Raw genomic sequence first — 55249 nt, forward strand, 5'->3', positions numbered from 1 at the left:
CCAGCATCTGGTCCAGGTCGTCCCAGTAGGTCGCGCTCAGCTCTTCCTCGATCAGGGCCGGGACGGGCTTGCGATTGTGATAGTGGACTTGAAGGCCGAAGGCCTTGGCGCGGCGGGCCAGGGCCTGGCCGATCCGGCCCATGCCGACGATCCCCAGCCGCTTGCCCCACAGCTTGCGCCCGCACATCCAGGTCGGGGTCCAGCCCTCGAACCGGCCTTCGGCCACCACCTGGGCGCCTTCGACGATGCGGCGGCTGACGGCCAGGATCAGGCTCATGGCCAGGTCGGCGGTGTCCTCGGTCAGGACGCCGGGCGTGTTGGTCACGATGATGCCGCGCGCCACGGCCGCATCGACGTCGATATGATCCACCCCGGCGCCGAAGTTGGCGATCATCTTCAACTGCTCGCCCGCGCCATTGATCAGGTCGGCGTCGATGACGTCGGTGATGGTGGGCACCAGAACCTCGGCCCGCTGGACGGCGGCCTGCAAGGCGGCGCGATCCATCGGCTGATCCTTCAGGTTCAGCTCGGCGTCGAACAGCTCCCGCATCCGCGTTTCGACCGCGTCGGGCAGGCGTCTGGTTAATACGACCTTAAGCTTGCGGGGGGACATTCTCGGCCTTGGTTAGCGGGCGGCGATTCAGACGGATCAAAGCCCGCGCGACGGGTCGTTCCAATCAGTGTCTAGCAAAGCCGCCGCCATCTTCCAAAGCCTGCGACGCCACATCGCCATCGTAGGAGCCGTTCTCGGCCTCGGCGTGATGGCCAGCGCCGGCGCGACCATGCCCGACGGCCGCCCGACGCCGACGGGGCTTGAGGTGCCGCGCTGGATTTCGCTGAAGTCCTCGCACGTCCGCGCACGCCAGGGGCCGGGCCTGGATTATCCGATCCTGTGGGAATATCGGGCCGCCGGCCTGCCGGTTCAGGTGATCGCCGAGACGACGGAATGGCGCAAGATCTGCGACCCGGACGGAGCCGTGGCCTGGATCCACCGCACGGTGTCGTCGGGCCGGCGTTACGTCTTCAACACAACCGCAGAGGAAGTGCCGATCCGGTCGGGCCGATCCGAGACCGCGTCGGTGCGCGCGCGCCTGTCGCCGCGCGCTTTGGTGATGCTGGACGAATGCGAAGAGGGCTGGTGCAAGGTCCGGGCGAGACGGCTGGAGGGTTTCGTGGCCCAGCGGGCCGTGTTCGGCACCCAGGAGCGGGCGCTGTGCAACGCCAATCGCCCTGCGGGCACGGGTCGCAACTGACCGCACGCTGTTGAGCGAAGCAGCGCGGTCGTGTAACCCGCGCGCAACGTATCAAGAAACGGAAGCGCCTTGACCCAGTCCCAATATCCTTCGTCCTTCGATCATGAGGCCCTGCTGGCCTCGGGCCGCGGCGAGCTGTTCGGTCCCGGCAACGCCCAGCTGCCCGCCCCGCCGATGCTGATGTTCGACCGCATCACCACGATCAATGCGGACGGCGGAGAGCACGGCAAGGGCTATGTCGAGGCCGAACTCGACATCCATCCCGACCTCTGGTTCTTCCAGTGCCACTTTATCGGCGACCCCGTCATGCCGGGCTGCCTGGGCCTGGACGCCATGTGGCAGCTGGTCGGCTTCTATCTGGGCTGGATCGGCGGTCCCGGTCGGGGTCGCGCCCTGGGCGTCGGCGAGGTCAAGTTCACCGGCCAGGTCACTCCGGACATCAAGAAGGTGGTCTACAAGATCAACCTGAAGCGCGTCATCAACCGCAAGCTGGTCATGGGCATCGCCGACGGCGTGCTGGAGGCCGACGGCCAGGTCATCTACACCTGCAACGACATGCGGGTCGGCCTGTTCGGCGCCAAGGATGAGGCGGCGGGCGGCTAACGCCCCTATATAACCGCGAACAAGGCGGACGGTCCTCGGACCAGGAAGCATCAAGAAGGAAACACCATGCGTCGTGTCGTCGTCACCGGCCTGGGCATCGTCTCTTCCATCGGCCATGGCGCCGAGGAGGTGACCCAGTCACTGCGCGAAGCCCGTTCGGGCGTCGTTCATGCCCCCGACCACGCCAAATACGGCTTCCGCAGCCAGGTCTGGGCGCCGCCCAAGATCGGTCCGTGGGAAGAACTGGTCGATCGTCGCGCCGCGCGCTTTTTGGCCAACGGCACGGCCTGGGGCCACATCGCCTTCGAAGAGGCGCTGAAGTCGTCGGGCATGACGGCGGACGAGATCAAGGACGACCGGATCGGCCTGATCGTCGGCGAGGGCGGTCCCTCGACCCAGGTGATCCTGCAGGCGGCCGCGACCACGGTCGAAAAGGGCGCGCCCAAGCGCATCGGCCCGTTCGCGGTGCCCAAGGCGATGGCGTCGGGCCCGTCGGCGGTGCTGTCGACCTGGTTCCAGATGCGCGGCATCAACTATTCGATCAGCTCGGCCTGCGCGACCAGCGCCCACTGCATCGGCGCCGGGGTCGAACAGATCCAGTGGGGCAAGCAGGACGTGGTCTTCGCCGGCGGCTGCGAGGACATCGACTGGTCCATGTCCAATATGTTCGACGCCATGGGCGCCATGTCGTCGGACTTTAACGACAATCCGTCCATCGCCTCCAGAGCCTATGACGCCAACCGCGACGGCTTCGTCATCGCCGGCGGCGCCGGCATCGTGGTGCTGGAAGAGTACGAGCGGGCCAAGGCGCGCGGCGCGACCATCTACGCTGAGGTCACGGGCTACGGCGCCAACGCCGACGGCTACGACATGGTCGCCCCCTCGGGCGAAGGCGCCCAGCGCTGCATGAAGATCGCGCTGGAACAGGCCGGCAATCCGAAGATCGACTATCTGAACCCGCACGGCACCTCGACGCCTGTGGGCGACGCCAAGGAGATGGAGGCCGTGCGCGCCGTCTTCGGCGACCAGATGCCGATGATCTCCTCGACCAAGTCGCTGACCGGTCACTCGCTCGGCGCGGCCGGCGCCCAGGAAGCTATCTACTGCCTGCTGATGATGCAGAACGGCTTCGCCGCCGAGAGCGCCCATATCGAGACCCTCGATCCGGCCTTCGAGGGCATGCCCATCCTGCGCCAGCGCCACGACGGCGAACTGACCCACGTCATGTCCAACAGCTTCGGCTTCGGCGGCACCAACGGCACGCTGATCCTGTCGAAGGTCTGAAACTTTCACCCATCATCCTCGGGTCAAGCCCGAGGATGACGGATGGGAGGGCTTAGGGGCAGCGGCTTTATTGCGTGTGGAGGGCGTTTCTCCATCTCTCTGCGTGAATTCTTTCGTCACTGCCCGTTTACACGACCGTTTCTCACCCTTAGAGAGCGTCGCCGTGACCAAGCGCCCGATTAAAGCGATGACCTCGAAAACCACCGGCTTCGGCGGGGCGGTTTCGGGTGCGCGCACGGTCTAGCGACAGCCTCGATCCCAAGCCCCGCCGATGCGCGGGGCGGTCGATCCGGCTGTACCCCGCGCCTCCATCCTTCCAGGAGACGCCTCAATGTCCTTTTCCCTGTCCAAACCGCCCCACGTGGGCATCGTCGGCGCCACCGGCCTCGTCGGCGAGATGATGCGCGGCCTGTTGGCCGAGCGGAACTTCCCGCTGGCTTCGTTGCGCCTGTTCGCCTCGGCCCGGTCGGCGGACAAAAAGATCCGCTTCGGCGAGACCGACATCGTGGTCGAGGATGCGGCGACAGCGGACTACGCCGGTCTGGACATCGTCTTCTTCTCGGCCGGCGGCGAGACGTCCAGGGCCCTGGCGCCCAAGGTGGCGGCGGCCGGGGCCGTGGTGATCGACAACTCCTCGGCCTGGCGGTCTGACCCGCAGGTGCCGCTGGTCGTCGCCGAGGTGAACCCCCACGCCCTGGCTGACCTGCCCAAGGGGATCATCGCCAACCCCAACTGCACCACCATGGCCGCCATGCCGGTGCTGAAGCCCCTGCACGACGCGGCGGGGATGAAGCGTCTGACGGTCTCCACCTATCAGGCCGTCTCAGGCGGCGGGATCGAGGGCATCCGCGTGCTGGAGGAGCAGTCGCGCGCGACCGTGGGGCAGGGCGCGGCCCTGGCCCGCGACGGCGGGGCCGTGGACTTCGGCGCGCCCGAGAAGTGGGTCGTGCCGATTGCCGCCAATGTGGTGGCCCTGAACTATACGCTCGGCGAAGACGGCTATACCGACGAGGAGCTGAAGCTGCGCGACGAGAGCCGCAAGATCCTCGAAATCCCCGGCCTGCCCGTCTCGGGCACCTGCGTGCGGGTGCCGGTCTTCACCGGCCATTCTCTGTCGATCAATGTCGAGTTCGAGCGCCCGCTGTCGGCGGCTCAGGCGTTGGACCTCTTGGCCCAGGCGCCCGGCGTGGTGGTGACGGCTGTGCCGAATCCGCTGGAGGCGTCGGGTCAGGACCCGGTCTTCGTCGGGCGCGTGCGCCCCGATCCGACCGTCGAGCATGGTCTCGCCCTATTCGTCTCGAACGACAATCTGAGGAAGGGCGCGGCCCTGAACGCGGTCCAGATCGCCGAGGTTCTGGTCCAGCAGCGCGGCTGATCGGTCGGATCAGTCGTAGCGCACGCCGCTGAGATAGAGCCCTGCCGAGGGGGCGACGGGGCCGCACCGGGCGCGGTCCTTCGCCTCCAGCGCGGCCTTGACGTCGTGGGCGGTCCAGCGGCCCAGGCCCACCTCGACCAGGGTGCCGGCCATGGACCGGACCTGGCGGTGCAGGAAGCTGCGCGCCTGGAACACCAGATGCACCTCTTCGCCGAAGCGGGACACGCGCGCCACGTCCAGCGACTTGACCGGCGATTTGGACTGGCAGCCGACGTCGCGGAAGGTGGTGAAGTCGTGGTGGCCGACCAGGACTTGCGCCGCATGGTGCATGGCCTCGGCGTCCAGGGTCTTCTTGACGTGCCAGACCCGGTCGCGCTCCAGGACGGGCTGGGGGCGCCGGTTCAGGATGCGGTACAGATAGCCTCGGCCAGTGGCGGAGAAACGGGCGTGCCAGTCGGGGTCGGGCGCATATTCGGCCGCCAGGACGCACACATCCTGTCTGATCAGATGGGCGTTCATCGCGTTCTGCACCGTATCGACGGGCCAGTCACGTTCCAGATCGGCATGGATGACCTGGGCCGTCGCATGGACCCCGGTGTCGGTGCGGCCGGCGGCGGCGATGCGAATCCGCTCGCCGGAAAAGGCGTGGATCGCCGCCTCCAGCGCGCCCTGCACCGTCGGCTGGCCGTCCTGCGCCTGGAAGCCGTTGTAGGCCGTGCCGTCGTATTCGATAGTAAGTTTATACCTAGGCACTCAGGACTCCACATGGCCGTAATCGACCAGTTTCAACCGCTAGATCGAGAGCGGGAGCTTAAGCTGCACCCAACTCACGTTGTGGGCCACTATGGCGTATTCAGGCGCGACGGGCGCTCGTTCTTGCAGATCGATACACTTGGATCAGCAGATAGAGCGAAACCGAACAGCCAGAGCCAGACTTTCCAACTGACTTCAGAAAGCGCAAAGGCGCTTTGGGAAATTCTGGGCCGCGAGTTCAACCTCTCAGCCTAGGCTGGTCCCGACGGGCAGGGGGAAGCCGCGCAGCATCTCCTCGGCCGATTGCGCCGCCTTGCCTTCGCGCTGAACGAGGATCAGACGCATTGCGCCGTCGCCGCAGGCCACCGTCAGGGCCTCGTCCAGCACGGTTCCGGGCGCGCCGGATCCGTCCGCCATGCCCGACAGCAGCGCCTTGATCCGCACGGGGCCAGCCTCTGACGGGGCCTCGAACCAGGCGCCGGGGAAGGGTGACAGGCCTCGGACATGGGCGTCCACCTCGGCGGCCGGGCGGGTCCAGTCGATCCGGGCCTCGGCCGGGGTGATCTTCTTGGCGTAGGTCGGCTCTCCGACCTGTTCCGACGGCGTGACGCCGCCCCGGTCGATGGCGGCCAGCGCGCGGGGCCACAGGCCCGCGCCGACATGGGCCATCCGTTCGGACAGGCTGGCGGCCGTGTCGTCGGGCAGGATGTCCATCCGTTCGCTGAGCAGGATGGGGCCTTCGTCCAGACCCAGGCTCATCTGCATGATCTGGACGCCGGTCTGTTTGTCGCCGGCCATGATGGCCCGCTGGATCGGAGCGGCCCCGCGCCAGCGCGGCAACAGCGAGCCATGCAGGTTCAGACAGCCTAGGCGCGGCGCCTCCAGCACCTCGGTCTTCAGAATCTGGCCGTAGGCGACGACGCAGGCCGCATCGAGATCCAGGCTTTTGAAGGTGTCGATCGCCTCGGCGTCCTTCATGGATTCAGGCGTGAAGACGGACAGACCCATGGTCTCGGCAAAGGCGTGGACGGGCGACGGCGTCAGCTTCTGGCCCCGGCCCTTGGGGCGTGGCGGCTGCGAATAGACGGCGACGATCTCGTGACCCGAGGCGATCAGCTCGGCCAGGGACGGCACGGCGAAGTCGGGAGTTCCCATGAAGGCAAGGCGCATGGGCACGCCTTTAGAACTTTAGGCGGCTTACTGCCAGCGGGTGAAGACGCCGCCGCCCTCGTCCCATTCGCCGCCCGCATCCAGCGCGTCGTCGAAATCAAGCAGCCGGTCCAGCAGGAGACCCGCCACCACGCCCAGCAAGGCCACGCCGGCCAGGGTCGCGACGCCGGCGACGCCGACCTTCTGGCTGCGCGTCAGGCGACGACGGCCTGAGGCGTCGATGATCAGCGAGCGGCCGCGCGGAATGGACGGGGCGATCCGGCGCGCAGCGCGTTCGATACGTTCGGGGCGGACGATCTTGGTCATCAGGCGGCGATCCTGTCGCGGGCGGCCTTCTTGACCTTGGTCACGGCGCGGTCCCGCTTGAGACGCGACAGATGGTCGATGAAGAGCACGCCGTTAAGGTGGTCCATCTCGTGTTGGATGCAGACGGCGTAGAGACCCTCGGCCTCTTCCTCCACCGACTGACCGTCACGGTTCAGATAGCGAATGCGGACGCGGGCCGGGCGTTCCACCTTGTCGAAATACTCGGGGATCGACAGGCAGCCTTCCTCGTAGGTGAAGAGCTCGTCCGAGGTCCACAGGATCTCCGGGTTGGCGAAGAAACGCGGGTTCTTGCGCGCTTCGGCGTTCTCGGCCGCCTCTTCCTCGGTCTCGCACACCACGCCGTCCTTGTCGCCCAGGTCCATGACGATCACGCGGTCCAGGGCGCCGATCTGCACGGCGGCCAGGCCGATGCCCGGTGCGTCGTACATCGTCTCCAGCATGTCATCCATCAGGGCGCGGACGGCGTCGTCCACGGCCGCGACGGGCTTGGATACCTGCTTGAGGATCGCCAGGTCGGCGGCGTTGTCGATGGTGAGGATACGTCGAATGGCCATGGCCGGGACGTAGGCCCGCCCCGGCGCAAGGTCAAGATTTGCGCCTCTTGCCGCGCCTTACGCCTTGCCGGGCAGGGCACGGGGTTTGCGGTTTTCGTCGATGGCGACATAGGTGAAGACGCCCTGGGTCACGCGCACCGAAGCGGCCTGGGTCTGGCCCCGCGCCCGCTTCCAGGCCTCGACCCGGACGCGGATGGAGGTGCGGCCCGAACCTATGACGTGGGCGTAGATGCTGACCTCGTCGCCGACCGAAACCGGCTGGTGAAAGACCATGCCGTCCAGCGCCACGGTGGCGCAGCGCCCGCAGGCCAATTCGAACGCCGGGGTCGCGCCCGCAAGGTCCATCTGCGCCAGCAGCCAGCCGCCGAAGATGTCGCCCTCAGGGTTGGTGTCGGCGGGCATGGCGATGATGCGACCGACGGGCTGATCTTCGGGCGGATATTCGGGGGCGTCGGACATAGAAGCAGCCTGCAGTTCGGGGAGGCGGGCTCTCTAGCGCGGCCTTGACGGCTTGTCGCCCTTGAGCGCCTTGGGACGTGCGGGCTCTGGCGCCGACAGGGTCAGACGGGAGGTGCGAACAGCCTGTGCATCGCGCAAGGCGCGCCAGGCCGCGCCCAGCTCCATGGCGGTCAGCAGATGATCCTGGGTCAGCACGGCGCGTCGAGACGCCCGCAAGGTCGCGACATCGGCCATGAGGCGCGCAGCGGCCCGAACATCTTCGTGGCCCGAACGCGCGCCCAAATCCTCCAGCCGGGCGAAGCGCCAGCCCTGTTCGGGCGGATAGCGCAGGGCCAGGGCGAAGCGTTCGGACGGCTCGATCTGGCGGGCCATGAAAACCCAGTCTCCCGTGTCGGGATCAGAACGATAGTGGCCCGGCTGGATAGGCAGGCCGGCCTGGGCGTAGATCTCCAGCGCCCCGGCTTCGATTTCCGCCAAGGCCAGGCTAAGGGCGTCGGGTTCTTCCGGCTCCAACCTGGTCGGCCGCTCGAACGGGTTCATCGTGTCCTCGGCGGGCGCAGCCGGCGACTTGCGTGAAAACAGTCCCGAAAGCAGCGCTCGCCGTCTGGCCATGACGTCAGTTGTTGTTGAGCGTGCTGGTCACCGACACGTCATAGACGACGCGCGTCAGGCTCTGAACGACCTCGAAGAACTTGCGCATCTCGGCGGCGCCGGCCAAGGGCACATAGATCACGTCCTCGGGCATGACCTCCATGTTGGTCGCGGCGAACACGTTGGCGGCGTCGCTGAAGTCCAGCTCATAGACGACCGGCACGCCGCGCGGGGTGGCGGGCTGGTTGATGCCCAGCGCCTGGGCCACCTCGGGGCGTTCAAAGCGGAAGATCAGAACGCGACGCGCATTGGCCGTATTGGTGTTCAGCCCGCCGACCTTGGACAGGGCGCCGGTCAAGGTCACGGGACCGGCCGGCATGTCGACCTGGGCCACGTCGTTCAGGCCGCCGAAGGTGGAAAAACGACGGGGCTTGTACTGAACGTTGACCACGTCGCCGCGCTGAAGACGCACATTCTCGCCGAACTCGGTCGTCACCGCCGACAGGGGCGCGGTATAGGTGCGGCCCTCGCGCTGGATCGAGATGGTCAGGTCGTCGGTGGTGCGGGCGGAGCCGCCGGCCGCCGCGATCACGTCCAGAATGCGGTCGCTGTTGACGCCCAGCGGCGCACGACCGGGCTGGCGCACGTCGCCCAGCACATTGACCGTGTTGGAGGCGTTGCCGGCGATGGACACCAGCACTTGCGGATTGGCGACCTTGCCGACCAGGGCGCGCCGGATCGCGGCCGCCGCCTGGGTGGAGGTCAGGCCCTGAACCCGAACCTGCCCACCGAAGGGAATGGTCACCGAGCCCGACCGATCGACCGTCGCACCCGGCAGCGCCTGATTGCCGCCGGACATGGTGGCGGCGTTACGGCCCGACGCCGAGCCGGCGCCCAGGGTCCCACCGAAGAGCGAGCCGGACGGATCGAAGATCGAGATCGCCAGGGTGTCGCCTTCGCCGATCACGTCTGCGGGCTGATCGCTCGATCCTGCCGCGAGGCTGCCGAAGAACTGCGGCGGAATCTGCTTCATGCGTTCGGTGGCTTCGAACGTCAGCGGCACCAGCGCGTAGCTGCCCAGCGCCGAGGCGGTCGTGGCCCCGGCGTTGACTGAGGCGCCCGAGGGCCCGTCGCGCGGCAGAGTGGAGCAGCCGCCGAGAATGGCGACAATGGCAAGCGGTAGGATGGTGCGCGTCATGAAGCTGGATAGCCCTCGTTCGCGGATTGATTACATGCCTTTGGGCGCGCTCGCCAGTGGCGAAACCGGCTGAAGGCCGATGGCGTCGGCGACGATGCGGAAATGCTCGGTCCAGGACGGCGCCCTGTAGGAGGGCGAGGGTATCGGCGCCGCCTTGGTCGCGCGCTCGATGGCGGCCAGCCAACCTAGGCCGTCAAGCGGATCGATCAGTTCGGCGTTCGGCGTCAACTCGCGGTGGGGCGGAATGTCGGAGGCGATTAGCGACAGACCCATGGCGCAGGCCTCTACGGCGGGAAGGTCGAAGCCTTCGACGGACGAGGGTGCGAGTATGGCGCGGGCCCCGCGCATGAGCCTGGCCAAGACAGCATCGGAGAGGTTCGCCGCCTGATGAACGACCCCTTGCAAATTGGGCGAGCGCTGTAGATGATCCAGCACCGCCTCGTTCTCCCAGCCGTAGCGACCGACCAGCACCAGGGACGGCGTCTGATCGCCCATCCGTTCTTCGAGGCGCCGCCAAAGGGTCAAAAGCAAGGCCAAATTCTTGCGCGCCTCGATCGTGCCGACGTGGACGAAATAGGGGCGTGGCGCCGCAAAGGCGTCCCCTGCGACGAAGGCCGGCTCTAACCCGAGGTGGGCGACGTGGACCGGCGGCAGAGGCAGGCCCTCGCGCTCGGCGAAGGCGCGGAGTTCATCACCGGTGTAGGCGGAGTTGACGATGATCCTGCTGGCCAGACGCAGGGTGTTTGAGACCCGCGCATGATGTTTGTCGCCGTCGCCAGGCCGACAGAATTCAGGGTGAGTGACCGGGATCAGATCGTGCAGCAGGACGACGCGTTCGATCCCGGCGGCCTTCAGATCTTCCAACGCCGTCGGCTCGTGCAGGGTGGTGTGGCCGACGGTCAGGTACAGGTCGGCCTGCGGCAGCGGGGCGACGTGGCGCGAACGGAAGAACTGTTTGAACACCCGCGTCTTGTCGGCGGGCTTCTCCTTTTCGGGCGCGGGCGCCGGGCACAGCACTGAGGCGGCCGGCCGTCGTTCCGCCGTCAGGGCGGCGAGCAGCCGCTGTTCGTGGGCGAGATCGGCCGCCGTGCTGGCGGCGCCGTTCCACTTGGCGCGCAGGTCGGCCACGAACCGCCGGAACCAGCCGATCTCGACGGCGACCAGCCGGTTCTTGCGGCCACGCACCGGGATGGTCGTGACATCGGGCGAGGCCAGCAACCATTCGGCATAGGCCAGACACACCCGGTCCACGCCCGTCGGCGCCGACCGTTCGGCCCGGCTCATCAGCCGGCTGGCGTCATAGAGAATGCGCATCCTAGGCGACGTAGCCGGCCTGCATCAGTTCGGCGATATGGACGATGGCCGTGGGTTTGCCGTCCTCCACCACGAACAGATTGGCGATCTTGTTGGCGGTCAACAGATCGACGACGTCGCTCATGCGTGCATCCGGATCCACGGTGATGGGGTTGGCCCCCATGATATCGGCCGCCGTCAGATGAGTGGTGTCGCGCTGGAAGGCCCGGCGCAGGTCGCCGTCGGTGACGATGCCCGCGAGCGCGCCATCGGCGTCCAAGACGGCCACCGCGCCCTTTCGGCCTTCGGTGATCGCGGAGACCACGTCGCCGAAGCTGGCGTTCAACGGCACGCTGGCCGGGACGGCGGAGTTGTCGCCCATCCATTCGCGCACGCTTTGCAGGCTCATGCCCAGGGCGCCGCCGGGGTGGTGCAGACCGAAGTCCATGGCCGTGAACTCGCGACGATCCATCAGCACCATGGCCAAGGCATCGCCCAGAGCCAGGGTCATCAGGGTCGAGGTGGTGGGCGCCAGGCCGTTGGGGCAGGCCTCGGCGACCTTGGGCATGGTCAGGCAGACCGCTGCGTTGCGGCCCAGGAAGCTGGCCGGCCGCTGTGTGATGGCGATCACGGGAATGCCGTTGCGCTGGCAATAGATCAGCGGATCGCGCAGCTCGCGGCTCTCGCCCGAGTTGGAGATGGCCAGCACCGTCACGTCGGAACGCAGCATCCCCAGGTCGCCGTGGCTCATCTCTGCCGGGTGGACGAAGAAGGCGTTGGTGCCGGTGGAGGCCAGGGTGGCGGCGATTTTGCCGCCGATATGGCCCGATTTGCCCATGCCGGTGACGACGACATAGCCCGGCCGGCTCATGATGACATCGACTGCGCGGGCCAGCGAAACGTCGATCGAGCGTTTCAGCGCCTCCAGCGCCTCGATGTTCAGGCGCACGACCTCACGAGCGCGGTCGGTCATCACGGCGATGTCGTCGGGGGTCGAGTGAGCGATCTCGGTCATAGTGTTCTGGCCCGCAGCCGGGCTCTCCTTCTTTGACGAGCGCGATCCGCCATGAGTGCGTTTCGCGCGCCGCCTCCCTTTCAGACGACTTTGTCGGTTTCTGGTCAACCTTTGCCGCTCTGGCGCGTTACGCCGACCGGGGAACTAAAACAAAGAGTTTGATCGTCAATGCCGTCTCATGCCGGAGCCGTTTCGCTATTGCTCCCGACACCGCCCGTCGTCGCCGACGGAATTGCGCTGTTCCTGGACATGGACGGCGTGCTGGCCCCGATGGCCCCGACGCCCGACGCCGTCGTGCCAACCGCGCGTCGTACGGCGGCGCTGAAGGCTGTCGAGGCGCGACTGGCGGGCCGCGTCGCCATCGTCAGCGGACGCACTCTCGCCGAGATCGACCGTATTTCCGATCACGCCCTTGTCTCGGGCTCGGGCGTGCATGGCCTGGAGCGGCGTCTGAAGGACGGCTCCATTGAACGCAAGACGCCCGACGCCGGCGTCGCCCAGGCGCTGGACGCGTTCGAGGAGTTCGCCGCCGATCGCCCCGGCGTGATCGTCGAGGACAAGGGCGTCTCCGTCGGTCTGCACTATCGTCAGGCGCCGGATGAAGCCGGCGCCGCCAAGGGGCTGGCGGCCGAGCTTCAGGCAGAGACGGGACTGACGCTCCAACCCGGTCATATGGTGCTGGAGCTGAAGACGCCCGGCGCGGACAAGGGTACGGCCGTCACGGCCTTCATGCAGGAGGCGCCGTTCAAGGGCGCCGTCCCGGTCATGCTGGGCGACGATTTGACCGACGAATACGGGTTCGAGGCTGCGGCGGCGCTGGGCGGATACGGCGTGCTGGTCGGCCCCGAGCGCGAGACGGCGGCGCGTTACCGGCTGGACGATGTGGATGCCGTGCTCACCTGGCTTGAAGCCGTAGCGAAGTCCTGAATCGATGAAGCCCAATCTTGACCTGTTCCCCATCGGCAACTGCGGCGTCAGCGCCCTGATCGACCGTCAGGGGCGTTTCGTCTGGGCATGCGCGCCGCGCGTGGACGGCGACCCGATCTTTTCCGCACTGATGGATGGCATGGAGCCCGAGCACGGCTTCTGGGCCATCGAGATGGAGGACGTGAAGTCGATCGATCAGGCTTATGTCCGCAATACGCCGGTTCTACGCACAGTGATGACGGCCGAGGACGGATCGTCGGCCGAGATCATCGATTTCGCCCCGCGTCACCCGAAACATTCGCGCACCTATCGGCCGCTGGCCTTCGCCCGCATCGTGCGGCCGCTGTCGGGCACGCCGCGCATCCGTGTGCGGTTGCGGCCCTCGACGGACTGGGGCGCGCGCCGGGCGCCGCACACCTCCGGATCCAACCACATCCGCTATATGTGCGCCGACGTCACCTTCCGATTGACGACCGATTGTCCCGTGTCGCATGTGCTGGAAGAGCGCGTGTTCCGGCTGGAGCGGTCGCACGCCTTCTTCCTGGGCCCGGATGAGGGCTACGATCAGGATGTCGGCCACGGCGTTCAGGGCGCGCTGGATCGCACGGTTGCCTATTGGCAAGACTGGGTGCGCAAACTCTATCTGCCGCTCGACTATCAGGAAGCTGTGATCCGCGCGGCGATCACGCTGAAGCTGTGCGCCTATGAAGAGACCGGCGCCATCGTCGCCGCCATGACGACCTCGGTGCCCGAGTTCAAGGAGAGCGGGCGCAACTGGGACTATCGCTACTGCTGGATCCGCGACGCCTATTACACGGTGCGGGCGTTAAACCGGCTGGGCGCGGTCGACATCCTGGAGAACTATCTCGTTTATCTGAGGAACCTGGTCGACGATTCCGCGGGCGGCCACGTCCAGCCGGTTTACGGCGTGGGTCTGGAGCCCGGGATCGGCGAGAGCATCATCGACAGCGTCGAGGGCTATCGCGGCATGAAGCCGGTGCGGATCGGCAATCAGGCGCACGAACATCTGCAACACGACGTCTACGGACAGATCGTGCTGCCGCTTGTCCAGGCCTTCTATGACGCACGGCTGCTGCGTCCGGGTACGCTGGAGGATTTCCACGCGCTGGAAGCCATCGGCGAGCGCGCCTTCGCCATGCACGATCAGACCGATGCGGGCCTTTGGGAGTTCCGCACCATTGCGCGGGTCCACACCTATTCGTCCGTCATGTGCTGGGCCGCCTGCGATCGTCTGGCCAAGGCAGCCGACCATCTGAATCTGCCCGATCGGGCCGCCTTCTGGCGTGAGCGGGCGCAAATCATCCGTCAGCGGATCGAAGCGGAGGCCTATCTGCCCGACGAGGGCCGGTTCGCCGCCAGCTTCGGCGGCCGCGAGTTGGACGCCTCACTGCTGCAGATGACCGATCTGGGCTTCCTCGACGCCCACGATCCACGTCAGGTCGCCACCTTCGACGCCATCGAGCGCGACCTGAAGAAGGGCAGCCACCTGTTCCGCTATGTGGAGCCGGACGACTTCGGGGAGCCGGAGACCGCCTTCAACTTCTGCACCTTCTGGTTCATCGAGGCCCTGCACCAGAACGGCCGCATCGAGGAAGCCCGCACCATCTTCCAGGAGATGCTGAGCCGGCGGACGGCCGCCGGCCTGCTGAGCGAGGACATCTCGATCGACGATGGTGAGCTGTGGGGCAACTATCCGCAGACCTATTCCCTGGTCGGCATCATCAATTGCGCCGTGCTGTTGAGCCGTTCCTGGACCGATGTGCGTTAATGTCTGGACCCCGGGGCTGGGGTCGCCGAGTGAAGTGAAGTCATGAGCCGCCTGATCGTTGTTTCGAACCGGGTTTCGGCCCCGACCGACCCCGCCGCCGGGTCCGCCGGCGGCCTGGCCATGGCCCTGTCCGCCGCCCTCAGAAAATACGACGGTCTGTGGTTCGGTTGGTCGGGCGAGCGGGTGGATCATTACACCGGCGAGGTGAAGATCGAGGACCGGGCCGGCGTCACCGTAGGGCTCGTCGATCTGGAGGGGCAGGACGTCGACGAATACTACAACGGCTACGCCAACAAAACGCTTTGGCCGCTGTTCCACCACCGCATCGACCTGGCCCAATACGAGCGCTCCTACGGCGAGGGCTATGAGCGGGTGAACCGGCGTTTCGCCGAAGCCCTGGCGCCGCTGATCCAGCCGGACGACATGATCTGGATCCACGACTACCACATGATCCCGATGGCGCGGGATCTGCGCCGCCTGGGCATTCGCAACCGGATCGGCTTCTTCCTGCACACGCCCTGGCCCGCGCGGCAGTTGCTGGTGACCCTGCCGCATCATCGGCGGCTGGTGGAATCGATGTTCGACTTCGACCTGATCGGTTTCCACACGCAGGAATGGAGCGATCTGTTCACCGACTATGTGGTGTCAGAGGCCCAGGGCGAGCTGGATGGCGTCGGCGGACTGGAGTGTTTCGGGCGCAAGGTCCAGACCGGCGTCTTCCCCATCGGCATCGATGTAGATGGTTTCCTGGCGGCGCGGAACTCGCAGCTTGGGGCGCGAACCTATGACCGGATGGCGGCGTCGTCGGCCTTCCGCTCGATGATCGTGGGGGTGGACCGGCTGGACTATTCCAAGGGGCTGGAAGAGCGGCTGCTGGGCTACGAGCAATTCCTGCACGACAACGCCTCGATGCGGGGCGAGGTCTTCCTGTTGCAGGTCACGCCCATCTCGCGCGACGACGTGGACAGCTATCAGGACATTCGTTCGCGGCTGGACGCCCTGGCCGGACGGATCAACGGCGCCTTCGCCGACATGGATTGGCAGCCGATCCGATATCTGAACCGCACCTATCGCCGGGATCAGCTGGCGGGCATTTACCGCGCGGCGCGGGTCGGTCTGGTGACGCCGCTGCGCGACGGCATGAACCTAGTGGCCAAGGAATATGTCTGCGCCCAGAACCCGGATGATCCCGGCGTGCTGATCCTGTCGCGCTTCGCCGGGGCGGCGGAACAGATGGGCGAGGCGCTGCTGGTCAATCCCTACAGTCGCGAAGAGCTGTCCGACGCCATCCAGAAGGCGCTGACCATGCCGCTGGCCGAGCGCATCCGGAAATGGGAAGCCTTGATGGATGTGGTTCGCGCCACCGATGTCGGCATCTGGCGCGATGATTTCGTGCGCGCCCTGCAAGCCGATGAATCGACTTCGCAACCGACGCAGTGGGCCGGCGCGGCCTGACGCCTAGCGCAGGTCGAAGGCCAGCATCAGGGTGCGCTGGGCCGGATTGAAGTTGTCGTCGGACAGGATGTAGAGGCGGGTCCTGCCGTTGCGCGTCTCTGCGGCGATCCCCTCGAAATTGTCGGTCGTGCCCGGCAGTTTCAGCTCGATCAACACCGGCCCCAGCGTTCCGTCGGGGGCCATGCGGCGCACGCGCGCGCGCATGTCGATGGGCGCCCTATACAGACGCTGGACCACGAACCATCCGGCGCCGGACGGGTCGCGATCCAGGCCGGTGATGCGGTATTCGCTGTCGGGGATGGGGGTTGTCGGCGGCGCGCTGACGACCGTGCATCTCGCCGCCGCGCATTCCCAGACGCCGCCCGCCTCGCCAGAGACGCGCCAGCCGCCGGGCGCAGCGGCCAACCCCTCCATCCCGTCGTTCTCGGTGAAGGCGAAGTCGGGCGACCGCACCGGCGACGGCTGGGTCTTCAGCGCCGACAACGGGCCGTAGTTCCAGATGCGGTGACGCCGCTCGAAACTAACCAGCAGATCGCCGGAGGGGGTGATGGCCAGGCCCTCGGCGTCGCCGTCCGACTTGTCGGAAATCGCAGCGCCGTCCTGAAGCGTCAGCCGACGCGAGCGGAAACGATCTAGTCCGACCAACCACCCCCGGTGGTCCAGACGGATGTCGCCGCGCACCAGATCACCGGTGTCCGACACCGTGACGAAGCCGCCGTCGCCGGTCAGCATCAGGTCCGACAGGCTGTGCAGCGGCGAGGTCGGCGCGGCGCTAACCTGCTGGCCGCCGGCGAACGTCACACCGTCAGCCAACTGCGTGCCGCCGGGCAGGCCCAGGCTGACGCTTCGCAGTTCCGCGACCTGGGGCGTCCAGCCGTCCGACGATAACGGTTAGGGACGCGGCGCGCCCAGCGAGGCGGCGCAGGCCGACAGCGACAGGGCGATCCAGACACTGGCCAGCCGGCCGAAACGGCTCATGCCGCCAACTTTCGCTTGGTGCGACGGGTGGGACCGGCCGCGCCCTCGTTCTCGAACAGCTCGGCCAGCTTCTCGGTCATGGCCCCCGCCAGCTGTTCCACATCCACGATCGTCAGGGCCTTGCGATACCAGCGGGTCACGTCGTGGCCGATGCCGATGGCCAGCAGTTCGACCGGCGAGCGGTCCTCGATCTCGGCGATCACTTGGCGCAGGTGCTTGTCCAGATAAAGCGCCGCATTCGCCGACTGGGTCGAGTCGTCGACTGGCGAACCGTCGGAAATGACCATCAGGATGCGGCGCTGTTCAGTGCGGGCCAGCAGACGACCGTGGGCCCATTGCAGGGCCTCGCCGTCGATATTCTCCTTCAGCAGACCTTCGCGCATCATCAGGCCCAGGTTCTTCTTGGCCCGGCGCCAAGGCGCATCGGCGGCCTTGTAGATGATGTGGCGCAGGTCGTTGAGGCGGCCGGGATTTTGCGGCTTGCCGGCGGTGATCCAGGCTTCGCGGCTCTGCCCGCCCTTCCACGCGCGGGTTGTGAAGCCTAGGATCTCGACCTTGACGCCGCAACGCTCCAGCGTCCGCGCCAGGATGTCGGCGCAGACCGCCGCCACCATGATCGGTCGCCCGCGCATCGAGCCTGAGTTGTCCAGCAGCAGGGTCACGACCGTGTCGCGGAACGGGCTCTCGCTCTCGGCCTTGAACGACAGGGGGGCGGTCGGGTCGGTGACGATCCGGGTCAGCCGCGCCGTGTCCAGCATCCCCTCTTCCAGATCGAACACCCACGAGCGGTTCTGCTGGGCCAGCAGGCGGCGTTGCAGCTTGTTGGCCAGGCGCGAAACGACGCTGGACAGGATGGCCAGCTGGCCGTCCAGCAGGGCGCGCAGCCGGTCCAGCTCGACCGGGTCGCACAGGTCGGCGGCGTCCACCACCTCGTCGAAGGCGGTGGTGAAGACGCGGTAGAAATCGACCGTTCGGCCGTCGTCGGCCGTCTGCTGACGGTTCGGCTGCTGACCTTCCTGCAACTCCGGGCCATCGTCGGCGCCTTCGCCGTCGGGATCGGCGGGCGCGCCTTCGGGGCGACTTTCGCGCTCTTGCTCGGAAGACTGATCGTCGGCGTCGCCCTCCATCGACTGGGAGCCTTCGCCGCCGTCCTGCTCTTCCTCTTCGTCCTGATCGTCGTCGACCGCCGGGTCTTGAGGGTCCGGTTCCTCGTCGCCGGGATCTTCGGACGTATCTTCGCCGCGCCCATCGCCGGGGTCGAGGTCCAGCGCGCGCAGAACCTCGCGCATCTTCAGCGCAAAGCCCTCCTGATCGCCCGCCGTGCCGGCCAGGGCGTCCAGCTTGGCGCCGGCCTTGGCCTCGATGTTGGCGCGCACCAGATCCAGCATGGCCCGGGCGCCGTCGGGGGCGGGGCGCCCGGTCAGCCGCTCGCGCACCAGCAGGGCCACGGCTTCGGACACGGGCACGCGGTCGGCGTCGCTGATCCGCAGGGCGCCCGTCTTTTCCAGTCGCGTGATCAGGGCGGCGCGCAGATTGTCGCGCACCCCGGCCAGATGTTCCGAACCAAACGCCTCGACGCGCGCCTGTTCGACCGCATCGAACACCTCGGCCGCCTTGGCGTCCGCCGGGCGCATCCGGCTGTTCACCGCCGCATCGTGATTGGCCAGACGCAGCGCCAGCCGGTCGGCCTGGCCGCGCAAGGACGCGCTCTCGGGCCCGGACGGATCGCGCGGCGGATGGGGCAGGGTCAGGACGCCGTTCGACAGCTTTGGCCCGTCGGACCCGAACACCACCTCCAGCTCGGGCTGCTCGGCCAGCGCCCGCGCGGCATGACCCAGCGCGCGCTTGAAGATTTCGGCGGGAGTATCCGGGGCGGCCATAGCCCTCAGTTAATCGCTTCGCGCCTGCGATAAAAGCGCCGTCAGCCGCCTTTTGAGATCGGCACCCGCCGGCCATAGGTCAGACAGCGCCAAACCCACTCCAGCGGCCCCATGCTGAACCGCGACAACCATAGCGGCGACCAGATCAGTTGCAGCGCCCAGACCGCCAGGACCAGGCCCCACATCTGCACATAGTCGGCCCGCCCGAACAGTCGCGGTCCCCACGGCATGTAGAAGATGGAGGTCATGATCAGGGTCTGGGTCAGATAGTTGGTGAAGGCCATCTGTCCCACCGGCCGCAGCGCCGCCGTGATCCACGCCAGCCCCCGGGTCGTCGCCAGCACGATCAGGCTGACATAGGCCAGGGTGACGAAGACGGGGAAGGAGGCGACGACCTCCGCCAGGCCGCGCGTCGGGTGGGTTCCGGTCGGCGCCATCGCCTCGCGCCATTCCAGCACGCCCAGCAGGGCCAGTACGACGCCGCCGATAGCTATCAAGGCGACATAGACCCCGTTGGGCGCCCGGCCGCTGAAAACGCCGGCCTTGAACAGACCCAGTCCCAGCATCATCAGGGCCACGGTCGAGAACACGAACATCGTCAGGCTGGCGCCCTGCAGCAGAACCCAGTTCTGAAGGTTCTGGCCCATCGCCCCGGCCCAGCCGCTGCGATAGGCGGCGATCGACTCCGTCACCATGGCGGCGGTGTCATGCGGCCCGCCTTGGTTGATCGCCTCGGTGATCGCCGGCGGCCCGGCGACCATCAGCCAGGTCGCGCCCGCTTGCATTGCGCCCAGCAACAGGGTCACGCCCAGGCCGATCCCGATCAGCGTTCCGGCCCGCATCGACCGCATCAGCATCACGAACAGGCCCGACCAGGCGTAGAGCAGCAGCACGTCGCCATACCAGAAGGCCAGGCCGTGGATCAGGGCGATGACCGCCAGCCAGAACAGCCGGCGCCGCAGTAGTTTGCCACGCGCTGCATCGCCCCGCTCGCCCCCGACCAGATAGATCGAGGCCCCGAACAGCATCGAAAACAGGGTGATGAACTTCTGATGGAAGAAGACGTCCATCGTCCAGCGCGCCACGGCGTTGGCGCCGGTGACCGGAAACGGGCTCAGGCTTGCGTCCTGATAGACCATGACCGGCAGGCCGAAGGAGACGACATTGACCGCCAGGATGCCCAGCACCGCCAGCCCCCGCATGACGTCCAGGCTGGCGATGCGCGAGGTCGCCGCGACGGGCGACAGCGTCTCCGCCGCATCCTTGTCCGTGTCGTCCATGGTCATTCTCGGATCCCCCAATCCTCGAACTAAGGCGTCAGGCGCGCCTGTCAGCCCTTGGGCATCAGGCCCAGTCTGTCCTTGACCGCCGGCCGCGCCTCGAAGGCGATGAACGCGGCGCACAACCCGGCCCACAGGGCGTAGCTGACGCCCACGATCATGGCGATGGGCAGGCCGCCGACCCCGAAGATCAGCAGGGTGGTCTCGGTCGCGCCCAAGGCCTGCATCACATCGCCGGCCTCGAACCAGCCCATCACGCTCATGCCCAGGGCGACGACGATCTGAACCAGGGCCGCCGCCAGGCCGCCGTACATCATGAAGCGCCAGACGACGCCCAGCCGCGTGCCGGGCCGGCCGTCACGCTTGCGCTCGTTCAACACGCGATACAGCGCCAGCGGCACGGTGATCAGCCCGATCAGCATCACCACCAGCCGCCAGTCCATATCGCGACCCGGCAGATAGGCGTGCGGCCGCCAGAAGGGCAGGGTCAGCCACAGCGGCGGCCAGGCCGCGCCGGCCAAACAGGCCAGAATCCGAGGCGTCCGGCCAGGCCGCGCGGCGATGGTCGCCTGACCGGGCAGGTCGGAATAGCTCTCGAACCGGCTCATCGCGTCGGCGCCGGCGCAGCGCCGGAATAGTCATAGAAGCCGCGTCCGCTCTTCCTGCCCAGCCAGCCGGCCTCGACATACTTCACCAGCAGCGGGCAGGGACGATATTTGCTGTCGGCCAGGCCGTCATACAGCACGTTCATGATGGCCAGGACGACGTCCAGACCCATGAAGTCCGCCAGTTCCAGCGGGCCCATCGGATGATTGGCGCCCAGGCGCAGCGCCTTGTCAATCGAGGCGACGTTGCCGACCCCTTCGTACAGGGCGAAGATGGCCTCGTTCATCATCGGCACCAGGATGCGGTTGACGATGAAGGCGGGAAAATCCTCGGCGTCCGTGGTGGTCTTGCCCAGGCTTTCGGCGAAGGCGACGGCGGCGGAATGGGTCTCGGCCGAGGTGGCGATGCCGCGAATGATCTCCACCAGCTTCATCACCGGCGCCGGCTTCATGAAATGCAGGCCGACGAACCGGTCCGGCCGGTCCGTTGAGGACGCCAGGCGGGTGATCGAGATCGAAGAGGTGTTGGACGCCAGCAGGGTCTGCGGCCCCAGGTGCGGCACGACCTGCGCATAGAGGGCCTTCTTGACGGCCTCGTCTTCCAGCGCCGCCTCGATGACCAGATCGGCGCCGGCGACGGCCTCGGCCATTGCGTCGCTGATCGTGATGCGGGCCAAGGCCGCATCGGCGGCGGCCTGATCGACCAGGCCGCGCCCGACGTGACGCGCCAGGCTGGCCGCGATCTCGCCCTGCGCCAGCGGCAGCCGGTCGGCGACGACGTCATAAAGGCGAACCGAATAGCCCCCGAGCGCGACCGCCTGCGCGATGCCTGCGCCCATCTGTCCGGCGCCCAAAATGGCGACTGTGGTGATCGAGGTCATGAACCGTGGTCGAAAGTGGTCGGGCGGGCACCTTTAGAAAGGAAGGCGCGCGGCGCAAGAGCGGATCAACCCTCTCGCATCAGATTTCCGTCCGCCGTGTCGCCTCAGCCGAGCAGCTGGATCAGGGCCGGCGCCGCCGTGCGGTTGAACAGCACGCTGATGAACTGCAGCAGCAGGATCACCACGATGGGCGAGATGTCGATGCCGCCCAGGTTCGGAATGATGCGGCGGAACGGCTCCAGCAGGGGCGCGGTGACCCGGTCCAGGAAGGTCCCGACCGAATAGACGAAGCGGTTGCGATAGTTGACGACGTCGAACGCCACCAACCAGCTCAGAATTGCCTGGGCGATGATAAACCAGATCATCAGACTGATGATGGTGTTGATCAACCAGACGAGCGCATAGCCCATGAACGGTAACTCCTGCTTGGATCGGCGCTTCTAGCCTGTTCGCCCCTGCTCCGACAACGGCCGTATCCGACCTGCGCGCTTTGCGCGCACAAGCCCGTTGACACCACGCCCGCCCGCCTTCTATGTCCGCCACGCCTGTGAAACCCGATCCCACGCTGGAAACGGGGCCGTAGCTCAGTTGGTAGAGCGCGTCGTTCGCAATGACGAGGTCAGGGGTTCGACTCCCCTCGGCTCCACCAGGCACATGCCTAAGCGGTTGTTTTCGAACAGAAATCCTGCTTTTCTGATTGGGCGTAGCCTCGAAAGATTAGACGAGCGTCAGCTCTGATAAGCAGCTGATAAGCAGCCCGCGCTCGGCGGGGGCGAGGTGGCTCCACGCGCGCGTGACGGGGCGTTTCAGCGGGTCGCGGTCCATGGACGCCCGTCCGACATCGCGGGTCCTTCCCCGGTCCCCTGAGTGATACGGTCGGGCTGGGCATGTGCGTTTTCTAGTACGCGGGTTTACAAAACTGGTTGACGGTTGACCGAGCGGTTGACGTTTGGATGGGAACGCTGGGAACTCTGGGAACCGAGGTTGATGAATGAGGCAGCGCAGCAAAATCTGCGATGTTAAAGTTCCCACTATTCTCTTTTTAGATGGGAACTAGTGGGAACTATTGGGCGGTCTAAAATCTACGCGCGATGATGCTTCGTCCCCACCTTCCGGCGGCGACATGTTTCTGTGCGTGTCTGGAAGAACTGGAATGGCCTCCGGCGTATCGGTCGGGTAACTTGGCAGGATGTCCACCGCGCTAAATCAGGTGAATCTCCCAGCCGAACTCCCTGGTCGTGGTGGAACGTCTGTCGTCGCGCACTGGCAACCTCTGTTGATACCGATGGGGGCTGCACCTCGGCCAGCGCCCAGGGATGTTCGTTTCGGGAGCGCGGCGGGGGCGACGAATCTCCGAGAGGAGAAACTAGGCAACCGATTCAAGCCAGCGGGTCAGTTCAACCCTGCTGTGTCGGTTACCGAGTTCGGAGACATGGAGTTGCATCAAGAGCTCGATCGACCTTGGGCATATGACGAGCTGCCAGCCATGGCTGAACGAGCTGGCGATCTCCTCTCGCGAACCGGGTTCGTTCGGGGGTGTGGTCAGCATTTCATCGGACGGGATGCAGACGGCTTGTGGTTCATTTTCGCAGACGAAGACCATGAAGTGTGGCCGGACCGCGTTTCAGAAGAGACACGCGTGGCCTTTGTGCTTGGCTATCCGCCAGAGTTCCTCGATTTGCCTTCAGATCTCCGCGCCGAGGCGGGCGGTCCCTATGGCGCTCTTGCTTGGGCGATCGAGGCGAGCAGGGCGGCTTCCAAGGCACGGCAAATGGCGGCCGTCTCGCGCAAAATGACTTCAGCGGGAGGAGTACTTGCCGACGCCTTCAAGAGCGGAGATCTCGGCGCAGCGAGCCGCCACTTAGAGTGGATGGTAACTGCGGCTTCGGCCCAAGCGTGGGAGCAGGGGGCGTTTTTCCGCGCGGTCCAAGTCAGCGACATCGTGGCTGAAGATCGTAGAGCTAATCACAGAAAGGGGGCGTTGGCTTCAGCTCGGTCAGTCGGCCCAAGCAACCTTGCCGAAGTGCTCCAGCGCTTCATTGCAGATCTTGAATCTGAACTCACAGAGCCTCTATCGAATACGGACGTTGCCCGCAGGGCGTGGGAGGCAAAGACAGCGCGCGATCCTCGCTTTCACGGTGTGTCCTTGCCCGGCGAAGACGCTCTCATGCGGAAGGTTTCCAAGTTACGGAGGGCGGCGTCCCGCGCAGCGCCAGCGCCCACCGTGGACCTCGGCGCCGCCTACATTCGTCTGGTCAGCGACAACAGTTAGGTGCGGCGGCCAAGGTAAGTTTAGCCATAGTCGTCAACCGCCGTCGCTGTGATGGTCTCTCCCGCGCAGGTGAATGGAGAGCATGATGAAGGCACGGCATGGGGCGTGGAAGCCAAGATGGTATCCGATGGCGCCGGGGGTAAGGTGGCAGCTCGACGTACCAGGTAGCCTTACGAAGCTAAAAGTGGCCGGTCAGGTGGCGGACGCCATGCGCCGGATACACGACCCCGCCGAACTTCTCGCCATAGAGCAGGCACCCGTTTCGGCAGACGGCATCGCTGGCGACGTCGTGGGCCGCGCCTCGATCATCGCAGCCTGCTTCTATGCCAAAGCTCTTTTACGTGACTGGGAAGGAATGGCGGATCCTGTCACCGGCCGGGCGCTAAAGTTCACCGACGCGGCCGACATCCAAAAGGCGCTGATCTACAACGAACCCGGTTCGCCACTTGTGTTGACCGCATTTCTTGCTTGGCTCGAGAGCCACACCGTCGATGGGCCTGAGTTCCGCGCATTAGCCAAGCCGCTGGCGGCGCGGGCCGCCGGCGAGGATGCGGAAGTAACTTCCGAAACCTGCCGCCTTTGCTGGTCCATCTTCGATAGCTCGCCGGATCTGTGGGTCGCGGGAGTGGGCTTGGACTTCCATAACGCGCTCCTCACCTTTGAAGATCGTCGGCCAAATCTGGATGGCTACGACATCGGCGCCGCGTACCTAGCGTTTGTAGCGATCGACGAAGGTCGCCGGAGCGCGTCCCATGGCTGATGGCGGCGGTATCAATCTTCGGATCGCCCTGAAAGGCGCTGACGAGGTCAAGGCGGGTCTGCGCAGCATTGGGCCTGAGGGCGCCCGAATGGCCAGGGAACTGGATCGCTCGATGCGCCAACCCTCCCGTGCAATCAGCGCTTTGGACAACGTGGTCGCTGGCGCTCGGGGGGAGTTGGCTGCCTTTGCTGGGCCTTTGGGAGGGCTTGGCCCTGTTGGCATCGCCGCTGGCGCTGGATTGGCCGCCGCAGGTCTGGCCGCAGCGGCATCGGCTGTGCAGTTCCGGGAGGCGGCGTCCTGGGCGGCTGGCCTGACAGACGTCGCCGATCGCATTGGCGTCTCCGTCGAAGCGCTCCAGGAGCTCCGTTACGGCGCTGACGAGGCGGGTGTGCCGATCGAGGCCATGGAGGGTGGGCTAGAGCGGTTGAACGCCAGCCTTGGCGCTTTTCTCACGGGAGTCGGGGACGGCAAGGTGAAGGCCGCCTTCGCAAAGCTCGGCATCAGCGAAGAGGATCTGAGCGGCGTCGATACGGCGGCTGAGCTGCTTCCTATCGTTGCGGACCGATTGAAGGAAGTTCAGACGCAGGCTGAACGCGTTCAGCTGCTGAAGCGGCTCGGCATCGCGGAGCTCGAGCCAATGCTGCGGAACGGCGGCGACGCCTTACGGGGTTGGGCAGACGAGGGGCGCGACGCCGGACTGGTGATCGGCAAGGATCTGGTCAATGACCTGGACCAGGCCGATCGCGCGCTGGAGAAGAACCAACAGAAGATCGACGCCAACGTCAGAGCGATGCAGGCGGTGCTCGCACCCTTTTGGGTTTGGGTGTCGGACCAAGCCGCGAAGGCTGCGCGGGCCATCTCCAATCTGTTCGTCCATACAGAAAGCGAGCAACTACAGGCTGCGATCAATCTGCGGGCGCGTATCGAGCGTGGACAGCGCGCCAATGGGCGGCCGCTCGATACTCGGACAAAGGGCATTTACGACCGGGCAGGCCGCGATGCTGAAGAAATCCTCGAGCGGAGGCGGCAGCGCGCCGCCGCTGAGCCCACGGTTCGCGATGACGCCGTTGATCGCGATCGTGATCGCCCCGGTGGGGGTGGTGGCGCTGGCGGCGGAAACAGTGCGGCGAATGCCGCAGCGCGCGCGGCGCGCGAGGCTGAGCGAGTGGCGGAACAGGCGAAGCGCCGTTCGGCTCGTGTCGATGACGAGATCTACCGCGCCAAGTCGGACCAGCTGCGAGCGGCGATCGACATTACCCGCGACATGGCCACTCGGCAGAAGCTCGAACAAGACGGCTTGGCGCTCCAGCAAAGCCGTGACCGTGAGGAGCTGGCGGCCTTCGTCGCCGAAGGCGAGATCGCCGATACCAAAAAGGCCGAACTTCAGGCTGCTTTGACCGCGCGCCAGACCGCCGAACAGCAGGCCCAGGCCACAGCTCAACGTCTCGAACGTGAGCGAGCGTTGTCCCAAGCTCAGCGTACGTACGATGATCTTCAGGGCCATATCCTGTCGACGGCGTCGTCGATGGCTTCCACGTCCGATGAGCGACGCCAGATAGAGCTTCAATTGTTGTCGATCGCGCAGGAGCGGATGAAGGCGGATCTGCGGGATCAGATCGCCGCGGCAGAGAGCGCCGAAGCCCGGCAGACATTGGTCGCCACCTACAACGCGCTGCCAGTCCTGTTCGCTGCTCAACGAGGAGAGGTCGAACGCCGGACGGCGGGACCGGTGGAGGCCTGGCAGACGGAGCAGGCGAAGAACCGCGCAAACGCCGGAGATCTGATCCAGCAAGACGCGCTTGATGCCCTGGATGGCCTCAACAGCGGCCTCGTCGATGCGTTCAAAAATGCGCAGGGCGCTGGGGATGCCTTGCGTCGGATGGGCGACGCCGGCGTCGATGCCCTCGGTCGGGTGGCCGATGCACTGATGGAGATCGCCCTGCAGCGACTTCTGATCCAACCGCTTGCGGACTCCTTGCTGGGACGCGGCGGGACCGGGGGTGGGGGCCTGCTGAGCGGCTTCCTCCGAAACCTAGTTGGTGCCGGTGTCGGCGGGGGTGGAGGCGCTACCAGGCCCCCAGGCGATAGCGGCGGTCTTCTCCCCGGCGCGTTGATGAAGGGCCTTGCGCGGGGTGGGGTGCAGGGCGCTCGTGGGCTGGTGCCGGTCGGGGAGTACGGTATGGAGCTGATCGACATGCCGACCGGAGCTCGGGTCTATGATACTGAACGGACCGAGCGCATGATGCGTGACATGGCGCTTTTGTCCCCGCGTATGATGCGTGACTTGCCGCTTTCGTCCCCGCGCATGCTGCCCGCCGCTATGCCCATCGGAACGGTGTCTGCCCCGACTTCCGTCAACACGACGATCAAGATCGTGAATCAGACCAGCGAGCCGGTGAAGGCGACGACGCGGCCGATTGAGGGAGGATTTGAAGTCCTGCTTGACGCCGTCGTCGATCGGCGGATCGCCAGTGCGGGTTCGGATGGCAGTTTGAGCAAGGCGCTTTCGCGCTCGCCTCGTGGCAAAACCCGGTGACGAACCAGGTTCGTTTCGACGTTGATTCGATGGGTTTCCGTCTTCGCCAACATCCTTCGATGGGGCGAACCGGATTCGCTTCAATGGGTTAAGGGAGTAAATCGGCCCCAATTGACTCTTTGCTATTTGGCGCCGAAGCTCTCCTTAGGATGACATTAACCGTGGATGGGAGATTTTCTGTGCCGGTACCAGATCGACAATGCGCTGCCTCTCTGCTAAATCCGCGCGCCTTTCGCGACCACTCCGCGACGCGAGCCTCATGATCTGCCGGCGGGATCTCCGCCAGACTTCAACCGTTGAGCACGTCCAATGACTTGGATAATCGCATTGCTGGCGTTTCTGCTCAGCACAGTCGCGCTCGGCCTGACTGTGGTTGGCGTAAATATTTGGGTCGGCCTCGCTCGCCGGGGGCCGCGCGCCGCCGAAGAAGCATACCGTCGTGGCGACAGCATCCAAGCATGGCTTGACCCCTCGAAGTCCGCGCCTGTGGCTGGCCCTCAGCATGACAACCGCGCCGCGCTCGCTGGCCGGAAGGATCGAGTTCGTGGCGTCGTGGCTGTGTCGGAGCACGCCTCAGACAACGTTTACGGCGTCTAGGTAGCGCCTTGCTGAGCTATGTCGGCTGGTCGCCTACGATCCTTGGTCGAGTTGCGTTCAGCCGGATAGGCGACACATACAGATCTGGAACGATCGTCTGTAACGAGACCCAAGGCGAAGGCTTCGTCTTCGGGGTCATCCGACGCGTCAGTCATGATGGACCGTTCCCCGCCTGGATGACGGCATGGATGGGGCGGTTCCCCTATACTGACTGGGCGTTCTTCCTGGAGGTGAAGTCCGGCGAGCTCCCGTTTGAAAAAGATGCCTGCTCAGACGCGGAAGATGACGCGCCCTCAGTGGTGCTCCGAACCGACAGCAAGGCGGAGCTTGTCGGCCGGATGTACCTCCTAAACGGCGCCGCGAAAACTCGAGGCCAAGCGGCGCTTCAGGCGATGACCGACTGCCGTGACGCAGCGTATCTGTGCGTGTCGGGGAAGACCCCCGGTCAGGTAAAACGCGAGAGCTTCCATCGCTCCCGGTCCGCGTTGGAAAGTGCACTCCAAAGCAGCTTTCGAGCTAATAGGCGCAACGAACCTACCCCAGTGATAGGCGCTGTAGACGTTGTTCTTTCGCGCAGCGGCACGGTCAAGATTGATGCGGATCCCGGCTGCCTGCTGACATCGCTCGCCCTCAAAGAAGCTCACGCTGCCGGCACATCCCTAGACACGATAGACCCGCGCAGCATTGACGGTCGGCACGTCGAGGCCATCGCTGCGCAGGCATTCTTCGCGATACGCGATGTCACTCACCAACATTACCACCATCACTCTCGTTCGGATCTTCTGACGACTGTCACCCACTGGACCCCTGAAACGGATGAAGAGTGGCGCAGACAGACTCAGTATGGGCTGACGCGCATGGCGATTGCTGTCCGCCGTCAAGAGAAGGCTCAAAGCTTCAGGCAGGCATTGGGGATCATCGCTTATGCAGACGCTTTCCAGCGCCACTTCTGCGGCTGGATATCGCCGTCTCCTGGCGTGGTTCAGCCTTCGCGCGTCAGCTTCAAGTACGATTTTGCGGCGCTGAAGGCCTCGATCGAGGCAAGCTTGAAGGTCCGGGAGCTCAAGGACTCCAACCGCCGCGCGCGTATGTTTTTCGCTTTCGGCACCATGGTCACGGCGCTGTCCATCCTCGTGCCGGTGTATCGAGGAAATACCAAGCCCCTGCCTTGGCTGCCAGATCTATTCCGGGATCTTCTGTCGGTTCTGGTCGCAAACCCGATTGTCACCTTGGCTGGCGCAGCGGCATTCGGGTGGGCGGTCGATCATGCCATTCTCAGCCTATCCCTCAACCCCGATTGGTTCGAGCGCGTCCGCGCCAGCGGCAGCCGGTTTATCGGTGGCGTCATGGGCGAGCTCCGTCGCCGACGTGTGCCAGCTCGGCTCGCTCAGTGGGGAGCGCTTGCGCTACTTGGTCTGATCATCCTGTTGTCTGGCTTTGGCACCTTCATAGGGTACCGCTATTTGTACGGGATCATTGAAGGCTCAACGACCTTCACTCCCTAGAACGGTAGCTGGCCCGCAGAAGCAGTCTGGCGCTCACCAGTCACCCAAATTTGGCCGAAGGAATTTACATCCTCGATCTGACGGCCGAGGACGCCCAGCCAGCCGCCTGTCCAAGACCCAAAGGCCGCCGTGCCGTCGGGGAAGTAGAGCTGCTCGGGCAGGGTGCGGATCAGGTAGATGGGGTTTTGGCCCGATGAGTATTCCTGGCCCAGCTGCGCGAAGGCGGCGCCTTCCATCATAAACACGGGCTTGCCCTGGCGAGCGAGGATCACGCGGCCGAACTCGCGGTCTTTCAGCGCCTCGGCCGCTTGGAACAGAGCGCGGGTGAGATCAATCGTCGCGGCGCCATCGGCGGCGACGAGGTCGACGGTGATGTCGCGGGGATGGATCAGCCAGGACCGGTAGACGTGGACACTGGTGACGGCGTTGCGATCGTCGCGGCCGAGGACGGTGGCGACGGGAGCCCAGACCGTGAGGTTGTAGGCGACTAGGCATGTGACGATGACGGCGATAGCCACCGGCCATCTCGGCCGTCGTTTCAGTCTCGATTGTGGTGCCAGCGTCTCTAGCGCCGGCGATGCATCCTCGACGTTGGTTTCCATAGGCCCTCCACCTGACACAGCGATAGACGCACGTGGAGCTTGTGTCCAACGAACCCGGTTCGTCACGCGCCTGGATCAGCCGAGATTAAAAGTCATCGTCACTGTGAATTCCTGATCTCGCGTCATCGCATCGACACTGACGGGGGAAAGCTGAGCGCGCTGCACGACGCGGATTGCGGCCCGGCCGAAGCCCATGCCTGCCGGCGTTTCGCTTACAACGCGGCAGTTCGCAACAGATCCGTCGGCTCGCGATGTGCAGCTTAGGACTGCAGATCCAGAGATTTCTCGCTCCAGCGCCCTGGCGGGGAAGTCGTCAGCGGTCGCTCGGGGTTGGCGAGCCCATTGGACATCCGTCACTGGTTCCGTCGAGGTCGTCGGCGGCTGATCTGCGAAGGGGTTCTTGGGTATGTGCGCCAAGCGCTGGCGTTCACGTTCCGCAGCAGCGTGCTCGCGTCTAACCGCGTTGATGCATCGGCGCAGGCTGCTTGTCGCTGCAGCGCTTCCCTTGAGATCCAGACTGTCGACCAACTGGTCGCCGTTGTGGACCTTGAAGCTGCTCCCTTGCGCGAACTGATCCACGAAGCCCACTGGCATCTTCATCATCAGGCCACGGCGATAGCCTCCTGTGACCGTGCCGACGGTGTCCCCGCCCGCGAAGCTCACATCATCGATCGTGACGCTGGCGTCCGGGTATTGTCGATCTTCAACCGTTGTCCAGTTCAGGTTGCTGATGATGACGTAACTGGATCCGTCCAGCTCAAGGCTGACGCTCAGCTCCGTCGTGCCTTCGCCCTCGAAATCTAAATTCGTGAGGCAGCGCTCTTCAAACTGCCCGATTCCCCAGCCGCCCGCATCGGGCCAACTCGCTTGGCCAGCCGCCAGCGCCAGCATCAAGGCGATCGTCATGTTGGCCCCCAAGCCCGTCCATCCAAGTTGTGATTATCCCAACCTGGGCGGCGGCGCCATCGAGGGAAAGTCTGTCGCTGGTGATGGGTCGATCACGCCTTTTAGGCGAGCACACATTACGCACACCTGCGGACGACCTAAAGCTCTGAAAAGCATAAACAAAAGCCGGGCGCAAAATAGATCACATATGATCTGCGAGGTTACTTAGGGGCGATTGCTGTGTCTAATCAGTATCTTATATGGATCGTCGATGATCCATCTAGGGGTGCTTCAGGCTCGCGATGATCTCTGGTCGGAGAGGGACAGGGGGGGGACCTATCCCCGATGCCCGTTAAAGCGACCCGGCCGCTTTGTGATTGCGCCGTCCTGCTTGTGAGCTCGTTTCCAGCGCTCCAAAGCTTGCTCTGGCGTTTCCTGCAAAACGTCGCCCCACTCATTCCGGGCTGCTGTGGGCATTGGCTCGCCGATGACGATGCGGAAACCACCAGAGGGCGGGAAGTCAATGGCCCCGACTGACTTGCCGGAAGCTTCGACGGCCGCGATTGCACGGCGGACATCGGCTTGGGTGAAGGATGGTTTCGAACGGCGCGCGGCTGTTTCGCACTCCTGGTCGCGGCGAATGGCGTCCAGGTCGTGGATGGCATCGGCGCGAGCGAGGGCTCGGATTACCCTCAGAAGCGCGGGATCCAGCTTGTCGGCGTCTTCAGTCACGGTTTTCAGAACAGCGTTTTGATCGTCCGATCGACGCCTGCGATCAGGTCCTCCGCGTCTTCGGCCGTCGGCTCTGAGCCCTTGTTGTGCGTGCACCTCACGCGAAGTTCGTTGAGGTGCTGCAATCGGCGCCAGTCTGGCGTAGTGAGCACCTCTGCGTCCTTCAGCGCTTGAATGAAGTCACCGAGGGTGGGGCGGGCTTTAACCTTCACATCGTGGCTCGCCACCACCTCTTGCAGGTGACGCTCCAACACGATTCCTGCGACCACGCCGGCGGGGCGGACAAACTTATTTTTCAGCAACTCGCGGGCGCCGGCCAGTTCACTATCGAGCACGTCAGCATGAACGAGTTGGCGGATATCAAAGAGGGAGCTTTCAAATCGAGCGGCGCAGGCAGCCAATATGCGTGTCTGGCTCTCCAGATGTGGGATCGCAGCTCCGCCGTCGACATGCACCGTACCGCCTAACTTGAGGATGCTGCCCTGCATAAAGTCTTCGATTACGTAGTTCCCGTAGTCGATTTCCTTGCGGCCCTTCGGGATTTGATAGTGCCGCCGGAAATCTTCCAGTCTATCGGGCATGACCTGTTTGAGTAGTGCTGACGCCTCCGAGTACCACCTTTCATAGTTAGCCTTGAAAGGCGGAAGATTCTTGATCAGCTGCTCAGCCTCTTCAGCTCCGATCTGCTCGGTGGCTTGCTTGCGAAAATGTGTTGGCGCGTAGTCCAGCTTCATCGCGTAGACCAAAGCCTCAGCAGTGTTAGTCAGGCGTTTGAGGTCGGCCTTGTAGCGCTCAAGATTGGAGACGCTGCTCATAGCGCCTTTTCCAAAACAGCCCGGATAGCGGCGGGGCGGCTCAACGACGTGTCGTTTGCCTTGATCCACGCATCGAGCTTGGCAAGCTGATCCGGCTGAAGCCGGACTTGGACCTGGGTGCCGGCCCCAACCGCAGGCCGACCCTTTTTCTTTTTGGTACCACTTGACGTCATGGTTAAGACGGTACCATAAAAGTCGGGCTGAGCAAGCGCGCCAACGCTTGCTCAGCCCTAACCGCAACCGATCGTCTGGAGATCAGGTCATGGCTTCACACGCCACTAGCACAGGTGCGCCCTGCGCACAGCCGGGGCTCGACGCCCGCTTCCCCTATGTGGTCGATCCCGATCACCGACCCGCTCCACCGGCTGATTTGCCGCCTGAGCTGTGGGCCTTCTTCAACGCCGCCGTTCAAACCTTTGACGCCGAACCGACCGGACATGTCCTGGGCATCGATCTGCGGACTGAAGGCTTCGACCCGAATGACTGGATCGAGCGTCTGGCCGATGCCGGTGGCGGCGTCTGGTTCAGCCTGGCCCTGTCCATGTCGCCAGAGGGCGATGTCGGTGCGGCGCTGCCGATCTGGATGGAGATCCGCGAAACGGTCGATGCCGAAGCGCGACGGGCGGCGATCACGCGCGCCATGATCCTGCGGGAAGTCCGCAAGATGTTTGCGGTGCCGGCGCAATGAGCGGGGGCGCGGACATCGTCCACCTGCCGACCGCCGCGACGAACCCGGTTCGTCAGGGCGGCGCGGTTCACGCGGTGGAGCGCGAGGGCGTGGTCGTCTTCGGACGGTTCGGTCGAGGCTCGCCGCCACACGCATCGGCAGAGCGGTCCGCCGCCATGATCATCGCCCTGGCCATGCTCGGCACGGCGGATGAGGCATGGGGACGGCGGGCGCTGGACTTCGCCAAGATCATCGCCGGGGACGTATCCAGCGAAGGCGCCGCTGAGGCCGTCGCCGTGATGGAACGAGCGCTCAGTTCGGGACTGCCCAAGGTGTCGCGATGAGCGTCTCGAACAGAACGCGCCGAGGCGCGGCGATCAGCCGTCGAGGCCTGATCGCCGGGGGCGCCACGGGAGCCGCTGTCGCCGTTGCCGGCAGGCCCGCGGTCGCAGAGCCGGCGGCTGACGTCGAGCTGATCGCCATCGGCCGCGCCCTGGACACGCTGCTGCCGGATCTGGAGCGGCGGCAAGTTCAGCAGCAGGCTCGGCTCGAGGTCGCGCACCAGGCGGCGAGATCTCAGGCTGCCTGGGCGACCGCAACGCCTCATGACCGCCATGACATGCTCGGCCGGTTCGAAGATCTGCACGGCGTGAACGACCCCGACGTCGAGATGGAGACGCCCAGCTTCGCGCTCGATCGATTGGCGAGGCGAAGCGAGGCGATCGCAGCGACGACCTGGGCCGGACTGAGGACGAAGGCTCGTCTGGTCGCCTATGCACACGGCCCGCTTAGCGAGGATGATTCCGAGCTGCGTTCGCTCTTGGCTGACCTGGGCGCCGTTCCGAGCCGCATCTGAACAGTCGCACGGCATCGGACGAACTTACTTCGTCCGATGACGGTCAACCGACCGAACCGGCATGAACACCCGTGCACGTCCAAACCCCTCGACGAAACCGGAGACACTTATGACAACCCATGTGCCTAAACTCCTGAATGTGACGGAGGCCTGCGAGCAGCTCGGGGTCTCGAAATCCTGGCTTGCCCAAAGCCGCCTTACGGGACGCGGACCTGCCTTCACCAAGATCGGCACTCGCTGCCTGTACGATCCGGCCGACCTCACGGCATGGCTGGCCAGTCAACGCCGATCGTCCACGTCGCAATGCGGTCCGCAAGAGGGAGCGCGCTAATGAGCAAGGTGAGCAACGGATTGCCCGCCACGGCGGTGGAGGCCGAAAAGGTCGCGCTGGCTGCGAGAGCGGCGCAACAGTCGATGAGTGATCGCCGCGCCGCTGCTGCGGCGGAACTCGCGAAGGCGGAGGCCCGGCTCGCCGAACTGGCCGTCGCCGTTTCAGCCAGCGGACCGGATGCTGATTTCGAGAAGGCGGCGGATGAAGTCAGCCGGCTCAGGACCCGGCTCGAAACCTATGACGACCAGGTGTTGCCCTCGGCAAACCGGAACGTTGAGGCGTCCGAAGCCAGGGCGGCCGAAGCGCGGCGCCACGATGCGTACATGGAGGCCAAACGACTAGCCGATGCCGCTGCGGCCGAATTGGTCGCCCAGTTTCCGACTTTGTCCGCCCTGCTGACCCGTCTACAGGCCCAGATCGCCGAGGCCGACGCGGCCGTCGAACGGGTCAACAGCGATCTTCCTCACGGCATGCCGCCCCTGCTCGAACCCGAGGGACGGGTGCGAGATCAGCAGAGCCGCGATGAGGAAGCGGTCGATGAAACGACTATCGAATGCTGGGCATTCACAACAACGGGCGTCCGGCTGACTGACGAGCAGGTGGCGCATGTGCGCGTGCACGAAGGCGGCGGCGCCTATCTTTCGACTGATGGCGCTATGCCGGCTTCCGCCAGCCGGACGGCGGTTGAGAAACGATCGTTCCGCAGGGTGGAGATCCATCCGGCGCAAGATTGGCGCAAGGGCGGTCGCCTCGGAACCATTGATCTCGGCTTCCTAACGGTGCCTACGGCCAATCAGACCCGCGTCAGATTCGAACTGCTTCCCCGCGACTGAGATGAGCCGGACGTTGCTTAGCGAAACGGCAGTCGAGATGTGGGCGTTCGTCGATGACGGACGCCCCGTCAACACGGCCGTCGGCGGAACCATTCACGCGCCGGCTGGGGAATGCGCGGTCTTTCGCCCATCGAGGCGAAGGCCCGGCGTTGAGCGTGTCGTGGAGATACGATCGTTCGTGCGCCGGTTTTACGCAGAGCGCCGGCTCAATGGCTCGATCGCTCACTGGTCGAGGGTCGATCCGACATGAGCGAGCGAGCAACAGGGCGCGTCGATTTCAGTCGCGTCAACGGCGTGGCCCTTCGCAACATCGACGCCGTCGTCCGAGGGCTTCTCCCGGACGGGCGGCGCGAGGCCAGCGAATGGGTCGCGCGGAATCCCAACCGATCCGACAAGCACCTCGGCAGCTTCAAGGTGAGCCTGGTCACTGGGAAGTGGGGGGATTTTTCTTCAGGCGATCGTGGCGGCGATCTCGTCAGCCTAGCCGCCTTCGTCACCCGTATGTCGCAGCGCGACGCCTGTATCCGCCTGGCTGAGAGCCTGGGCGTCCATCCTTACGAATGAGCATCATGACATCCAAAGAGAGCTTTTCGCCGGCACAATGCCGCGCCGGTCGCGGCCTGCTCGATTGGAGCGCCGACGACTTGGCGCGGCGGGCAGGCTTGGAATGCGAGGCCGTCGAACTTTTCGAGCGGGGCGAGGGAGATCTATCGGTTCGAGACCGCCAAGCGATCGGTCGAGCATTCGGCGGGGCCGGCGTGATCGCGAAGGCAGAAGGGTCTGGAGGCGAAGGGGTGCGGTTTAGCCGGCCTGCTCGCCTTCCGCCCTCACACGGTGACGAACCCGGTTCGCGAGGGCACGAGGCGTGACCGATGACGCCTTCGCCCGGATATCAGCTGAGGCCGCAAACGCGCCCGTCACCGCTCGCAAATCATCCGACAAGGGTGAGCTGGTAGCACCCGCGCCAGCAGACGCGCCCTCGCTGCCGAGCACTTGGCGAGGCGTAGGCGCTCCGTCGGCCTGCTGGACCTATAGGGACGCGGACGGACGCATTCTCCGTCACGTCCTCCGTTTCGATACGGCCGAGGGCAAGGATATTCGCCCCGTCACGCTGTGGCGTGGAACAGACGGTCGCTTGAAATGGATGTTCGGTGCTGGAGGCGACGGGCGTCCGCTGTACGGATTGGACCGGCTAGCTGCGCGACCGAATGCAGGCGTTCTGTTGGTGGAAGGAGAGAAAACCGCCGACGGCGCGCAGCAGCGTTTCCCCGACCTCGTTGCGGTGACCTGGCCCGGCGGAAGCAATGCGATTGCAAAGACCGACCTTAGTCCGCTGGCCAGCCGGACGATCGCCATATGGCCGGACGCAGACGAACCAGGCCGGAAGGCAGCGGAAACGCTTCGCCGGGCGACGGTTCAGTTGGGTGCCACGGCATCAGTCGTGCGCCTTCCTGAAGATCTGCCGAAGGGTTGGGATCTGGCGGACGAATGGCCGGCGCACTTGGGAACACTGCGATCACGGGCCCTGATCGATGCGGCGTTGAGCGCCGGTAAAACGGAGACGGTTGCTCCACGCGGGTTCAGGTCCGACTCGGGCGGATGGTGGTGGGCGCCGGAGACCGGTGGCAAGGACGGCGACGCTCCGCCTCCGCCTCTATGGCTTTGCGGTCCCTTTCAGCTCGCCGCCATGGCGAGAGACGAGGACGGCCTGGACTGGTCGCTGGTCCTCGACTTCCGCGACATGGACGGCCGCATAAAGCGCGAGATTATCGGCCGAGCCGAACTGGCGGGCGACGCCGTCGATGTGAGACGCCGCTTGATGGGGGCGGGGTTGCCCATCGCGACAGGAAGGAATGCCAGGGAGCGGTTGCAGTCGCTTCTGGGCATGATGGTGACATCGGAGCGAGCACGCCTGGTGTCATCCTCGGGGTGGAAGCACGGCATCTACGTGATGCCGCATAGGTCCATCGGCGCGGCGTCGTCGACCGAAAGCGTGATTTTCAGAGGGCGCGCAGGCGGGACGTATCACAGCGACGCCGGGGAATATGACGAGTGGCGGCGGCTGGTCGCAGCCCCGATGGCGGGAAATGCGGTGGGCGTGTTCGCCATGTCAGCGGCATTTGCGGGGCCGCTGATGCGTGACCTCGGCGCTGAAGGAGGAGGCTTCCACTTGAGGGGTGGATCGTCGACTGCGAAGACGACGGTGCTGACGGCGGCCGGCAGCGTGTGCGGTGGGGGCGGGCCGATCGGCTTTCTGCAAACCTGGCGAAACACCGACAATGCTCTGGAGGCTGTGGCCCTCGCCCATAACGACGGCCTGCTCGCTCTGGACGAACTGCGAGCGCTCTCGCCCGAGGCGGCCGGCGCTGCCGCCTATGCGTTGGCGACCGGAGCGACGAAGGGACGGTTGAGCGCCAGCGCCGAGCTGCGGACGCGGCCGTCGTGGCGGGTGATGATCTTGTCCACCGGGGAGCTGTCGCTGTCGGATCTGATCCGGCTGACCCGGTCGAAGGACAAGGCCTATGCAGGTCAGGAGCTGCGTCTGATCGATGTAGGCGTCGATATGGAGGTCGTCGGCCCTGGCGGGAAGTCGATGGGCGCCTGGCACACCATCCACGGCGCCGAGACGCCTGCGGCGTTCTCCGACGCCATCAAGGCCGCCAGCGGCAAACACTATGGTCATGCACTGCCGCTGTTCATCGAACGATACATCGGACAGCGCACCGAAATGCGGGAGGCGGCCGCTGCACTTCAGACGGCGTTTCTCGCGCAGGTGCTGGTCGAGGGGGACCACGGGCAGGCGCGCCGGGGTGCTCAGAGATTCGCCCTGGTCGCCGCCGCCGGCGAGCTGGCCGCCGCGCTGGACGTCGTGCCTTGGTCGCGCGGCGAGGCGACACGAGCCTGTGCGATCTTGTTCAAGCGCTGGGCGGCGGCCTTTGGTCGAGAATCTATCCGTGAAGATCGTGAGGCCCTGATCCGGGTGCGTGCCTTCATCGAGCGGTATGAGGGCTCTCGGTTCCGCTGGTTGAAAGACGATGTCAGCGACGCGGAAAGCTATGCGGTGGAGGCTGCTGAGCGTGACGGCAAGCTTCGAGAAGGGGAGGCCCGATCCCTCGACGTTGCAGGGTACAAGGGCACTCGCGAAGGCATTGGCCTCATCTATCACTTCAATCCGGAGTTCGTCCGCAGCGAGCTTTTTGCCGGGATGGATGCGTCAGCAGCACTGAAGGCAATCAAGGATGCAGGCTTCCTGATCAGCAACGGCGAGGGAGGCCGGCTGACGAACAAGGTGTCTGTGCCTGGTGTTGGGAAGCGCAACTTTTACTCGATCGCCAGCGGCATCATGGAGGCTGACCTGCATGGCGACGGCAGCTGAAGCTGCCCTTGATCGCCTGTGGCAGCAGTTCAGGGCGGCTGATGTTTGCTGTCCTGTTCGAGATCCGCCAGGCAACGCGGATCTCGACATCTGCTATGTTTGGGCTGAGCGTGTTGCGATCATTACGTCGGAAGGCCGTCTGTCCCTGACAGACGCTGAGACCGCCGCGACTTTGCAGGTTGGGGTGCGACCTGACGCTGCGTCGATGGCGGCTCTGGCAGCGTCGCTGCGGTTCCCGCTTTTCCCAGAGGGAACTGACGTGCGGAAATAATGGGAACTGATATTGTGCCTGTAAAGCAATATCTTAGGCCGTAGGTTCCCGCGTTCCCGCAGTTCCCCGCGTTTTAATAGAGCCAGCCGCAAAATGTCGGTCTCACGCCCTGTGCCGATTGAGCTGTGTGATATTGTCAGCCTCCTGGGCCTGCCCGTTTACGATCGTCTCCACGTGGCGACCCCAAGCGACCAGAGCAGCCTTTCGCTCGGGGCGATACTCATGGCGTTGATAGACGCCGACCAAGCCGCCCTGAGATCCAGAGACGTGGTTCAGTACTCGCTCCACCACATGCGGGGCGAAACCCAGAGCCGCCATGCCGGTCGCGGCCGTTCGACGAAGATCATGCAGCCGCCATGTCGCGGCATCCGGTGTTTCGCCAACCTCTAACCCTTCGGCATCATTGACCTCGGACAGACCGACCTCGCGGACGCGCCTGTTCAACTGGCGCTTGGTCGCAGAGAAACCACGAGCGGCCCCTTCGCCACGAGCAGGGAAGAGGAAGGACCCTGTCTTGGGAATCTTGGCGATCACGGCGAGCGCCTGGTCGCTCAGGTCTACCTCGTGCGCCCTGCCGTTCTTTGTCCGCTCGCCTGCCAGTCTCCACGTGCGATTGGGGACGTCGATTTCAGACCAGGTCATGCCGGCGACTTCGGCTCGGCGCTGGCCTGTAAGGATGAGCAGTTTGACCAGCGGGCCGAACAGGCCGCTGAGACGCTCGCTGCCGTGCCAAGCGAGACGTATCTCGTCGTCGGTCAAAACACGTTCTCTCGACTTCGGCCGGGGCGGCGCCCGAAAGCCTTCACATGGCGACGTGGAGATGAGGTCGCGCTCCAGGCACCAGGAGAAGAGTGGGCGCACGGCCGCGAACGTAGCGCGGGCGACGGCCGGGGAGCGTTTGGTAATCCCGTCGATCAGGTCGGCGACGTCGGAGCGACGGATGTCGGCAATATGCCGCTCGCCCCATTCAACGATGGGGCCATGGCGCAGCAACCGTTCCGTTTCGGCCCACGACCTGTTGCGTTTAGCGCGCAGCTCGATGAACCGCTCGGCGACTGCTTTGAAGTTGTCCCGATCGCGGGCCGCGAGGCGTTGTGCTTCTTGTTCGGCCGCGTCGATGGTGGCGCGGCGGGCGACACGGTCCGCCTCGCGATCGGCAAACGGGTCGCGTGCGAGATCGACCTGAGCTAGCAGCTGGCGCGCCTCTGCTCTGGCTTGGTCAACGGTCCAGGGGCTGCCGTGCTGGCCAATGGTGATCCGTCGTGTCTTGGCGGGCTGTCCAGCGATGGCCTTCGACCGATACTGGATGAGGTAGATCCTCGATCCTGAAGGGGTCACACGCACGCCGAAGCGGCCCAACTGTGTGTCCCATCCGTAGACGTCCTTCGCTGCCGGTTGGATCGCTTCGATGGACGTCTTGGTGAGCTTCAGGGTGGCCATGGTCTGCTTATCGGAATGGGGCGCTGCGGTTCCTGATAAGCGCCTGATAAGCAGCTTGCGTCAAACCCCATGCATCCATGTGGCACGGGGTGATACGTAAGCCATTGATCTTAAACACTCTGCGATACCGAGTGTATTGCGGTGCATTATCGTGCAACGATAAACCTGCTTGACGAGGTCAGGGGTTCGACTCCCCTCGGCTCCACCAGGCACCTTCGATTAGTTCAGTCTATTCAAGCCGATGCGCACCGGCGCGCGGCGTTACCCTAAAAGATACCCTAAATACGATTTCTGCTCGCCGGGTTTGATGTCGCCGCAGATAATACACACTGATGCGCCTGGACGCAGAGCTTGCCGCCCGCGTCGTGCGCAACCCGTCGCCGCATGCGGCCGCACGGGCTATGTGCCAGCCGAGACGGCGCGCGGGCTGGACACGTCGATGTCTCTACCGCTCGTCGCGCATCACCTGGTCTGCAAGGCCTGCGGGTCAAAGGGTGCCGCCTTACAGGTCCGCTTCTCGATCTCGGACTATTACGATCAGGCGCGTGGCCATGGCTGCTTGATACCGGGCGGGCATAGCAAAACGCCCCCGGCGTGAACCGAGGGCGATCAAGGCGGGCGGTCTCACCCAGGGAACGTAATCGACCGCCCACCGAGCGGGGTGGCGCATATTGCCGGGCCACCACCCTCACAGGCCGGCTCCGCGCAACTAACTCAGATCAACGACACTGCGTTCCGGAAGTCCGCAAAACGACAAAAGCCGCCGTCCTCGAAGGTCGGCGGCAGTCGGAAAACACATGAGCCGACTTTGCGATCGGCTGGCCAGATAACCACAAAGCGCTGCGTCAAGTTCCCCTTAATCCACTCAAGCTTGGCATTTGCAGCGTCGGTTTTGATTGGTAAATCAGCGCGTTTAGTTCGGAGTGATCAATGCAACGGAAACCTATCGACGAGCTGTGTGAGATAGCGCGCTGCGGGGGCAGCATCACAATCTATGCTGACACGCGTTCCGCTGACGAACTTATCCAGCTCGCGAGCGCGCTACGCCATGGGGCAAAGCTCACACTGAATGGCACAGCGATGCGGCCGAATGAGGAGCTATGTCGGATCGCCAAAGCGTCGCCGGGAAACGTCACTTTCACGGGCTAGAGGGCTCGCGAGAATACCAGAGCCGACGTCGCTGCTCTTTTAGCTTGCGCCACTCTTCTATCAGCCGCCGCTCCGCGATCAGCGTTTCGACGGCGAGGGCGCGGGCGGCATCCGCCACTCTCAAGGCCTGCTGGGCTGAGCTAAGCGGGGCTGTCGTCGTTGGTTTAGCCCGGTCGTGGCGGCGGCGGACAGTCGAGCCCCCGCATCCCCATCGTATCGAAGAACCGGCAGAGACGCCCGACCTGGGCCGCCAATCGGTCCCCCCGCGCCTCGATGGCGATGTCGTAGGCGTCGAGCGCGGCCTCCGAATAGATCGCCTCGGGCGCCAGGACCGGCTTCGGCTCAACCGCCAGATCGGCAGGGCTCGGGTAGAAGGCGCTCTGCGGTGCCTTGGTGGCGCAACCGCTCGCAAGCGAGACGGACACGGCGAGCGCTAGGGACAGCATCAGGGAGCGAGTTGACCGCATCGGATAGATCCTTTTCGCGGGCGTTGATGATGGGGGTTTCGACCGAGGCCTCACGGGCAGCGGTTTCCCGCGCGCTGGACGCCTTCGCCTCGGTCTTTTGTATCTCGACCGCCTGACGCTCTCGCTCCCCCTGTGCGCCCCTGTGAGAGCAATAGGCGCCGGTCAGGATGAAGCCGGCGATGATGGCGACGATCAGCCAGCCGGTCGGGCGGAGAAGGCGGGGGATGGAGCGGAGGAAGGCGAGGGCGGCGATCATCCGGCGCCCCCGGTTTCGATCTGCTGGGCGATCCGTTCGGCGCGGCCCTTCACCTGTCCAACCCAGACCTTGTTCGCCCGGATGGCGGCCGCCGCCTCGCGCCAGCGCCCCGCCTTCATCAGGGCCACGGTGTTGGGCCACTTCTCGACTAGACCATCCGCTCCAAGGTTGAAGGCGATATTCTGGATCGCGCGTTGCCGCACCGGATCAGCCGTCCGCCACCACGGCGCCACCCGGTCCAGGTCGCGCTTGAAGCGGGCGATGTCGTTGCGCTTCAGAAGATCGGCCTCGTCATTCGAGATGCCACCGCCCTTCCGCTTGTCGATCAGCCGGCCGATGCCGATGGTCCAGAAGCCCCGGCTGTCCTGATAGGCGTGAAGCACCCGGCCTTCGTCACGCTCCAGCTCGCGGATCAGGGCCATGTCGTTCGGATCGATTTCACCGATTGCGAGCGACGGCGCTGGGATCGCTGCCTTGATCTGATTGACTTCCTCCTGGGTAAGGCCGCGACCCGCGATATCGCGCACGACGTCGAATAGAGCCTTGTCGCTCATGGTCAGTCTCCAGATTGTGGGGGTTGCGCGCTTTAGGTGTGCGGGATAGCGTCACGGTTGAGCCTCGCGGCTCGCTCTAGCGGGGAGCTTCAGGCCGGCGGTTCCGCAAATGCCCCGGCCTATCCATTGGGGGATGGATTGTGATGAATCAGAAGAACGTCGCGCCCTTCCTCATAACTATGCTCGCCTGGATCACCAGGCTAATCTTGGCAGGCGTTCCACGGATCAGGTGACAGCGAGCGTTGCATTCAGCTAAGCCATAAACGTCGCGGCTCATGCCCGAACTGCGTCAGGCGGCCCGGCTGGGCGAGGACATCATCGGCCGGGCCGCAAAGTAAATTGGGGGGTGCGAGATGGACGACAGGACGCTGGAGCGGCGCGCCATGGGCGCGGAACAGCTGATGACAGCGAAGATCACCGAGTTCGCAGCCCATCTGACGGCGGGTGATCGATCCGCCGCAGAGCGTGCCCGAACCGAGGCCATTGGGGCGCTGGAAGTCCACTTGGACCAGACCGATCAGCTGATCACACAGACTTTTGCCTGAGATGGCTAGGCGCATTAGGTCCGCTTTCAGCGCCGACGTCTATGACTGAAATCGACCCGTTGCAGACGTTGGCGACGACTGCTCTAAGCAAATGATGAAGGGGCTGATTTTCGGTTTGCCGCTACGGCCGCGCCTGACACGATGTGGACGGTCAGAGGATTCGCCCCCCAGGTTGACAATCACGGCAACCGTCTCTGTTGACCTCTTTGCCGATACGCTTCGAGTTGACTTTGCTGCTCGGCAAGGGACGGAACACCGCTGTCGTTTCGCAAGGTATCAGGCAACAGGCTGGTGTCATATGCACCCTGGCTGGGGGGATCGCCATTAAACGGCACGACGAACTGCGTGCCGTAGACTTGAGCTCTCCCGATGGATTGAAGGAACCGATCCAAGGTTGCCGTAGCGATCCAGATCGCGTCTTGCCGGCCTCTGGCCACAGCGGCAGTAGCCAAGGCATGGGCTAGTAGATAGTCCTCGGGTTTGTCCCCGTGCTGGAAGATGAACGCGCTCCGGTAATAGTCTGCTCCGCTCCGGATCTGCCCCGCATCAAGCATGTTTCGGACCACGGATCTGCGCTCGCGATCTCGATCACTGACGTCGGGGGCGAGGGGACCGTTTCCCTGTCGGGCATCCTGATCCTCCTGAAAAAGTGCGGCTAGCGCGGCGTTGTCAACAAAGGACGGCGGTCGTCCGTATATCGCGTCAGGCTGCCAGCCAGTGAACACCGAAACGGGCGAGTTCGACCGATGTAGATCGAACGTGGGACCACCCGGAATATTGGCGAGGGTCAGCGCCGCGCCATCGGCGGACACCAACTTGACTACATACGCTGTGACATCGGTCGGAGTGTCGCCATCTTGGACGCTAAACCGGAACTCGTCCCCACCGCACTCTGCGTTCTGGAAGCTTTTTGTTGAAGTGGGACCAACGACGTTCATTAGCCTGATCCAGCCGGTGTTGGCATCCAGCGTGAAGTGAGCCGGGCGCGAAAAATTTCCACCGGGCCGGCCCGCGCCGTCGCAGTCAATCCTCAGCACAAAGGCTGCGTGATCATCAATCGCCCAGACCCATAGCCCATCCAGCGGGGATGGTGACTGCGCGATCGCCGGCCTGAACGGCACGAGCAGCAAAAGAACAGCAAGAACGGCTAGGACATGGGCCTTCTTCAACATTCAACCGCTCGCCGATATTTCAACGCGTTCGTGTGTCCGAGAGCAAACCTTATCGCCGTCACCACTGCAATAAAGGGTTTGCGACTGCCTCCGCGGGAGCCTCGCAACTGTTTGACGCTGCGCGATTGTCTTTCCGCAATGCCGACACGAGAGTTCCGCGTAGCTGCGCATGTGGGACTGACCATCGCAACTGTGTGGGCGGCTCTGGCCGCCTTCTATGCAGTGAAGAGATACGCGTGCTCGCCGCTCCAATTCGAATGCCGAGAAGAGTTCTGGCGCCGTTTTGAGGATTTCATCCTTCTGCAGTGGCTAGACGCCTGGCAGACGCTGACTTCTGGCGTTCTTGCTCTTGCAGCAGCCGCAGTGGGTGCATGGTTCCTTAGCAAGCAGATTGGCTTGGCTGATCGGCACGAAACTGATCGCATCGCACGGGGCCATGCGTCGGCGCGCGCGGCGTTAAGCTTCAATCTCGATTATCTTTGGCGCCATGAGGAATCAGTTGCCGCTTGGCTGAGGGAACAACTTACCCACATCTCGCTTGGTACTTTGACGTCTGCACCACCGTGTCTCGACCAGCAGATGGTGGCGTCATTAGAACGCATGATTGCGAACAGTTCCAAGCTTGAAGTTGAGCCTTACGCTGAGCTCATCAGCCTCCTTCAGGTGCAGTCCGCTCGTCTCCATGGGCACTGGGCAGGATCTTTGTCGGGAGAGCCTCCGGGTTTGGCGGAGCTTTTAGACCGGTGCTACGATGCCATCGAAGCGGCTGCGCGTATAAACGCGCTCTTTCCCTATGCTCGTTTTTCGGCTGGGGCCGACTGCCCGAGAACGCCCGAACGCTCAGATATCACTAACGCTCGCAGCACCATTGGTTTCAGGGAGCATCAGGTCAGCCCGCACACAACTGCCGGGCTGAACGCTCGCATCGATCGGCGATGGCCCACTGCTTGAATCGATATGCTGTGAACCAGAGACGCCGTGAAAATGGCGTTGAGAGCTAGGTCCACCGCTCGACGATTTCCGTCACCACAGCGCCCGCCGTCAACGTCGTCATTTGGCAGAAGCAGCCAACTGTCCCGCTGGCTCTTTGTGCACGCATGATCCTGCGACCATGCTCGCGGACGTCAGCGCATGGCTCCCATGGCTTCACACTTGAAACCGCCAGATCGAAATCCATCGAAGCCGGCCACGGAGAAGCAAACGCCAGGGCAGGCTGTATGTCCTCAGGAGTAAAGCGCAGTTGTGCCGCGCTCGGCGGCACGGCGGGCGTCAGCGCTTTAGCCGTCCATGGGGGGTGGCCGTCGTCGTCATAGCTGCTGACGCAGATGCCTCTGGCCCGGCCTGATCCATCGATGCCGACGAGAACGCCGTCGATCAGGGCTGGGTCGGCAGACACCGAATGCCCGGCCTGCAGCGCGGACATCATCGCTCGATGGGCGCCGACAACTTGTTCTGGGAAGGCGCGAACAAGGTCGTCAAAGCTTCCCTGGACCTGGGCCACAGCCACAGCCAGCAGAGCTCCAAACATGTCAGGGCCCCGGCCGACGAAAGCCGCAGATTGGTGCGCGGCTATTTGCACCTTCTGCTTCATAGCGATCATCGCGCCGTTCGGGCCGACCATCATGCCGTCGGTGAACAGTGTGGCAGATCGAGGCGCGAGATAGACCAGGGTCGCGGTCATTCGCTGTCATCCTGCGACGGCCTTGCTCGATCGCGGGTCGCCGCACCGGCGCTGTAAAGCACCGTGTTGACGACAAAGGTCGCGAACGCTGCGTTGATGCCTATCGACGTGGTCCAGGCCACCACCGCTGCCGTGATCGGGTCTGCGTGCGCGATGGCGGGGACCGCCAACAGTGGAACGAGCAAGCCGAAGAACAGCTTTAGCCGGCGGGTCATTTGCTCGGCTCCGAGCCTGTCGTCTTACGCATGGCTTCGGCGAGGCTGAACTTTTGGTTTGCCGGTTTCGGATGGCGTGTGGCAGTCGCCATAGCTTGTGCCAAGCTGTAGCGGAGCGGAGTCTTCTGGCTGTTGGTCTTAGACATCTGAGGGTTCCTCTATGGTCTGATCGTCTTGCGATGTTGTCTCGCGGCGAAGGGCCCCGCCTTCGCCTTCCCAAGTAGGGATAGCCTCGCGGCCGACCTTGAAGGTGGCTATGGCCTCCGGTGTCGCGCGTCGTTGGCGGTCCACCAACTGCATCGGCACTGCGCCTGTCTTGGCGAGCCGTTTCGCGGTGCGGGTAGAGACGCCCATCTGAGCGGCGATATGTGAGAGCCCAACAACCATCATTGTGGAGCCTCCACTGATGACCAGTCGATCTGCGCCATGCGGTCCAGATCCCAGATCGGCTGGTCTTCCCAGGCGAAGCCGTCCGGACGGCTGGCATCGATCTCGGTCAGGACTTCCGTCGCGGCCTCCATCGCCAAGGCTCTGAACATCTGGTCAGTCTGCTTGGCGGTCTCGATCGACGCGCCGTTCTCCCATGCGGCGAGAGCAGCGAAGGCGCAGATGCGATTGAAGTAGCTGACCAGCAGATTGACCGCGACGGGCATCAGCACATCGTGCTCGATCTGGGCGCCGTCTGTGCCGACAGCGGCAGAAGCGGGCGCGCCAGACACTGGGCTCGGGTTCAGGTCCGGTTTGCGTGGGCGGCCAGAAAAGCGGCCCAGACCGGAGTGCATCAGCAGGCGGTCGGAGGCTTCGACGCTGATCTTGCCATCGACTACGACGACCGCCCCGCGCGCCTCCCACTTCTGCACTGCGGCTTTGCTGACGCCGTGAAGCTTTGCGAACGCAGGCCTTGAGGCGAGGGTGATGCTCATGGGCGGCAACCTGCGGCAACCGGCAACCTCGGCGGCAACCGGCAACCGGCAACCGGCAACCGGGCGGCAACCGAGGCCCGATTTCCTCGAAGCCGTAGAACGCCGGGCCGCACTGGGTTTGAGATGGTCCGGCCGGGGTGGTCGCTATTCCCAAACCGGCAACCGGCAACCGGCAACCGGATTTTCACATCATAGCTAGAGAGATAACGCGCCCAGCCCGACCGTATTACCCCCGGCCCCTTGGGGAGGACCCGTTGATGAGGGGCGGTCGCAAGGTCAGTGCCCATGCGTGGCCCCCAGGCTATCGAGGGCTGGCTCCACGACCCGGCTCGCCAATGTCTCGGCCTCGCTCGATGTCATCGCGACCGGCGCCGACCTGAGCACGAGCAGGGCAGTATCGATCGACACGGGCCGATGGGCGGCCAGCGAAAGGGCGAGGGCGAAACGACCCTCAGCATATGGGCTCTGCATGATGCCGACGCGGCGCTGATCAACGACGTACCAAGACGCCACGTCCGACATCTGGTCGGTCATCAACTCAGCCGTTCGGCGATCCGGGGTCATACCAAGCCCTCGCGCTGGCCTGCGTCCGGAACACGGTATTCGATCTTCTCGGGCAGATCGGCCGGCGCTTCAGCCTTGAGGGGCGGAAGCTTCGTGGCTGACAGGCGTGGACCTGACACGCCTGCGCGGAACGGGACCGAAACGACGACGCGGGTGTCGATCTTTCGGCAGTGGTCCGTGACGACATTGTGGACCATGATGCCGGGCTTGTGGTGCTGGTATTTGCCATCCTTGACGCGCGACTGATCCCGAACACGGCTGCCGTCCTGGTGATACCAGAGGGGCTGGACAGTGTCGGACAAGATGCGTTCCGGCTGCGCGGGGAAATCACGGATCGGAGCTTCGACCGTCGGCAGTGGGGATGCCTCGGCAGGTGGGTTAGCGTTGGCGGCTTCGATTGCGGCGTCGGCGCCGACGACCATCTCCAGCAGCTCGGTGTAACGGCGCTGGATGTCCGGGTATTCCTTGGCCAGCTTAGCGCGCGCGGCTTTGCCCTGGGCCTCAGCAGCGGCATATTGAACTTGCTTCTCCGCATCGGCCACTGCGGCCTCAGCCTGCATCACAGCGGCTTCAGCGGCGGGGATCACCCGGCGATCGAAGGCCTCCACGAGGTCGCGGGCATCGCGCAAGCGGCGGGTCGCGTTCTCCAGCACGCCGTCGGCGGCATCGCCGTCTGCGGTGGCCGCGACCGTCTGCGCGCGCTCAGCGGCCTCAACCTCAGCGACGGCAGCGGTTTGCTTTGCCAGGGCGTTGGAAAGCCCGCGCAGCGCCGCTTCGTGGGTTTTGCGGGCAGCGGCGACCGGATCGCGTTTCAGGATGTCGGTGACGGCCATGTCGGTCCTCGTATTGGTGAGGTGAGCCTGCCGCCGCGCCTGTTGGCGCTCAATGCGATTGGACAAGATTGGACAAAGACCATCACGCGGCCTCGCCCTGTCGCCGGCGCGGGCGCCGCATCCACGCCTCGACCTCGGCCTGTTCGATCCGGTGCACATTGCTGGCGCCGGTCGTGGCGCTGGCCAGATTGCCGCGCGCGATGGCCTTGTAGACCGTGCCGGGCTTTTCGCCCGCGATCCGGGCGGCTTCCTCGACCGACAGCGTCCGCTGCAGCAGTTGCTCGATCTCAGTCAGGCGTCTGTCGATTTCGTCGATGGCGAGCGTAGGCAGCGACGCCCGCAGACTGCGGACCAACCCAAGGGGCCGATCCGCCGCGCTCATTCGGGGCGCCCAAAGGCTTCAGCCAGCTTTGTCAGCCCCTTGGGCGTGACCCTGACCTGCTCTGCAATGCGATCCGGCCGGCCCTCCCGGCGCAATCGGGTGATCTTGTGCTCAAGGTATCCGGCGGACACCTTCGACTGATAGCCCACCTCGCCAGACCCGCCCGCCCTGCGATAGATCCACCCTTGCCGGCGCAGGAAGTTGAACAGCCGCTTCGGCTGGACCTGCAGCGCCTTAGCGGCGTCGGTAATGCACAGAGATCCGTCGGCATCGGCTATGCGCTCCAGCGCCTGGACCTTTGGCGCATCGGCCGCGACCTGGGCGAGGAGTTTGGCTTTATCGCCGGCATAGTTGGACAGCAGGCTCCGCAGGACTTCCGGGTCACCGAGGTCCGGCAGCACCTGCCCGACGGTCTGTTCCAGCGCCTCCCATCGATCAATGATGCGAGCACGCAGCTCCGCGCGATAGCCGGACACCACGACCAGCGTGTCCCGCTTCGTCAGATCGTAGACGTGCGTAGGACGACCACCGTCAGCACGGCGATGCTCCCGGAGGGTTTCACGACTTTCTCGTAAAACCCCCTGATCGAAAAGCCGCCGAATGGTTGCGACCACGTCGTTGTGCCGCGAGCCGCAGACTTCGGCGATGTCGATGCTGGACATGGTTGGGGAAGCGTTAGGCGTCGGCAATGTGAGGTCCTCCGTCAAAGGCTCCTCCTTGCGGCCACCACTTCAGACGCCCACCCCGCACCTGCAGATGCCCGCTCTCTGTTTTCACGGCGCGCAGACTGGCCGGCTGAACCTGCCGCAGAAGATCGGTCTGCATTGGCGTATGCCGCCGGGATCAAGAGGGCGGCTCTGTTGTCAGCGATGGACTGGGCGATAGCGGCGTCGAAGAACTTCCAGCTGCGGATTGGACCGCGCTGCCGCAGAGCTGCTGCCCTGACCGCCGGCAGCACGTCGTGTTCCCAGGAAGCGCCGTCGCGGCGCCAAGCATGGATCCGGCCCGTCGTGGTCGCCAGCCCTGGCTGACGTGCTGGATCCAGATGAGCCGTGGCGGCTTCCTCGACCAGCATCGCGGCATGGCGCCGTGCATCGCCAGGCGGCCAGTCGCTTGGTCTGTCCATTTTGGTCGGCGGGAGGACTTCCCCCTCAAGCGGAGGCTGCCGTTCATGTTCGCTCGCGCGCACCACAACAGCGGTTCTTCTTACCGGTTCAGTTCTAACCGGTTCAAACGTAGTGAGCCCCGACACCCTGTCGGGTTGGTTTGGACAAGGTGTCGGGTTGGTTTGGACAGGATGTCGGGTTGGTTGAGCGCAACCCGACACGGTGTCGGCTTGTTCCCGGACCTCGGGATTTGGGGCAAGGGTGAGTTCGAGGAGGTCCGATGTGCGTGACCCATCCTTCCGCCGGCGGGCGGTTCTGGTCAGCCATCCGCGGTCCTCGAACGCCTGCAACGCTCGCTCGACGGATTTGACGGAGCAGCAGGCTTGGCGAGCCAAAGTGTCCTGGCCAGGGTAGCAGCAGCCGTCGGGCCCAACGTAGCTTGCGATCACCATCAGGATCGCCTTCTCGGTCGCAGTGCTGCAGGTCTGCTCAAGCGCCCAGTAGGAGGCTTGGTGGCTCATGTTCGCGCCTCCGACGGCAAGCGCGTGCTGCGGCCCACCACCGAGTGACGCGCAGGTAGCATTTGCGCGCACGTCTTCTGGGTGAGCACCTGATAGGCGGCGCCTTTGCCGGGCTGCTCCGTTCGGCTGAGATGCCCGGCTGCGCAGAGGCGCTTGAGCGCCCCTTGTACGGCGCGCTCACTGAGCGAAGTCTTTCGCTGAAGGTCGATCTCCCCCTCGCGGCTGGAGATCACCGCGATCTGGGCGACGCCGTCCTCGTTCGCTGCATCAGCGAGAGCTAGTAGGACGACCTTCTCGGTCGTGGGAATGTCCATCTTCCACACGTCGGTCATGATCGAGACGCTCATGCCACCACCTTCAGCGTGGGTCTGAGCCGCATGCTGTCGTCGAACTGACGCTGAGCAGCGGCCAGGTTATCCCGTGCCGCATCTCGCACATCCTCAATCTCGGCGGCCTCTAAAACACCATCCGCCTTTGCTGCGTGCACAGCTTGTAGAGCGCGGGACGCCGCAGCCGTGCTCATGACGGCGGACGCCAATGCACCACCGCCGGCGTCGTCGTGATCAGTCATCCGGCCGAAGGCGGCAAAGACCAGGGACTGGCCGCACACCTGTTCCAGCTTCCACACCTGCCCCCATGTGGGGAGATCTGAGGTCGCGGTGCTGATTAGCTGGCCGACGCGTTGGCGACTGACGCCGAGAAAGGCTGCTGCCGCTTCCTGGGTGCCTACAGCGTCAACCAGCTGGCTGAAGTGCGCCTTCAGCAGGGCGGGGTCGAAGTCGCTCATTGCCTTTTGCCAGGGCTGCGCAAGGTGACGGGCGACGACGGCTGGCCGAAGGTCATCTCACTGGTTTGGAGACTGAGATGTTGGACACTGCGAACAAGGGGAGCGAACCCACCGTCGAGATCTTGCGGGCTATCCGCCATGGCGTTGCGGCCGCAGCTTGTAGGGCTGCGTTCGGAGCCACCGGCGACGATAAGTGGGCGAAGGCGGCGTGCCACCATCGCGAAGTTTCCCGACGAGACCTGCATCAAGCAGCTGCCAAATCGTTGTTGGCATGACCGTCTCGGCTGATCCTCCGACGCTCCGCAATAATGGCGAGCGTATCGGCGGTGACACCGACGTAGCCTCGCTTTGCTGCGGCCCGGACGACGGACGCAAACCGGTCGGATGGGATCGAATCTCGCTGCCACCAGGAGAAGCCAGTTCGCTCGCCGACACCGACGTCGAGAGCCATGGCAGAGACGGTCGGCCACAGGCCGATGATTTCGCGGAAAGTCCTCATGCTGGCATGCTATGCGAAACGCGTAGATTTAGTCAATGCACATCGAATAATGATCTGCGCTATAGGAATGGCATGACCACTCCTGCCGACAGGCTGAAAGCAGCTCGCATCAAAGCCGGCTTCAAATCGGCGACCGCTGCGGCCAAGGCCTTTGGTTGGACCGAGAGCACCTATCTTGGCCATGAGAATGGATCTCGCGGTCTTCAGATAGATGCGGCTCAGAGGTATAGCCGGGCGTTCCGGGTTTCTTGGAACCACCTCATGACCGGCACCAAAGATGAGGCGAGTGAGGGCTCCCCAGGCACGCCGGTGCTGGGCCATCTAGGTGTCCAGACTGAAGCCGCTACCTCGGCATCGGAAGTGCCTATCCTGCCTGTAGGCGCTGAGGGTTACAGCTATGAGGAGCTTGCTGCCTATATCGCCGAGCCCGGACCGCCGACGACCTACGTGATCGTTTGCACGACCAAAGGCCAGCCAATCATGGTGGGCGACGAGATGCTCATTTCGGCGCCGAACGGCACCGCACGAGCGCTGACGACTTGGGTGATATCCCAGCGCGATGATGGATCAGAATGGTATGTGCCCTATAGGGGCGCGCATCCCGAAGAGACGGTTATGTCCCACGAGGATTTTTTCGCCATCGACGGGCTCGAGTTGGTCGGCGTCGTGGTTGCGGCCTACGAGGACAAAAGGCGCCGGAAGAGCATCGATGCGAGTGGCCTCTGGCGATAACTACGCATAATGCGTTGACAAGGCCTATGCACAACGCATAGCGTCTCCTCATGAACGAGGAGACGCTCATGTTGGTCGAAGCTCATAGCCCTACCCGCTGCGTGTCGGTCGCTGCCGACGCCCCCAAGCCCTGCCGCTTTTGCGGCGAAGCCCGACAGATCGACATCGATCCCGGGGCTCTTGATGTCCTATGGGCGATTGACGCCGATGGAGCGGTCATCCGCGACGAGAGCGGCCAGCCGATCGACGCGCCGGCTGAGGATATCGCCATCTGCAAATCGTGCGATGCCGTCGCGCCGCTGAAAATCTGGAACGCGAGCCCCGAGTGGATGGCGGCGCGCGCGGCGAGCATCGTGGCCGCAGATGCCGAATATGACGACGACGGCGTCTGGATCGGGGTGCGCCAATGACGTGCGCCTCCGATCTGAGACCGACCGCAGCTGAGACGGCTGCGGCCCTGGTCTTCACTACCGATGGCTATTCGGATGACGATGGCGTCGATCATGTCACCGCAGCCGTGAGATCAGTCGCGGCCGCCGAGGCGCAAGCATCTGAATGGGATGTGGCCGAAGCCGAGTATCTTCGCGCGGCGGAAGCCAGCGATGACGCCAGTGCGCTCGAAGTGTCTGCGACCACCGACGATGTGGTCGAAGAGCACGGGCCCGTTCACGACGCCTACCTCGAAGCTCGATCGAGGTTGATGCAAACGACTGCTCCACACTGGGCTGCAATCGGCACCAAAGCCGATGCCTTCCTGCGGATGTGGGGCGATGATGAAACCTCTCGCTACGCCCGGGCCGCGCGGCGCCTGGCGGAGGTAGCGGCGAAGATCGGGAAGGCCTTGCCTGACGCATCTGATCTGATCGACGTGATGTCGGCTCGCGGCCACGCTGAGCAGCTCTGCTACTACCTGGCTCACGATGATGACGGCTATCGAAACTGGGCGGTCAGCCTGGGCGGCGTTGGGAAGATCGCGTCGGAGGCCGAAACTATAGCTTTAGAGACACGGCAGTTGGCGCGAGGGAACGACGCACAGCTTGCCGTGAGCGCCACCGTCGTCGGTGCGGTCTGGTTCTCCGACAAGCGCAGCGAAGGTGACGACGTCGAGAACCTCTCTGACCAGATGTCGACGGCCATCCGTGAAGCAAGCCTTCGACGGCCGAGCGCCTCCACCACCGAGATCGAGCGGGCCGCTAGGGGAGAAGCCTGCATCGGGGAGATAGAAGATCGGGCGTTTGTTCGACGGCCCACCACCCAGACTGGGCTCGCCTTTCAGCTACTTGTCGCAGCCGGGGAGATCGAGGTTGCCCAGTTTGGAACCGTCGGGGAACAGAAGGAAGTGGCGGCCGAGAACATCAGAACGGCGTTGAGTAACGCGATCCGGTTGATGGGCCTGCCATTCGATTATCGGACAGCTGAGTTCTATCTCGGGAAGCGCCTCTGCGATTTGGACGGCCGTCGTCGTGCGGGTCTGCAGCAATGATTTGGGACCGCTCTGACCCAGTCGCTCCCTCGATCCCCTCCGAGGTGCGCGAAGCTTTCGTCCTGAACTTGTGCCTGACCTACGGTGCGCCGGACGATGTCGGGCCGGCGAACGCCTGGCATGACGTCGGCACGGATCTATGCCGGCTCGCCCTGCTGGACGAGATCGAGGCCGTACGCGGCTTCGATCTGACGGATGACGAGCGAGAAGCCGTCCGCACCGTCGGTGATGTGATCGCTCTGGCTGGAGCGAGCCCGCCATGATGTGCGTCCCTGATGGCCTCCTGGCGCTCCTGAGCCTCGCGCAGATCGAGGCGCTCGACGACCTCGAGCACAACTGCGATCTCATCTCGACGCGGCCCAGCGCCGCCGAAGTGAGGTGGACCCTCGAACGGAGCGGAGTCTCTAGTGAGATACTGGCCGCCTTCATCGATCCGAATCCTACCCCCGCCGCTGATGGTAGCCGAAGGGCACCACCGCTGCCGGAGCATCTGATCTGGGATCTGGAGCCCGGCCTGCATGCGGACGGTAGCGGCCTCTATCTCCGCGTTCAGCAGAGTGGGTCGCGCAGTTGGGTGCTGATCGACTTCGACAACCGTCGGCGCCGGGAGCGCGGACTGGGTGGCGCCCGCCTCGTGAGCTTGGACGAGGCCCGGCGCAAAGCGAGGGCGTTGAAGCAAGCTGGCGCCCGCCTAGGAAAACTGGACCACCGACACACCGAAGAGGTCAGGACGTGAGTATCACGGCAGCCAACAGCAATGTGAAGAAGGGCAAGGCGTCAAATCTGCCACCCGGCGCCAAGCTCGCCTACACCGTCGACGAGGCCGGCCCCGCCATGGGCGTGAGCCGGACCACCGTCTTCGACATGATCCGCAACGGCGAGGTGATGGCGAAGAAGCTGCGCGGCCGCACGATCATCACGCGCGATGAACTGCAGCGCGTTATTGACGAGGCGCCACCGGCACGGGCAGCTTGACTCGACTCACCCTGCGGTTGCCCGCTAGGAGGGCGCCGGAGGAGTGATTTATGACTGACGCGACAGCCGCTTTGCCCGGGACTGAGAACCAGCCGTTCGGAGAAGAAGAGATCGCCGCAGCCGAGGGGGCAACGGCTCGGGATGCGGCTCTCGTCGTCTTGAACTGGGCGAAAACGCACCGTCTGTTCGGCCGTCCCGCCATGGAGGACTCAGCGGAAGCGGTCGACGAAGACCCTCAGCTGGAACCGCAGCAGCTG

62 protein-coding genes and 1 tRNA gene (2 of these 63 only partly in view) are annotated in these 55249 nt (G+C 64.6%); 28 read left to right on the forward strand and 35 right to left on the reverse strand.

Translation table 11 applies throughout. The annotated features are described in order from the left end of the window. Positions 1 to 613: the 5' portion of a D-glycerate dehydrogenase gene (locus tag E7T10_RS02935; protein ID WP_137720656.1), read on the reverse strand. Its footprint begins 374 nt before the window's first position; the window shows 613 of its 987 coding nt (coding positions 1-613); the start codon lies at positions 611 to 613; its stop codon lies beyond the left edge, outside the window. Between the two features lie 67 nt (positions 614 to 680). Between E7T10_RS02935 and E7T10_RS02940 the strand changes: the two genes are divergently transcribed. From E7T10_RS02940 to E7T10_RS02955, 4 genes are all read left to right on the forward strand, one after another. After that, entirely contained in the window at positions 681 to 1253 is a 573-nt protein-coding gene (locus E7T10_RS02940) for an SH3 domain-containing protein (protein WP_246846083.1), read from the forward strand. A 69-nt stretch (positions 1254 to 1322) separates the two neighbouring features. After that, positions 1323 to 1856, forward strand: coding sequence for a 3-hydroxyacyl-[acyl-carrier-protein] dehydratase FabA (gene fabA / locus E7T10_RS02945; RefSeq protein WP_055754351.1), 534 nt, complete (start codon positions 1323 to 1325; stop codon positions 1854 to 1856). Between the two features lie 66 nt (positions 1857 to 1922). Then, the gene (gene fabB / locus E7T10_RS02950; protein WP_137720657.1) at positions 1923 to 3140 is read left to right on the forward strand and encodes a beta-ketoacyl-ACP synthase I; all 1218 of its coding nucleotides are present in this window, start codon (positions 1923 to 1925) and stop codon (positions 3138 to 3140) included. A gap of 331 nt (positions 3141 to 3471) precedes the next feature. Further along, complete coding sequence (locus E7T10_RS02955; protein WP_137720658.1) at positions 3472 to 4515, forward strand: aspartate-semialdehyde dehydrogenase; 1044 nt, start codon at positions 3472 to 3474, stop codon at positions 4513 to 4515. A 9-nt stretch (positions 4516 to 4524) separates the two neighbouring features. On the opposite strand, the gene truA is transcribed toward E7T10_RS02955, so the two are convergent. From truA to E7T10_RS03000, 9 genes are all read right to left on the reverse strand, one after another. Then, complete coding sequence (truA, locus tag E7T10_RS02960; protein WP_137720659.1) at positions 4525 to 5268, reverse strand: tRNA pseudouridine(38-40) synthase TruA; 744 nt, start codon at positions 5266 to 5268, stop codon at positions 4525 to 4527. A gap of 246 nt (positions 5269 to 5514) precedes the next feature. Further along, entirely contained in the window at positions 5515 to 6438 is a 924-nt protein-coding gene (gene fmt / locus E7T10_RS02965) for a methionyl-tRNA formyltransferase (RefSeq protein ID WP_137720660.1), read from the reverse strand. 27 nt (positions 6439 to 6465) lie between these two features. Further along, a complete protein-coding gene (locus E7T10_RS02970) occupies positions 6466 to 6744 on the reverse strand; it encodes a hypothetical protein (RefSeq protein ID WP_017504962.1) in 279 nt (92 codons plus the stop codon). Continuing rightward, positions 6744 to 7319: a peptide deformylase gene (gene def / locus E7T10_RS02975; protein ID WP_137720661.1), complete on the reverse strand. Its 576-nt coding sequence runs from the start codon at positions 7317 to 7319 to the stop codon at positions 6744 to 6746. Before def ends, E7T10_RS02970 begins: the two co-directional genes overlap by 1 nt. Positions 7320 to 7376: 57 nt before the next feature. Beyond that, the gene (locus E7T10_RS02980; RefSeq protein WP_137720662.1) at positions 7377 to 7778 is read right to left on the reverse strand and encodes an acyl-CoA thioesterase; all 402 of its coding nucleotides are present in this window, start codon (positions 7776 to 7778) and stop codon (positions 7377 to 7379) included. A gap of 33 nt (positions 7779 to 7811) precedes the next feature. Beyond that, a complete protein-coding gene (locus tag E7T10_RS02985) occupies positions 7812 to 8390 on the reverse strand; it encodes a hypothetical protein (RefSeq protein WP_137720663.1) in 579 nt (192 codons plus the stop codon). Positions 8391 to 8394: 4 nt separating this feature from the next. Then, positions 8395 to 9567, reverse strand: coding sequence for a polysaccharide biosynthesis/export family protein (locus E7T10_RS02990; protein ID WP_137720664.1), 1173 nt, complete (start codon positions 9565 to 9567; stop codon positions 8395 to 8397). 30 nt (positions 9568 to 9597) lie between these two features. Then, positions 9598 to 10881 carry a glycosyltransferase family 1 protein gene (locus tag E7T10_RS02995; protein ID WP_137720665.1) on the reverse strand — a complete coding sequence of 428 codons (1284 nt, stop codon included), beginning with the start codon at positions 10879 to 10881 and terminating at the stop codon, positions 9598 to 9600. A 1-nt stretch (position 10882) separates the two neighbouring features. Continuing rightward, positions 10883 to 11875, reverse strand: a complete 993-nt coding sequence (locus E7T10_RS03000) for an SIS domain-containing protein (protein ID WP_137720666.1) — start codon at positions 11873 to 11875, stop codon at positions 10883 to 10885. Between the two features lie 198 nt (positions 11876 to 12073). On the opposite strand from E7T10_RS03000, the gene otsB reads away from it, so the two are divergent. The 3 genes from otsB to E7T10_RS03015 are packed head-to-tail and all read left to right on the forward strand — an operon-like array spanning position 12074 to position 16046. Then, positions 12074 to 12802 (forward strand): trehalose-phosphatase, encoded by a 729-nt coding sequence (otsB, locus tag E7T10_RS03005; protein WP_045809918.1) that lies wholly within the window; start codon positions 12074 to 12076, stop codon positions 12800 to 12802. A 4-nt stretch (positions 12803 to 12806) separates the two neighbouring features. Then, positions 12807 to 14591, forward strand: coding sequence for a glycoside hydrolase family 15 protein (locus tag E7T10_RS03010; RefSeq protein ID WP_137720667.1), 1785 nt, complete (start codon positions 12807 to 12809; stop codon positions 14589 to 14591). 42 nt (positions 14592 to 14633) lie between these two features. Then, positions 14634 to 16046 (forward strand): trehalose-6-phosphate synthase, encoded by a 1413-nt coding sequence (locus E7T10_RS03015; RefSeq protein ID WP_091750823.1) that lies wholly within the window; start codon positions 14634 to 14636, stop codon positions 16044 to 16046. Between the two features lie 3 nt (positions 16047 to 16049). Here the strand turns inward: E7T10_RS03015 and E7T10_RS03020 are convergent, their stop codons facing one another. From E7T10_RS03020 to E7T10_RS03045, 6 genes are all read right to left on the reverse strand, one after another. Beyond that, positions 16050 to 16859 (reverse strand): esterase-like activity of phytase family protein, encoded by an 810-nt coding sequence (locus E7T10_RS03020; protein ID WP_246846084.1) that lies wholly within the window; start codon positions 16857 to 16859, stop codon positions 16050 to 16052. A 161-nt stretch (positions 16860 to 17020) separates the two neighbouring features. Next, entirely contained in the window at positions 17021 to 18904 is a 1884-nt protein-coding gene (gene cobT / locus E7T10_RS03025; protein WP_137720668.1) for a cobaltochelatase subunit CobT, read from the reverse strand. 41 nt (positions 18905 to 18945) lie between these two features. Next, positions 18946 to 20190, reverse strand: coding sequence for a DUF418 domain-containing protein (locus E7T10_RS03030; RefSeq protein WP_137720669.1), 1245 nt, complete (start codon positions 20188 to 20190; stop codon positions 18946 to 18948). A gap of 44 nt (positions 20191 to 20234) precedes the next feature. Further along, the gene (locus E7T10_RS03035; RefSeq protein WP_137720670.1) at positions 20235 to 20792 is read right to left on the reverse strand and encodes a phthalate transporter; all 558 of its coding nucleotides are present in this window, start codon (positions 20790 to 20792) and stop codon (positions 20235 to 20237) included. Continuing rightward, positions 20789 to 21670: a 3-hydroxybutyryl-CoA dehydrogenase gene (locus E7T10_RS03040; protein WP_137720671.1), complete on the reverse strand. Its 882-nt coding sequence runs from the start codon at positions 21668 to 21670 to the stop codon at positions 20789 to 20791. The genes E7T10_RS03035 and E7T10_RS03040 overlap by 4 nt, the downstream gene beginning before the upstream one ends. A 104-nt stretch (positions 21671 to 21774) precedes the next feature. Beyond that, entirely contained in the window at positions 21775 to 22080 is a 306-nt protein-coding gene (locus E7T10_RS03045) for a YggT family protein (protein ID WP_017504977.1), read from the reverse strand. Between the two features lie 163 nt (positions 22081 to 22243). Here E7T10_RS03045 and E7T10_RS03050 point away from each other — a divergent pair. The 5 genes from E7T10_RS03050 (at position 22244) to E7T10_RS03070 (ending at position 29340) form a co-directional block, all read left to right on the forward strand. Then, positions 22244 to 22319 (forward strand) — tRNA-Ala (locus tag E7T10_RS03050). Positions 22320 to 23156: 837 nt separating this feature from the next. After that, positions 23157 to 23942 carry a hypothetical protein gene (locus E7T10_RS03055; protein WP_137720672.1) on the forward strand — a complete coding sequence of 262 codons (786 nt, stop codon included), beginning with the start codon at positions 23157 to 23159 and terminating at the stop codon, positions 23940 to 23942. Between the two features lie 184 nt (positions 23943 to 24126). After that, on the forward strand, positions 24127 to 24702 hold the full coding sequence (locus E7T10_RS03060; RefSeq protein ID WP_137720673.1) for a hypothetical protein: 576 nt from the start codon (positions 24127 to 24129) through the stop codon (positions 24700 to 24702). After that, the gene (locus tag E7T10_RS03065) at positions 24695 to 27238 is read left to right on the forward strand and encodes a hypothetical protein (protein ID WP_137720674.1); all 2544 of its coding nucleotides are present in this window, start codon (positions 24695 to 24697) and stop codon (positions 27236 to 27238) included. Before E7T10_RS03060 ends, E7T10_RS03065 begins: the two co-directional genes overlap by 8 nt. Positions 27239 to 27843: 605 nt before the next feature. Continuing rightward, the gene (locus E7T10_RS03070; protein ID WP_137720675.1) at positions 27844 to 29340 is read left to right on the forward strand and encodes a hypothetical protein; all 1497 of its coding nucleotides are present in this window, start codon (positions 27844 to 27846) and stop codon (positions 29338 to 29340) included. Here the strand turns inward: E7T10_RS03070 and E7T10_RS03075 are convergent. The 4 genes from E7T10_RS03075 to E7T10_RS03090 form a co-directional block, all read right to left on the reverse strand. Next, complete coding sequence (locus E7T10_RS03075; RefSeq protein ID WP_137720676.1) at positions 29337 to 29942, reverse strand: hypothetical protein; 606 nt, start codon at positions 29940 to 29942, stop codon at positions 29337 to 29339. The two genes, E7T10_RS03070 and E7T10_RS03075, sit on opposite strands and share 4 nt — an antisense overlap. 75 nt (positions 29943 to 30017) lie before the next feature. Beyond that, entirely contained in the window at positions 30018 to 30848 is an 831-nt protein-coding gene (locus tag E7T10_RS15865) for an energy transducer TonB (RefSeq protein WP_246846085.1), read from the reverse strand. A 315-nt stretch (positions 30849 to 31163) separates the two neighbouring features. After that, complete coding sequence (locus E7T10_RS03085) at positions 31164 to 31559, reverse strand: hypothetical protein (protein WP_137720677.1); 396 nt, start codon at positions 31557 to 31559, stop codon at positions 31164 to 31166. 5 nt (positions 31560 to 31564) lie between these two features. Further along, positions 31565 to 32374: a hypothetical protein gene (locus E7T10_RS03090; RefSeq protein ID WP_137720678.1), complete on the reverse strand. Its 810-nt coding sequence runs from the start codon at positions 32372 to 32374 to the stop codon at positions 31565 to 31567. A 262-nt stretch (positions 32375 to 32636) separates the two neighbouring features. On the opposite strand from E7T10_RS03090, the gene E7T10_RS03095 reads away from it, so the two are divergent. The 7 genes from E7T10_RS03095 to E7T10_RS03130 all read left to right on the forward strand — a co-directional run bounded on the left by E7T10_RS03095 (position 32637) and on the right by E7T10_RS03130 (position 38437). After that, positions 32637 to 33062, forward strand: coding sequence for a hypothetical protein (locus tag E7T10_RS03095; RefSeq protein WP_137720679.1), 426 nt, complete (start codon positions 32637 to 32639; stop codon positions 33060 to 33062). Beyond that, positions 33059 to 33385, forward strand: coding sequence for a hypothetical protein (locus E7T10_RS03100; protein ID WP_137720680.1), 327 nt, complete (start codon positions 33059 to 33061; stop codon positions 33383 to 33385). The genes E7T10_RS03095 and E7T10_RS03100 overlap by 4 nt, the downstream gene beginning before the upstream one ends. Continuing rightward, positions 33382 to 33897, forward strand: coding sequence for a hypothetical protein (locus E7T10_RS03105; protein WP_137720681.1), 516 nt, complete (start codon positions 33382 to 33384; stop codon positions 33895 to 33897). Before E7T10_RS03100 ends, E7T10_RS03105 begins: the two co-directional genes overlap by 4 nt. A gap of 109 nt (positions 33898 to 34006) precedes the next feature. Further along, the gene (locus E7T10_RS16085) at positions 34007 to 34228 is read left to right on the forward strand and encodes a helix-turn-helix domain-containing protein (protein WP_168189874.1); all 222 of its coding nucleotides are present in this window, start codon (positions 34007 to 34009) and stop codon (positions 34226 to 34228) included. Continuing rightward, positions 34228 to 35061, forward strand: coding sequence for a hypothetical protein (locus tag E7T10_RS03115; protein WP_137720683.1), 834 nt, complete (start codon positions 34228 to 34230; stop codon positions 35059 to 35061). The genes E7T10_RS16085 and E7T10_RS03115 overlap by 1 nt, the downstream gene beginning before the upstream one ends. Positions 35062 to 35307: 246 nt before the next feature. Continuing rightward, a complete protein-coding gene (locus E7T10_RS03120) occupies positions 35308 to 35625 on the forward strand; it encodes a hypothetical protein (protein ID WP_137720684.1) in 318 nt (105 codons plus the stop codon). A 301-nt stretch (positions 35626 to 35926) separates the two neighbouring features. After that, positions 35927 to 38437, forward strand: a complete 2511-nt coding sequence (locus E7T10_RS03130) for a DUF927 domain-containing protein (protein ID WP_137720685.1) — start codon at positions 35927 to 35929, stop codon at positions 38435 to 38437. Between the two features lie 373 nt (positions 38438 to 38810). Here E7T10_RS03130 and E7T10_RS03135 read toward each other — a convergent pair whose 3' ends face one another. From E7T10_RS03135 to E7T10_RS03145, 3 genes are all read right to left on the reverse strand, one after another. Beyond that, positions 38811 to 40148: a site-specific integrase gene (locus E7T10_RS03135; protein WP_137720686.1), complete on the reverse strand. Its 1338-nt coding sequence runs from the start codon at positions 40146 to 40148 to the stop codon at positions 38811 to 38813. A gap of 1313 nt (positions 40149 to 41461) precedes the next feature. Beyond that, a complete protein-coding gene (locus E7T10_RS15650) occupies positions 41462 to 41764 on the reverse strand; it encodes a hypothetical protein (RefSeq protein WP_168189875.1) in 303 nt (100 codons plus the stop codon). Positions 41765 to 42016: 252 nt separating this feature from the next. Then, positions 42017 to 42574 (reverse strand): glycoside hydrolase family protein, encoded by a 558-nt coding sequence (locus E7T10_RS03145; RefSeq protein WP_210416141.1) that lies wholly within the window; start codon positions 42572 to 42574, stop codon positions 42017 to 42019. Between the two features lie 353 nt (positions 42575 to 42927). Between E7T10_RS03145 and E7T10_RS03150 the strand changes: the two genes are divergently transcribed. Further along, positions 42928 to 43119, forward strand: coding sequence for a hypothetical protein (locus E7T10_RS03150; RefSeq protein WP_137720688.1), 192 nt, complete (start codon positions 42928 to 42930; stop codon positions 43117 to 43119). A 179-nt stretch (positions 43120 to 43298) separates the two neighbouring features. On the opposite strand, the gene E7T10_RS15830 is transcribed toward E7T10_RS03150, so the two are convergent. After that, positions 43299 to 44291, reverse strand: coding sequence for a hypothetical protein (locus E7T10_RS15830; RefSeq protein WP_210416142.1), 993 nt, complete (start codon positions 44289 to 44291; stop codon positions 43299 to 43301). 171 nt (positions 44292 to 44462) lie between these two features. On the opposite strand from E7T10_RS15830, the gene E7T10_RS03160 reads away from it, so the two are divergent. Further along, complete coding sequence (locus E7T10_RS03160; protein ID WP_137720689.1) at positions 44463 to 45242, forward strand: hypothetical protein; 780 nt, start codon at positions 44463 to 44465, stop codon at positions 45240 to 45242. Positions 45243 to 45288: 46 nt separating this feature from the next. Here E7T10_RS03160 and E7T10_RS03165 read toward each other — a convergent pair whose 3' ends face one another. From E7T10_RS03165 to E7T10_RS03215, 11 genes are all read right to left on the reverse strand, one after another. Beyond that, a complete protein-coding gene (locus tag E7T10_RS03165; protein WP_137720690.1) occupies positions 45289 to 45972 on the reverse strand; it encodes a hypothetical protein in 684 nt (227 codons plus the stop codon). Continuing rightward, positions 45969 to 46187, reverse strand: a complete 219-nt coding sequence (locus tag E7T10_RS03170) for a hypothetical protein (RefSeq protein ID WP_137720691.1) — start codon at positions 46185 to 46187, stop codon at positions 45969 to 45971. Before E7T10_RS03170 ends, E7T10_RS03165 begins: the two co-directional genes overlap by 4 nt. A gap of 386 nt (positions 46188 to 46573) precedes the next feature. Next, complete coding sequence (locus E7T10_RS03175; protein WP_137720692.1) at positions 46574 to 47110, reverse strand: hypothetical protein; 537 nt, start codon at positions 47108 to 47110, stop codon at positions 46574 to 46576. Between the two features lie 276 nt (positions 47111 to 47386). Beyond that, positions 47387 to 47644, reverse strand: a complete 258-nt coding sequence (locus E7T10_RS03180) for a hypothetical protein (RefSeq protein ID WP_137720693.1) — start codon at positions 47642 to 47644, stop codon at positions 47387 to 47389. A 26-nt stretch (positions 47645 to 47670) separates the two neighbouring features. Then, positions 47671 to 48507, reverse strand: a complete 837-nt coding sequence (locus E7T10_RS03185; protein ID WP_137720694.1) for a hypothetical protein — start codon at positions 48505 to 48507, stop codon at positions 47671 to 47673. Between the two features lie 82 nt (positions 48508 to 48589). Next, positions 48590 to 48889, reverse strand: a complete 300-nt coding sequence (locus tag E7T10_RS03190; protein WP_137720695.1) for a helix-turn-helix domain-containing protein — start codon at positions 48887 to 48889, stop codon at positions 48590 to 48592. Further along, a complete protein-coding gene (locus E7T10_RS03195) occupies positions 48886 to 49551 on the reverse strand; it encodes a phage regulatory protein/antirepressor Ant (RefSeq protein ID WP_137720696.1) in 666 nt (221 codons plus the stop codon). The genes E7T10_RS03190 and E7T10_RS03195 overlap by 4 nt, the downstream gene beginning before the upstream one ends. 41 nt (positions 49552 to 49592) lie before the next feature. Beyond that, complete coding sequence (locus E7T10_RS16090; RefSeq protein ID WP_137720697.1) at positions 49593 to 50516, reverse strand: helix-turn-helix domain-containing protein; 924 nt, start codon at positions 50514 to 50516, stop codon at positions 49593 to 49595. Next, on the reverse strand, positions 50513 to 50863 hold the full coding sequence (locus tag E7T10_RS03205; RefSeq protein ID WP_137720698.1) for a hypothetical protein: 351 nt from the start codon (positions 50861 to 50863) through the stop codon (positions 50513 to 50515). Before E7T10_RS03205 ends, E7T10_RS16090 begins: the two co-directional genes overlap by 4 nt. Continuing rightward, entirely contained in the window at positions 50860 to 51303 is a 444-nt protein-coding gene (locus E7T10_RS03210; RefSeq protein ID WP_137720699.1) for a hypothetical protein, read from the reverse strand. The genes E7T10_RS03205 and E7T10_RS03210 overlap by 4 nt, the downstream gene beginning before the upstream one ends. Before the next feature lie 244 nt (positions 51304 to 51547). Continuing rightward, complete coding sequence (locus E7T10_RS03215) at positions 51548 to 51802, reverse strand: hypothetical protein (RefSeq protein ID WP_137720700.1); 255 nt, start codon at positions 51800 to 51802, stop codon at positions 51548 to 51550. A 72-nt stretch (positions 51803 to 51874) separates the two neighbouring features. On the opposite strand from E7T10_RS03215, the gene E7T10_RS03220 reads away from it, so the two are divergent. The 7 genes in view from E7T10_RS03220 to E7T10_RS03250 are tightly spaced (at most 50 nt apart) and all read left to right on the forward strand, a layout consistent with a single transcriptional unit that may run on beyond the window. Beyond that, positions 51875 to 52534, forward strand: a complete 660-nt coding sequence (locus E7T10_RS03220; protein WP_137720701.1) for a helix-turn-helix transcriptional regulator — start codon at positions 51875 to 51877, stop codon at positions 52532 to 52534. A 50-nt stretch (positions 52535 to 52584) separates the two neighbouring features. After that, the gene (locus E7T10_RS03225) at positions 52585 to 52944 is read left to right on the forward strand and encodes a hypothetical protein (protein ID WP_137720702.1); all 360 of its coding nucleotides are present in this window, start codon (positions 52585 to 52587) and stop codon (positions 52942 to 52944) included. Then, a complete protein-coding gene (locus E7T10_RS03230; protein WP_137720703.1) occupies positions 52941 to 54017 on the forward strand; it encodes a hypothetical protein in 1077 nt (358 codons plus the stop codon). The genes E7T10_RS03225 and E7T10_RS03230 overlap by 4 nt, the downstream gene beginning before the upstream one ends. Before the next feature lie 44 nt (positions 54018 to 54061). Continuing rightward, complete coding sequence (locus tag E7T10_RS03235; RefSeq protein ID WP_137720704.1) at positions 54062 to 54280, forward strand: hypothetical protein; 219 nt, start codon at positions 54062 to 54064, stop codon at positions 54278 to 54280. After that, positions 54277 to 54753: an Arm DNA-binding domain-containing protein gene (locus E7T10_RS03240; protein ID WP_137720705.1), complete on the forward strand. Its 477-nt coding sequence runs from the start codon at positions 54277 to 54279 to the stop codon at positions 54751 to 54753. The genes E7T10_RS03235 and E7T10_RS03240 overlap by 4 nt, the downstream gene beginning before the upstream one ends. Further along, complete coding sequence (locus tag E7T10_RS03245; RefSeq protein WP_137720706.1) at positions 54750 to 54992, forward strand: helix-turn-helix domain-containing protein; 243 nt, start codon at positions 54750 to 54752, stop codon at positions 54990 to 54992. The genes E7T10_RS03240 and E7T10_RS03245 overlap by 4 nt, the downstream gene beginning before the upstream one ends. Positions 54993 to 55042: 50 nt before the next feature. Continuing rightward, positions 55043 to 55249, forward strand: the start of a protein-coding gene (locus E7T10_RS03250) for a hypothetical protein (RefSeq protein WP_137720707.1). It continues 960 nt past the right edge of the window; the window shows 207 of its 1167 coding nt (coding positions 1-207); its start codon is at positions 55043 to 55045; the stop codon falls past the right edge of the window.

Source organism: Brevundimonas sp. SGAir0440 (assembly GCF_005484585.1).
Classification (GTDB): domain Bacteria; phylum Pseudomonadota; class Alphaproteobacteria; order Caulobacterales; family Caulobacteraceae; genus Brevundimonas.

Bases quoted from the DNA above. Each gene is read 5' to 3' on its own strand.
- E7T10_RS03065 (WP_137720674.1), top strand. From the start codon at position 24,695: ATGGCTGATGGCGGCGGTATCAATCTTCGGATCGCCCTGAAAGGCGCT.
- E7T10_RS03190 (WP_137720695.1), bottom strand. From the start codon at position 48,889: ATGAGCGCGGCGGATCGGCCCCTTGGGTTGGTCCGCAGTCTGCGGGCG.
- E7T10_RS03180 (WP_137720693.1), bottom strand. From the start codon at position 47,644: ATGACCGACCAGATGTCGGACGTGGCGTCTTGGTACGTCGTTGATCAG.
- E7T10_RS03000 (WP_137720666.1), bottom strand. From the start codon at position 11,875: ATGACCGAGATCGCTCACTCGACCCCCGACGACATCGCCGTGATGACC.
- E7T10_RS03210 (WP_137720699.1), bottom strand. From the start codon at position 51,303: ATGAGCGACTTCGACCCCGCCCTGCTGAAGGCGCACTTCAGCCAGCTG.
- E7T10_RS03055 (WP_137720672.1), top strand. From the start codon at position 23,157: ATGGCTGAACGAGCTGGCGATCTCCTCTCGCGAACCGGGTTCGTTCGG.
- E7T10_RS02980 (WP_137720662.1), bottom strand. From the start codon at position 7,778: ATGTCCGACGCCCCCGAATATCCGCCCGAAGATCAGCCCGTCGGTCGC.
- E7T10_RS03075 (WP_137720676.1), bottom strand. From the start codon at position 29,942: ATGGAAACCAACGTCGAGGATGCATCGCCGGCGCTAGAGACGCTGGCA.
- E7T10_RS03165 (WP_137720690.1), bottom strand. From the start codon at position 45,972: ATGACCGCGACCCTGGTCTATCTCGCGCCTCGATCTGCCACACTGTTC.
- E7T10_RS03040 (WP_137720671.1), bottom strand. From the start codon at position 21,670: ATGACCTCGATCACCACAGTCGCCATTTTGGGCGCCGGACAGATGGGC.
- E7T10_RS02955 (WP_137720658.1), top strand. From the start codon at position 3,472: ATGTCCTTTTCCCTGTCCAAACCGCCCCACGTGGGCATCGTCGGCGCC.
- E7T10_RS03175 (WP_137720692.1), bottom strand. From the start codon at position 47,110: ATGAGCATCACCCTCGCCTCAAGGCCTGCGTTCGCAAAGCTTCACGGC.
- E7T10_RS03220 (WP_137720701.1), top strand. From the start codon at position 51,875: ATGACCACTCCTGCCGACAGGCTGAAAGCAGCTCGCATCAAAGCCGGC.
- cobT (WP_137720668.1), bottom strand. From the start codon at position 18,904: ATGGCCGCCCCGGATACTCCCGCCGAAATCTTCAAGCGCGCGCTGGGT.
- E7T10_RS02985 (WP_137720663.1), bottom strand. From the start codon at position 8,390: ATGGCCAGACGGCGAGCGCTGCTTTCGGGACTGTTTTCACGCAAGTCG.
- E7T10_RS15650 (WP_168189875.1), bottom strand. From the start codon at position 41,764: ATGCGGTCAACTCGCTCCCTGATGCTGTCCCTAGCGCTCGCCGTGTCC.
- E7T10_RS03035 (WP_137720670.1), bottom strand. From the start codon at position 20,792: ATGAGCCGGTTCGAGAGCTATTCCGACCTGCCCGGTCAGGCGACCATC.
- E7T10_RS03115 (WP_137720683.1), top strand. From the start codon at position 34,228: ATGAGCAAGGTGAGCAACGGATTGCCCGCCACGGCGGTGGAGGCCGAA.
- E7T10_RS03090 (WP_137720678.1), bottom strand. From the start codon at position 32,374: ATGAGCAGCGTCTCCAATCTTGAGCGCTACAAGGCCGACCTCAAACGC.
- E7T10_RS16085 (WP_168189874.1), top strand. From the start codon at position 34,007: ATGACAACCCATGTGCCTAAACTCCTGAATGTGACGGAGGCCTGCGAG.
- fabB (WP_137720657.1), top strand. From the start codon at position 1,923: ATGCGTCGTGTCGTCGTCACCGGCCTGGGCATCGTCTCTTCCATCGGC.
- E7T10_RS02995 (WP_137720665.1), bottom strand. From the start codon at position 10,881: ATGCGCATTCTCTATGACGCCAGCCGGCTGATGAGCCGGGCCGAACGG.
- E7T10_RS03010 (WP_137720667.1), top strand. From the start codon at position 12,807: ATGAAGCCCAATCTTGACCTGTTCCCCATCGGCAACTGCGGCGTCAGC.
- E7T10_RS03215 (WP_137720700.1), bottom strand. From the start codon at position 51,802: ATGAGGACTTTCCGCGAAATCATCGGCCTGTGGCCGACCGTCTCTGCC.
- E7T10_RS03100 (WP_137720680.1), top strand. From the start codon at position 33,059: ATGAGCGGGGGCGCGGACATCGTCCACCTGCCGACCGCCGCGACGAAC.
- E7T10_RS03170 (WP_137720691.1), bottom strand. From the start codon at position 46,187: ATGACCCGCCGGCTAAAGCTGTTCTTCGGCTTGCTCGTTCCACTGTTG.
- E7T10_RS03045 (WP_017504977.1), bottom strand. From the start codon at position 22,080: ATGGGCTATGCGCTCGTCTGGTTGATCAACACCATCATCAGTCTGATG.
- E7T10_RS16090 (WP_137720697.1), bottom strand. From the start codon at position 50,516: ATGAGCCACCAAGCCTCCTACTGGGCGCTTGAGCAGACCTGCAGCACT.
- E7T10_RS03240 (WP_137720705.1), top strand. From the start codon at position 54,277: ATGATGTGCGTCCCTGATGGCCTCCTGGCGCTCCTGAGCCTCGCGCAG.
- E7T10_RS03150 (WP_137720688.1), top strand. From the start codon at position 42,928: ATGGACGACAGGACGCTGGAGCGGCGCGCCATGGGCGCGGAACAGCTG.
- E7T10_RS15865 (WP_246846085.1), bottom strand. From the start codon at position 30,848: ATGACGATCGCCTTGATGCTGGCGCTGGCGGCTGGCCAAGCGAGTTGG.
- def (WP_137720661.1), bottom strand. From the start codon at position 7,319: ATGGCCATTCGACGTATCCTCACCATCGACAACGCCGCCGACCTGGCG.
- E7T10_RS02990 (WP_137720664.1), bottom strand. From the start codon at position 9,567: ATGACGCGCACCATCCTACCGCTTGCCATTGTCGCCATTCTCGGCGGC.
- E7T10_RS03015 (WP_091750823.1), top strand. From the start codon at position 14,634: ATGAGCCGCCTGATCGTTGTTTCGAACCGGGTTTCGGCCCCGACCGAC.
- E7T10_RS03095 (WP_137720679.1), top strand. From the start codon at position 32,637: ATGGCTTCACACGCCACTAGCACAGGTGCGCCCTGCGCACAGCCGGGG.
- E7T10_RS03225 (WP_137720702.1), top strand. From the start codon at position 52,585: ATGAACGAGGAGACGCTCATGTTGGTCGAAGCTCATAGCCCTACCCGC.
- E7T10_RS03205 (WP_137720698.1), bottom strand. From the start codon at position 50,863: ATGAGCGTCTCGATCATGACCGACGTGTGGAAGATGGACATTCCCACG.
- E7T10_RS03120 (WP_137720684.1), top strand. From the start codon at position 35,308: ATGAGCGAGCGAGCAACAGGGCGCGTCGATTTCAGTCGCGTCAACGGC.
- E7T10_RS03135 (WP_137720686.1), bottom strand. From the start codon at position 40,148: ATGGCCACCCTGAAGCTCACCAAGACGTCCATCGAAGCGATCCAACCG.
- E7T10_RS03230 (WP_137720703.1), top strand. From the start codon at position 52,941: ATGACGTGCGCCTCCGATCTGAGACCGACCGCAGCTGAGACGGCTGCG.
- E7T10_RS02970 (WP_017504962.1), bottom strand. From the start codon at position 6,744: ATGACCAAGATCGTCCGCCCCGAACGTATCGAACGCGCTGCGCGCCGG.
- E7T10_RS03145 (WP_210416141.1), bottom strand. From the start codon at position 42,574: ATGAGCGACAAGGCTCTATTCGACGTCGTGCGCGATATCGCGGGTCGC.
- E7T10_RS15830 (WP_210416142.1), bottom strand. From the start codon at position 44,291: ATGTTGAAGAAGGCCCATGTCCTAGCCGTTCTTGCTGTTCTTTTGCTG.
- E7T10_RS03105 (WP_137720681.1), top strand. From the start codon at position 33,382: ATGAGCGTCTCGAACAGAACGCGCCGAGGCGCGGCGATCAGCCGTCGA.
- E7T10_RS03195 (WP_137720696.1), bottom strand. From the start codon at position 49,551: ATGTCCAGCATCGACATCGCCGAAGTCTGCGGCTCGCGGCACAACGAC.
- E7T10_RS03185 (WP_137720694.1), bottom strand. From the start codon at position 48,507: ATGGCCGTCACCGACATCCTGAAACGCGATCCGGTCGCCGCTGCCCGC.
- E7T10_RS03030 (WP_137720669.1), bottom strand. From the start codon at position 20,190: ATGACCATGGACGACACGGACAAGGATGCGGCGGAGACGCTGTCGCCC.
- fmt (WP_137720660.1), bottom strand. From the start codon at position 6,438: ATGCGCCTTGCCTTCATGGGAACTCCCGACTTCGCCGTGCCGTCCCTG.